General features: G+C 66.0%; 56 protein-coding genes and 2 tRNA genes (1 of these 58 running past the window's edge). 45 read left to right on the top strand and 13 right to left on the bottom strand.

The window, feature by feature from the left end; all coding sequences use genetic code 11:
* The 19 genes from rplX to prfA all read left to right on the top strand — a co-directional run.
* Window positions 1–129, top strand: partial view of a 50S ribosomal protein L24 gene (rplX, locus tag KBY65_RS11100; RefSeq protein WP_255001614.1) — the end only. It extends 228 nt beyond the left edge of the window; the window shows 129 of its 357 coding nt (coding positions 229–357); its start codon lies beyond the left edge, outside the window; its stop codon occupies window positions 127–129.
* A gap of 91 nt (window positions 130–220) precedes the next feature.
* Window positions 221–760 (top strand): 50S ribosomal protein L5, encoded by a 540-nt coding sequence (rplE, locus tag KBY65_RS11095; RefSeq protein WP_094560055.1) that lies wholly within the window; start codon window positions 221–223, stop codon window positions 758–760.
* A gap of 19 nt (window positions 761–779) precedes the next feature.
* On the top strand, window positions 780–1,181 hold the full coding sequence (rpsH, locus tag KBY65_RS11090) for a 30S ribosomal protein S8 (protein ID WP_094560056.1): 402 nt from the start codon (window positions 780–782) through the stop codon (window positions 1,179–1,181).
* A 17-nt stretch (window positions 1,182–1,198) separates the two neighbouring features.
* The gene (gene rplF / locus KBY65_RS11085) at window positions 1,199–1,738 is read left to right on the top strand and encodes a 50S ribosomal protein L6 (protein ID WP_094560057.1); all 540 of its coding nucleotides are present in this window, start codon (window positions 1,199–1,201) and stop codon (window positions 1,736–1,738) included.
* 32 nt (window positions 1,739–1,770) lie between these two features.
* Window positions 1,771–2,136, top strand: coding sequence for a 50S ribosomal protein L18 (gene rplR, locus KBY65_RS11080; RefSeq protein WP_094560058.1), 366 nt, complete (start codon window positions 1,771–1,773; stop codon window positions 2,134–2,136).
* 14 nt (window positions 2,137–2,150) lie between these two features.
* Entirely contained in the window at window positions 2,151–2,807 is a 657-nt protein-coding gene (gene rpsE, locus KBY65_RS11075) for a 30S ribosomal protein S5 (protein WP_094560059.1), read from the top strand.
* Window positions 2,808–2,816: 9 nt separating this feature from the next.
* Entirely contained in the window at window positions 2,817–3,266 is a 450-nt protein-coding gene (gene rplO / locus KBY65_RS11070) for a 50S ribosomal protein L15 (RefSeq protein ID WP_094560060.1), read from the top strand.
* A gap of 102 nt (window positions 3,267–3,368) precedes the next feature.
* Window positions 3,369–4,688: a preprotein translocase subunit SecY gene (gene secY, locus KBY65_RS11065; RefSeq protein WP_254987935.1), complete on the top strand. Its 1,320-nt coding sequence runs from the start codon at window positions 3,369–3,371 to the stop codon at window positions 4,686–4,688.
* Window positions 4,689–4,731: 43 nt separating this feature from the next.
* Complete coding sequence (locus KBY65_RS11060) at window positions 4,732–5,292, top strand: adenylate kinase (protein WP_254987936.1); 561 nt, start codon at window positions 4,732–4,734, stop codon at window positions 5,290–5,292.
* A 65-nt stretch (window positions 5,293–5,357) separates the two neighbouring features.
* Complete coding sequence (gene rpmJ / locus KBY65_RS11055; RefSeq protein ID WP_006173336.1) at window positions 5,358–5,471, top strand: 50S ribosomal protein L36; 114 nt, start codon at window positions 5,358–5,360, stop codon at window positions 5,469–5,471.
* Between the two features lie 94 nt (window positions 5,472–5,565).
* Window positions 5,566–5,931: a 30S ribosomal protein S13 gene (gene rpsM / locus KBY65_RS11050; RefSeq protein WP_094560063.1), complete on the top strand. Its 366-nt coding sequence runs from the start codon at window positions 5,566–5,568 to the stop codon at window positions 5,929–5,931.
* Window positions 5,932–6,070: 139 nt separating this feature from the next.
* Window positions 6,071–6,463 carry a 30S ribosomal protein S11 gene (gene rpsK / locus KBY65_RS11045; protein ID WP_255001613.1) on the top strand — a complete coding sequence of 131 codons (393 nt, stop codon included), beginning with the start codon at window positions 6,071–6,073 and terminating at the stop codon, window positions 6,461–6,463.
* A 56-nt stretch (window positions 6,464–6,519) separates the two neighbouring features.
* The gene (locus KBY65_RS11040) at window positions 6,520–7,458 is read left to right on the top strand and encodes a DNA-directed RNA polymerase subunit alpha (protein WP_094560064.1); all 939 of its coding nucleotides are present in this window, start codon (window positions 6,520–6,522) and stop codon (window positions 7,456–7,458) included.
* Window positions 7,459–7,504: 46 nt separating this feature from the next.
* Complete coding sequence (gene rplQ / locus KBY65_RS11035; protein ID WP_094560065.1) at window positions 7,505–7,855, top strand: 50S ribosomal protein L17; 351 nt, start codon at window positions 7,505–7,507, stop codon at window positions 7,853–7,855.
* Window positions 7,852–8,763, top strand: coding sequence for a tRNA pseudouridine(38-40) synthase TruA (truA, locus tag KBY65_RS11030; protein WP_233128548.1), 912 nt, complete (start codon window positions 7,852–7,854; stop codon window positions 8,761–8,763). Before rplQ ends, truA begins: the two co-directional genes overlap by 4 nt.
* An 85-nt stretch (window positions 8,764–8,848) precedes the next feature.
* Window positions 8,849–9,301 (top strand): 50S ribosomal protein L13, encoded by a 453-nt coding sequence (gene rplM, locus KBY65_RS11025; protein ID WP_255001612.1) that lies wholly within the window; start codon window positions 8,849–8,851, stop codon window positions 9,299–9,301.
* A complete protein-coding gene (gene rpsI / locus KBY65_RS11020; protein WP_094560068.1) occupies window positions 9,298–9,699 on the top strand; it encodes a 30S ribosomal protein S9 in 402 nt (133 codons plus the stop codon). Before rplM ends, rpsI begins: the two co-directional genes overlap by 4 nt.
* A 32-nt stretch (window positions 9,700–9,731) precedes the next feature.
* Window positions 9,732–10,058, top strand: a complete 327-nt coding sequence (gene rpmE, locus KBY65_RS11015; protein ID WP_254987937.1) for a 50S ribosomal protein L31 — start codon at window positions 9,732–9,734, stop codon at window positions 10,056–10,058.
* A 108-nt stretch (window positions 10,059–10,166) separates the two neighbouring features.
* Complete coding sequence (gene prfA, locus KBY65_RS11010; protein ID WP_255001610.1) at window positions 10,167–11,264, top strand: peptide chain release factor 1; 1,098 nt, start codon at window positions 10,167–10,169, stop codon at window positions 11,262–11,264.
* A 6-nt stretch (window positions 11,265–11,270) separates the two neighbouring features.
* Here the strand turns inward: prfA and KBY65_RS11005 are convergent, their stop codons facing one another.
* Window positions 11,271–11,771: an HNH endonuclease gene (locus KBY65_RS11005; protein ID WP_094560071.1), complete on the bottom strand. Its 501-nt coding sequence runs from the start codon at window positions 11,769–11,771 to the stop codon at window positions 11,271–11,273.
* A 50-nt stretch (window positions 11,772–11,821) separates the two neighbouring features.
* On the opposite strand from KBY65_RS11005, the gene alr reads away from it, so the two are divergent.
* From alr to KBY65_RS10990, 3 genes are all read left to right on the top strand, one after another.
* Window positions 11,822–13,039 (top strand): alanine racemase, encoded by a 1,218-nt coding sequence (alr, locus tag KBY65_RS11000; protein WP_094560072.1) that lies wholly within the window; start codon window positions 11,822–11,824, stop codon window positions 13,037–13,039.
* Between the two features lie 18 nt (window positions 13,040–13,057).
* Window positions 13,058–13,146: transfer RNA gene (locus KBY65_RS10995), tRNA-Ser, on the top strand.
* A 368-nt stretch (window positions 13,147–13,514) separates the two neighbouring features.
* Window positions 13,515–13,823, top strand: coding sequence for a hypothetical protein (locus KBY65_RS10990; RefSeq protein WP_094560073.1), 309 nt, complete (start codon window positions 13,515–13,517; stop codon window positions 13,821–13,823).
* Between the two features lie 86 nt (window positions 13,824–13,909).
* On the opposite strand, the gene KBY65_RS10985 is transcribed toward KBY65_RS10990, so the two are convergent.
* Entirely contained in the window at window positions 13,910–14,857 is a 948-nt protein-coding gene (locus KBY65_RS10985; RefSeq protein WP_254987939.1) for a serine hydrolase, read from the bottom strand.
* 65 nt (window positions 14,858–14,922) lie between these two features.
* Between KBY65_RS10985 and KBY65_RS10980 the strand changes: the two genes are divergently transcribed.
* Both KBY65_RS10980 and KBY65_RS10975 read left to right on the top strand, forming a co-directional pair.
* Window positions 14,923–15,663: a C40 family peptidase gene (locus KBY65_RS10980; RefSeq protein ID WP_094560074.1), complete on the top strand. Its 741-nt coding sequence runs from the start codon at window positions 14,923–14,925 to the stop codon at window positions 15,661–15,663.
* Between the two features lie 24 nt (window positions 15,664–15,687).
* Window positions 15,688–16,689, top strand: coding sequence for a glycosyltransferase family 2 protein (locus tag KBY65_RS10975; protein ID WP_094560075.1), 1,002 nt, complete (start codon window positions 15,688–15,690; stop codon window positions 16,687–16,689).
* On the opposite strand, the gene KBY65_RS10970 is transcribed toward KBY65_RS10975, so the two are convergent.
* Window positions 16,638–17,120 carry a HEAT repeat domain-containing protein gene (locus KBY65_RS10970; protein ID WP_143592862.1) on the bottom strand — a complete coding sequence of 161 codons (483 nt, stop codon included), beginning with the start codon at window positions 17,118–17,120 and terminating at the stop codon, window positions 16,638–16,640. The genes KBY65_RS10975 and KBY65_RS10970 overlap by 52 nt on opposite strands.
* Before the next feature lie 90 nt (window positions 17,121–17,210).
* Between KBY65_RS10970 and KBY65_RS10965 the strand changes: the two genes are divergently transcribed.
* From KBY65_RS10965 to KBY65_RS10955, 3 genes are all read left to right on the top strand, one after another.
* Window positions 17,211–17,327: a photosystem I reaction center subunit VIII gene (locus KBY65_RS10965; protein ID WP_094560077.1), complete on the top strand. Its 117-nt coding sequence runs from the start codon at window positions 17,211–17,213 to the stop codon at window positions 17,325–17,327.
* Window positions 17,328–17,375: 48 nt separating this feature from the next.
* Entirely contained in the window at window positions 17,376–17,867 is a 492-nt protein-coding gene (locus KBY65_RS10960; protein ID WP_094560078.1) for a photosystem I reaction center subunit XI, read from the top strand.
* A 142-nt stretch (window positions 17,868–18,009) separates the two neighbouring features.
* The gene (locus KBY65_RS10955) at window positions 18,010–18,357 is read left to right on the top strand and encodes a hypothetical protein (protein WP_254987941.1); all 348 of its coding nucleotides are present in this window, start codon (window positions 18,010–18,012) and stop codon (window positions 18,355–18,357) included.
* 126 nt (window positions 18,358–18,483) lie between these two features.
* On the opposite strand, the gene psaB is transcribed toward KBY65_RS10955, so the two are convergent.
* Complete coding sequence (gene psaB / locus KBY65_RS10950; protein WP_094560080.1) at window positions 18,484–20,691, bottom strand: photosystem I core protein PsaB; 2,208 nt, start codon at window positions 20,689–20,691, stop codon at window positions 18,484–18,486.
* A 19-nt stretch (window positions 20,692–20,710) separates the two neighbouring features.
* On the bottom strand, window positions 20,711–23,014 hold the full coding sequence (gene psaA, locus KBY65_RS10945; protein WP_094560081.1) for a photosystem I core protein PsaA: 2,304 nt from the start codon (window positions 23,012–23,014) through the stop codon (window positions 20,711–20,713).
* Window positions 23,015–23,558: 544 nt separating this feature from the next.
* On the opposite strand from psaA, the gene KBY65_RS13885 reads away from it, so the two are divergent.
* Together KBY65_RS13885 and cobJ are read left to right on the top strand one after the other, a co-directional pair.
* The gene (locus tag KBY65_RS13885) at window positions 23,559–24,887 is read left to right on the top strand and encodes an Ig-like domain-containing protein (RefSeq protein ID WP_261357893.1); all 1,329 of its coding nucleotides are present in this window, start codon (window positions 23,559–23,561) and stop codon (window positions 24,885–24,887) included.
* Window positions 24,888–24,910: 23 nt separating this feature from the next.
* Window positions 24,911–26,713, top strand: a complete 1,803-nt coding sequence (gene cobJ, locus KBY65_RS10935) for a precorrin-3B C(17)-methyltransferase (RefSeq protein WP_255001616.1) — start codon at window positions 24,911–24,913, stop codon at window positions 26,711–26,713.
* 22 nt (window positions 26,714–26,735) lie between these two features.
* Here cobJ and KBY65_RS10930 read toward each other — a convergent pair.
* A tRNA-Pro gene (locus tag KBY65_RS10930) sits at window positions 26,736–26,809 on the bottom strand.
* A 105-nt stretch (window positions 26,810–26,914) separates the two neighbouring features.
* Here KBY65_RS10930 and lipA point away from each other — a divergent pair.
* Window positions 26,915–27,784, top strand: a complete 870-nt coding sequence (gene lipA, locus KBY65_RS10925) for a lipoyl synthase (protein WP_255001609.1) — start codon at window positions 26,915–26,917, stop codon at window positions 27,782–27,784.
* A 16-nt stretch (window positions 27,785–27,800) separates the two neighbouring features.
* Here lipA and gltB read toward each other — a convergent pair whose 3' ends face one another.
* On the bottom strand, window positions 27,801–32,399 hold the full coding sequence (gltB, locus tag KBY65_RS10920; protein WP_255001608.1) for a glutamate synthase large subunit: 4,599 nt from the start codon (window positions 32,397–32,399) through the stop codon (window positions 27,801–27,803).
* 162 nt (window positions 32,400–32,561) lie between these two features.
* Here gltB and KBY65_RS10915 point away from each other — a divergent pair, with 162 nt between their 5' ends.
* The 9 genes from KBY65_RS10915 (at window position 32,562) to KBY65_RS10875 (ending at window position 41,484) form a co-directional block, all read left to right on the top strand.
* Window positions 32,562–34,370, top strand: coding sequence for a phosphodiester glycosidase family protein (locus KBY65_RS10915; protein WP_255001606.1), 1,809 nt, complete (start codon window positions 32,562–32,564; stop codon window positions 34,368–34,370).
* A gap of 61 nt (window positions 34,371–34,431) precedes the next feature.
* On the top strand, window positions 34,432–34,788 hold the full coding sequence (locus tag KBY65_RS10910) for an AIR synthase (RefSeq protein ID WP_255001605.1): 357 nt from the start codon (window positions 34,432–34,434) through the stop codon (window positions 34,786–34,788).
* A 65-nt stretch (window positions 34,789–34,853) separates the two neighbouring features.
* On the top strand, window positions 34,854–35,228 hold the full coding sequence (gene rpsL, locus KBY65_RS10905; RefSeq protein ID WP_094560087.1) for a 30S ribosomal protein S12: 375 nt from the start codon (window positions 34,854–34,856) through the stop codon (window positions 35,226–35,228).
* A 110-nt stretch (window positions 35,229–35,338) separates the two neighbouring features.
* The gene (rpsG, locus tag KBY65_RS10900) at window positions 35,339–35,809 is read left to right on the top strand and encodes a 30S ribosomal protein S7 (RefSeq protein WP_094560088.1); all 471 of its coding nucleotides are present in this window, start codon (window positions 35,339–35,341) and stop codon (window positions 35,807–35,809) included.
* 110 nt (window positions 35,810–35,919) lie between these two features.
* The gene (gene fusA, locus KBY65_RS10895; protein WP_094560089.1) at window positions 35,920–37,995 is read left to right on the top strand and encodes an elongation factor G; all 2,076 of its coding nucleotides are present in this window, start codon (window positions 35,920–35,922) and stop codon (window positions 37,993–37,995) included.
* A gap of 39 nt (window positions 37,996–38,034) precedes the next feature.
* Window positions 38,035–39,264, top strand: coding sequence for an elongation factor Tu (gene tuf / locus KBY65_RS10890; protein WP_094560090.1), 1,230 nt, complete (start codon window positions 38,035–38,037; stop codon window positions 39,262–39,264).
* A 130-nt stretch (window positions 39,265–39,394) separates the two neighbouring features.
* Complete coding sequence (gene rpsJ, locus KBY65_RS10885) at window positions 39,395–39,715, top strand: 30S ribosomal protein S10 (protein ID WP_006910513.1); 321 nt, start codon at window positions 39,395–39,397, stop codon at window positions 39,713–39,715.
* Window positions 39,716–39,817: 102 nt separating this feature from the next.
* Window positions 39,818–40,465, top strand: coding sequence for an LON peptidase substrate-binding domain-containing protein (locus tag KBY65_RS10880; protein WP_254987946.1), 648 nt, complete (start codon window positions 39,818–39,820; stop codon window positions 40,463–40,465).
* A 38-nt stretch (window positions 40,466–40,503) separates the two neighbouring features.
* Window positions 40,504–41,484, top strand: a complete 981-nt coding sequence (locus KBY65_RS10875; protein ID WP_255001604.1) for a methyltransferase domain-containing protein — start codon at window positions 40,504–40,506, stop codon at window positions 41,482–41,484.
* Here KBY65_RS10875 and pheA read toward each other — a convergent pair.
* Entirely contained in the window at window positions 41,468–42,295 is an 828-nt protein-coding gene (gene pheA / locus KBY65_RS10870; RefSeq protein WP_094560093.1) for a prephenate dehydratase, read from the bottom strand. The two genes, KBY65_RS10875 and pheA, sit on opposite strands and share 17 nt — an antisense overlap.
* Window positions 42,296–42,364: 69 nt before the next feature.
* Here pheA and KBY65_RS10865 point away from each other — a divergent pair, with 69 nt between their 5' ends.
* Complete coding sequence (locus tag KBY65_RS10865; protein WP_255001602.1) at window positions 42,365–42,877, top strand: DUF1997 domain-containing protein; 513 nt, start codon at window positions 42,365–42,367, stop codon at window positions 42,875–42,877.
* Here KBY65_RS10865 and KBY65_RS10860 read toward each other — a convergent pair.
* The 3 genes from KBY65_RS10860 to KBY65_RS10850 all read right to left on the bottom strand — a co-directional run bounded on the left by KBY65_RS10860 (window position 42,843) and on the right by KBY65_RS10850 (window position 48,612).
* Window positions 42,843–43,532 carry a ribonuclease HII gene (locus KBY65_RS10860; RefSeq protein ID WP_255001600.1) on the bottom strand — a complete coding sequence of 230 codons (690 nt, stop codon included), beginning with the start codon at window positions 43,530–43,532 and terminating at the stop codon, window positions 42,843–42,845. The two genes, KBY65_RS10865 and KBY65_RS10860, sit on opposite strands and share 35 nt — an antisense overlap.
* Window positions 43,480–45,528, bottom strand: coding sequence for an Rne/Rng family ribonuclease (locus tag KBY65_RS10855; RefSeq protein ID WP_255001599.1), 2,049 nt, complete (start codon window positions 45,526–45,528; stop codon window positions 43,480–43,482). The genes KBY65_RS10860 and KBY65_RS10855 overlap by 53 nt, the downstream gene beginning before the upstream one ends.
* Window positions 45,529–45,951: 423 nt before the next feature.
* Window positions 45,952–48,612, bottom strand: a complete 2,661-nt coding sequence (locus tag KBY65_RS10850) for a TIGR03960 family B12-binding radical SAM protein (protein ID WP_255001598.1) — start codon at window positions 48,610–48,612, stop codon at window positions 45,952–45,954.
* A 104-nt stretch (window positions 48,613–48,716) separates the two neighbouring features.
* Here KBY65_RS10850 and KBY65_RS10845 point away from each other — a divergent pair, with 104 nt between their 5' ends.
* From KBY65_RS10845 to KBY65_RS10825, 5 genes are read left to right on the top strand one after another with little or no spacing between them, the layout of a single operon-like run.
* Entirely contained in the window at window positions 48,717–49,943 is a 1,227-nt protein-coding gene (locus KBY65_RS10845) for an LL-diaminopimelate aminotransferase (RefSeq protein WP_255001597.1), read from the top strand.
* A 28-nt stretch (window positions 49,944–49,971) separates the two neighbouring features.
* A complete protein-coding gene (gene clpS, locus KBY65_RS10840; RefSeq protein WP_094560099.1) occupies window positions 49,972–50,331 on the top strand; it encodes an ATP-dependent Clp protease adapter ClpS in 360 nt (119 codons plus the stop codon).
* Window positions 50,328–51,137, top strand: coding sequence for a CPBP family intramembrane glutamic endopeptidase (locus KBY65_RS10835; protein ID WP_255001595.1), 810 nt, complete (start codon window positions 50,328–50,330; stop codon window positions 51,135–51,137). The genes clpS and KBY65_RS10835 overlap by 4 nt, the downstream gene beginning before the upstream one ends.
* 30 nt (window positions 51,138–51,167) lie before the next feature.
* The gene (locus KBY65_RS10830; protein WP_094560101.1) at window positions 51,168–51,401 is read left to right on the top strand and encodes a FitA-like ribbon-helix-helix domain-containing protein; all 234 of its coding nucleotides are present in this window, start codon (window positions 51,168–51,170) and stop codon (window positions 51,399–51,401) included.
* Window positions 51,388–51,840, top strand: a complete 453-nt coding sequence (locus KBY65_RS10825; RefSeq protein WP_158217046.1) for a type II toxin-antitoxin system VapC family toxin — start codon at window positions 51,388–51,390, stop codon at window positions 51,838–51,840. Before KBY65_RS10830 ends, KBY65_RS10825 begins: the two co-directional genes overlap by 14 nt.
* Before the next feature lie 18 nt (window positions 51,841–51,858).
* Here the strand turns inward: KBY65_RS10825 and KBY65_RS10820 are convergent, their stop codons facing one another.
* A complete protein-coding gene (locus tag KBY65_RS10820; protein ID WP_409996031.1) occupies window positions 51,859–53,439 on the bottom strand; it encodes a photosystem II high light acclimation radical SAM protein in 1,581 nt (526 codons plus the stop codon).
* Window positions 53,436–54,482, bottom strand: coding sequence for a 7,8-didemethyl-8-hydroxy-5-deazariboflavin synthase subunit CofG (gene cofG / locus KBY65_RS10815; RefSeq protein ID WP_255001594.1), 1,047 nt, complete (start codon window positions 54,480–54,482; stop codon window positions 53,436–53,438). Before cofG ends, KBY65_RS10820 begins: the two co-directional genes overlap by 4 nt.
* Window positions 54,483–54,584 lie beyond the last annotated feature (102 nt).

Raw genomic sequence — 54,584 nt, 5'->3', positions numbered from 1 at the left:
TCCCTGCACGCCTCCAACGTGATGCTCTACTCGACCACCAAACAGGTGGCCAGCCGCGTCGAAATCGTCGTGGAAAAGGATGGCTCCAAGAAGCGGCGCCTCAAAAAGACCGGGGAAATACTGGATTGATCGGCCCAGTTCCCATTCACAGTCTTCCATCTCTATCCCTGTTCCTGTCCGCCTTCTGACCCCGACCAGAAGCGCACCCCCTCCCTCCGTCATGTCACTGAAACAGCGCTACCGGGAGACGATTCAGCCCAAACTCCTCAAGGATCTGAATCTCTCCAACGTTCACGAAGTCCCGAAGGTGGTGAAAGTCACCGTCAACCGGGGCCTCGGTGAAGCCGCCCAGAATACGAAGGCCCTTGAGGCCTCCATCACGGAGCTGGCCACAATCACCGGTCAGAAGGTGATTGTGACCCGCGCCAAGAAGGCCATCGCCGGCTTCAAGATCCGCCAAGGCATGCCCATCGGCGTCGCCGTCACCCTCCGGGGTGAGCGGATGTATGCCTTCCTGGAGCGCTTGATCAATCTCGCTCTACCGCGCATCCGCGACTTCCGCGGCGTGAGCCCCAAGAGCTTTGACGGCCGGGGGAACTACACCCTGGGGATCCGCGAGCAGATCATCTTCCCCGAGATCTCCTTCGACAAGATCGATGCGATCCGGGGGATGGACGTCACGATCGTGACCAACGCCCGTAACGACGAAGAGGGCCGGGCCCTCCTCCGCGAGATGGGAATGCCGTTCCGCAGCAACTGAGCCCTCTTCGGACCCGACCATGGCCAATCACGACCCGATTTCCGACATGCTCACCCGCATCCGCAATGCGAGTGAGAAGCGTCACGAGACCACCAAGATTCCTGCTTCCCGTTTGGTGCGCAACGTCGCCAACGTGTTGCAGCAGGAAGGCTTCATCGCAGCCATCACCGAAGAAGGTGAAGGCGTGCAGAAGCATCTGGTGCTCGAGCTCAAGTACAGCGGCAAGCACCGCCAGCCCACGATCCGCTCCGTCCAGCGCGTCAGCAAGCCTGGCCTGCGCATCTACAAGAACAATCGCCAGCTGCCCAAAGTATTGGGCGGCCTGGGAGTGGCCATCATCTCCACATCCAAAGGAGTGATGAGCGACCGCGACGCCCGCAAGCAGGGTGTCGGTGGCGAAGTGCTCTGCTACGTCTACTGATCCCGGGAGGTTGATTCATGTCTCGTATTGGTAAAGCCCCGATTCCCCTCCCCGACAAGGTGAGCGTCAGCCTCAATGGTCTCGACGTCACCGTGAAGGGTCCGAAGGGCGAACTCAGCCGCACCCTGCCCGATGGGGTGCAGATCTCCCAGGACGGCAACACCCTGGTGGTGAGCCCCAGCAGCGAAACCCGCCGCTCGCGCGAGCGCCACGGTCTTTGCCGCACGCTTGTCGCCAACATGGTGGAAGGCGTCAGCCAGGGCTACACCCGCAAGTTGGAAATCGTCGGCGTGGGCTACCGCGCCGCTCTCCAGGGCAAAAAGTTGGTGGTTTCCGCCGGCTACAGCCACCAGGTGGAGATGGTGCCCCCCGATGGCGTCAGCTTCGCCGTCGAAGGCAACACCACCGTGCTCGTCTCCGGTGCCAACAAGGAACTGGTGGGCAACGAAGCTGCCAAGGTGCGCGCCATCCGTCCGCCCGAGCCCTACAAAGGCAAAGGCATCAAGTACGAGGGTGAGCACATCCTGCGCAAGGCCGGTAAGACCGGTAAGAAATGAGGTCTGCCTGAGCGTCGTTACCCTGTATCGCCATGTCATCCATCTCCCGCAAACAGCAGACCCAGAAGCGTCACCGCCGCCTGCGTCGCCAACTCAGTGGCTCGGCTGCCCGTCCCCGGCTCGCCGTGTTCCGCTCCAACAACCACATCTACGCCCAGGTCATCGACGACGACGCTCAGAACACCCTCTGCGCGGCGTCGACCCTCGACAAGGACCTGCGCACCAGCCTCACCACCAGCGGAACCTGCGATGCCTCCGTGGCCGTAGGCGAGCTGGTTGCCAAACGGGCCCTTGCCAAGGGCATCCAGCAGGTGGTCTTCGATCGCGGCGGCAACCTGTACCACGGCCGGGTCAAGGCCCTGGCTGACGCCGCCCGGGAAGCGGGCCTTCAGTTCTGATCCCTGCTCTCACCATGACCGAAACCAACGATCAAGTTCAATCCAACGACATTCCGGCCGCGTCGGATGTGCCTGTAGCGGCCGAAGGCCAGCAGGAGCGCCGCGGTGGCCGCGGTGAGGGCCGGGGTGGCGACAACCGCCGCGGTGGCGGTGGCCGTGGGCGCGACAACCGTCGCGGCCAGGAGCGCGACTCCGAGTGGCAGGAGCGGGTGGTCCAGATCCGCCGAGTCTCCAAGACCGTCAAGGGCGGTAAGAAAATGAGCTTCCGGGCCATCGTTGTCGTCGGCAACGAGAAGGGCCAGGTGGGCGTGGGTGTCGGCAAGGCCGGCGATGTGATCGGCGCCGTCCGCAAGGGCGTGGCCGATGGCAAGAAGCACCTGGTCAAGGTGCCCCTCACCCGCCATAGCTCCATCCCCACCCTCAGCAATGGCCGCGACGGCGCTGCCAGCGTGCTGATCCGCCCGGCCGCTCCCGGTACCGGTGTGATCGCGGGTGGCTCGATCCGCACGGTGCTGGAGCTGGCTGGCATCAAAAACGTGCTGGCCAAGCGCCTGGGGTCCAAGACACCCCTCAACAACGCCCGGGCTGCGATGGAGGCTCTGGCCGGCCTTCGCACCCACAAGGAGACCGCCAAGGAGCGGGGCATCTCCCTCGAGCAGATCTACTCCTGAGGCCTCGCCATGAGCATCAATCTCCAATCCCTGAAACCCAACGCCGGCGCCCGTCGCCGCAAACTGCGCAAAGGCCGCGGCATCGCCGCCGGTCAGGGTGCGAGCTGCGGCTTCGGCATGCGTGGTCAGAAGTCCCGCTCGGGTCGTCCGACCCGTCCTGGCTTCGAGGGTGGCCAAATGCCCCTCTACCGCCGCATCCCCAAGCTCAAGCACTTTGAGCTGGTGAACACCAAGGAGTTCACGATCATCAATGTGGCCAAGCTGGCCGAGTGCAAGGCCGGTAGCACCGTGAGCCTCGATTCCCTGGTGAAAGAAGGCCTGGTGACCAGCCCCAAGCACCCCCTCAAGGTGCTCGGCAATGGCGACCTCAAGGTCAAGCTCACCGTGCAGGCTGCTGCGTTCACAGCCAGCGCCCGCACCAAGATCGAAGCTGCCGGTGGCAGCTGCGAAGTCATCTGATCGCCTTGCGGGCCTCCGCCCTAAGGTCTGAGCCGTCCAGCTGGATCCCGGGACCCCCCAGGATTCAGCGGACGGTTTTTTTCATGCCCACCTCACGCCGCCATGCTTGTTAGCCGGGGTCGCAACCCCAGTGCTGGGGAAATCCTCAGCCAACTGATCCAATCAAAGGGCCTGCGCGACCGGGTGCTCACCACCCTCGGCCTGTTGCTGCTGGTGCGGCTGGGCATCTACATCCCGATGCCAGGCATCGACCGGGTGGCCTTCCAGGAGTTTCTCTCCCGGGGGGGCCAGCTGATCGGCTTCCTCGACATCTTCACCGGGGGCGGCCTCTCCACCCTGGGTGTGTTTGCCCTGGGGATCCTGCCCTTCATCAACGCGTCGATCATCATCCAGCTGCTCACCGCAGCCCTGCCCCAGCTGGAGGACCTCCAAAAGAACGAAGGGGAGGCCGGTCGCCGCAAGATTGCCCAGATCACCCGCTACGTGGCCCTGGGCTGGGGAATCCTGCAGAGCACGGTATTTGCCCTGATCCTGCGCCAGTACGCCACCGAGGGGCTCTCGGAGCCCGTGTTTGTCATCCAAACGGCCCTGGCTCTCGTGACCGGCTCAATGGTGGTGATGTGGATCAGCGAAGTGATCACCGAACGGGGCATCGGCCAGGGCGCGTCCCTGGTGATCTTCGTCAACATCGTGGCCACCCTGCCCAAGGCCCTGGGCTCCACCATCGAACTGGCCCAAAGCGGCGACCGCAGCACCGTGGGCGGCATCGTCGTGCTGGTGCTGGTGTTCCTGCTCACGATCGTTGGGATCATCTTTGTGCAGGAGGGCAACCGCCGCATCCCGATCGTCAGTGCCAAGCGCCAGGTGGGCGGCGCTGGGGTGCTCTCGGCACGCCAGAGCTATCTGCCGCTCAAGCTCAACGCCGGCGGCGTGATGCCGATCATCTTTGCTTCAGCGGTGGTGTTCCTGCCGCTGACCATCGCCAACATCACTCGCAGCCCCTGGCTGATCCAGCTGGCGGGCTACCTCAACCCCAACAGCAGCACGCCCTGGCTCTACGCCCTGGTGTTCTTCGCCCTGATCTGCGGCTTCGGCTTCTTCTACGCCTCGCTCACAGTCAATCCGGTGGACATCGCCACCAATCTCAAGCGCAGCGGCGTGGCCATCCCCGGCGTGCGCCCCGGCTCAGCCACGGCCAACTACCTCAGCGGTGTTCAAAACCGCCTCACCCTGCTGGGTGGTGTCTTCCTCGGCGCCGTGGCGATCATTCCCTCGGCCGTGGAAGGGGCAACCCAGGTGCGCACCTTCCAGGGCCTGGGGGCCACCTCCCTGCTGATCCTGGTGGGCGTGGCGATCGACACCGCCAAACAGGTGCAGACCTACGTGATCTCCCAGCGCTACGAAGGCATGGTGCGGCAGTAACCGCACGCCCTTCGGCACCCCGACCTCTGTTTTCAGTCCCGCCATGAAGCAACGTCTCCTGTTCCTCGGCCCCCCCGGAGCTGGCAAGGGCACCCAGGCCGAGCAGCTGGCCGCCGACCGCAACCTTCTGCATCTCTCCACTGGCGATCTGCTGCGGGCCGAAGTGGCCGCCGGCAGCGCCCTGGGTCAGGAAGCGGAGGCGGTGATGGCCCGCGGGGAGCTGGTGAGCGATGCGCTGGTGCTGGCGATCGTGCGCAGTCGCCTGGAAGCCCAGGCGGCCAGCGGCGGCGGCGGCTGGCTGCTGGATGGCTTCCCGCGCAACCTCGCCCAGGCGGAATCCCTGGGGGTGCTGCTTGACGAGCTGCAGCAACCGATCGAGCTGGTGGTGCTGATGGAGCTGGATGACGCCGTGCTGATCCAACGTCTGCTGGGCCGGGGCCGGGCCGACGACAACGAGACCGTGATCCGCCATCGCCTCGAGGTGTACCGCGAGCAGACCGCACCCCTGATTCGCTATTACCAAAGCAAAGGCCTGCTTCAGGCCGTGGAGGCCAACGGCACCGTGGAGACCATCGCCGAACGGATCACGGCGTTGCTGGGCTGATGCCCAAGAAGTGGTTGACCCGTGTGATAGGTTGTCCGTTTGCAAATTCGGAGAGCACAACGCCCATGAAGGTGCGTGCCTCAGTCAAGAAAATGTGCGACAAGTGCCGGGTGATCCGTCGCCACGGCCGGGTGATGGTGATCTGCACCAATCCCAAGCACAAGCAGCGCCAAGGCTGATCAGCCTTAGCCAGCCCCGCCTGGGGGCCAGCTGTATCCATGTTTATCCCGCTCCGCTTTGGCGGCGCGTCTTGCCCCCTCATCGATTTCCCACGTGGCTCGGATTGCCGGCGTTGATATCCCTCGCGAAAAGCGCGTTGAGATCTCCCTCACCTATGTGTATGGCATTGGTCTCACCCGTGCCCAGAAGATCCTGGCGAAAACCGGGGTCAACCCGGACACCCGGGTGAAGGACCTCAGCGACGCCGACGTTCAGAAACTGCGCGGGGCCGCTGAAAGCTTCACCCTCGAAGGCGACCTGCGTCGGCAGGAGGGCATGGCCCTCAAGCGCCTCCAAGACATCGGTTGCCTGCGGGGCCGTCGTCACCGCATGGGCCTGCCCGTCCGGGGCCAGCGCACCCGCACCAATGCCCGCACCCGCCGCGGTGCCCGCAAAACCGTGGCCGGCAAGAAGAAGTAAGGCGCCTCGCCCCTTCCTCAATGCCCCCCTCGCCCTGCCGCCTCTTGCTCCAGCAGCCCAGACCTCCTGCGTCCGGCGTCACCAGAGCGACCCCCTTCACGTTCTTTGATCACCTCCTGCACCAGCAGGCCTTTCCGCCATGGCAAAACCAGCCAAGAAATCCGGCGCCAAGAAGACGAAGCGCAACGTCCCCAATGGTGTGGCGCACATCCAGAGCACCTTCAACAACACGATCGTGTCCATCACCGACACGGCCGGCGAAGTGATCTCCTGGAGCTCGGCCGGAGCCAGCGGCTTCAAGGGCGCCCGCAAAGGCACCCCCTTTGCTGCCCAAACCGCCGCCGAGGCCGCCGCTCGACGCGCCCTTGAACAGGGGATGCGCCAGATCGAAGTGCTGGTGCGGGGCCCCGGCTCCGGCCGTGAAACCGCCGTTCGCGCCCTGCAGGTTGCGGGCCTGGAGATCACCCTGATCCGCGACGTGACTCCCCTTCCCCACAACGGCTGCCGCCGCTCCAAGCGCCGTCGTGTCTGATTCGTCGTCTCGTGCTTGCCCCCGAGGCTTCTTCCAACCTTTCGACCCTTCAGAACGTGCTGCATTACCAAATTGATCGGATCGAGCATCAGGTCGCCGAAGACCGGTCCCAGACCGGCACCTTCCTGATCGGCCCGCTCGATCGCGGCCAGGCCACCACCCTCGGCAACGCCCTCAGGCGCGTCCTGATCGGCAGCCTTGAAGGCAGTGCCATCACCGCCGTGCGCATCTCCGGCGTCAACCACGAGTACGCCACCGTTCCTGGCGTGCGCGAAGACGTGCTCGACATCCTGCTGAACTGCAAGCAGATCTCGGTGAACAGCCGCAACCGCGAGCTGGAAATCGGCCGACTGGTTGTGAATGGCCCTGCCACCGTGACTGCCGCCGACCTGCAGTTCTCCTCACAGGTGCAGGTGATCGACGGTGATCGCCTGATTGCCACCGTGGCCGAGGGCCACAGCCTCGAGATGGAAGTGCATGTGGAGCGCGGCGTCGGCTACCGCCCCGTCGATCGCCACAGCGAAGACACCAGCGCCATCGACCTGCTTCAGATCGATGCGGTGTTCAAGCCCGTGCGCCGGGTCAACTACACGGTGGATGAAACCGCTGTTGGCGAAGGCGGCTCCGCCCGGGAGCGGCTGCGCCTGGAGATCGAAACCAACGGCAGCGTCACCCCCGACGACGCCATGGCGCAGGCGGCCAACCAGCTGATCGCGCTGTTCCAGCCCCTGGCCAGCCTCACCATGGTGGAAGAGCCCGGCCTGGAGCCGGAACCCTCCGCCGAGGCCCAGATTCCGCTTGAAGAGCTCAACCTCTCCGTGCGGGCTTACAACTGTCTGAAGCGCGCCCAGGTCAACTCCGTGTCTGATCTGATGGGCTTCAGCTACGAAGATCTCCTGGAGATCAAAAACTTCGGCTCCAAGTCAGCCGATGAGGTGATCGAAGCGCTGGAGCGCATCGGCATCACCCTGCCCCAGAGCCGCACCAGCGCCTGATCGGCGGCCCCGTTTTCCGACACGCCACCTCACCAGCCCCAGTCCCATGCGACACCAGTGCCGAGTCCCCATGTTGGGACGCCCCGCCGACCAACGCAAAGCGATGCTGCGTGGACTCACCACCCAGCTAATCCGCGAAGGTCGGGTGACCACGACCAAAGCCCGCGCCAAGGCCCTTCGCGACGAGGCCGAGCGCATGATCAGCCTGGCCAAGGACGGCAGCCTTGCGGCCCGCCGCCGCGCCATTGGCTACATCTACGACAAGCAGCTGGTGCACGCCCTGTTTGACAAGGCCCAGGAGCGCTACGGCGAGCGTCAAGGCGGCTACACCCGCATCATCCGCACCGTGCCCCGCCGCGGCGACAACGCCGAGATGGCCATCATCGAGCTGGTCTGACCCGCTCCGGACCGTCCCTGCGCCGCATCGCCCTCTGCCTGCAATACGACGGCGCGGCGTTCTGCGGCTGGCAGCGGCAGCGCAACGCCCCCAGCGTGCAGGAAACCATCGAGGCGGCGATCGCCGCACTGGATCCGCTGGGGCCTGGTCGCACCATGGCGGCGGGCCGCACCGACACCGGCGTGCACGCAGCCGCCCAGGTGGCGCACTTCGACGCCGCCGGGCCGATCCCACCGGAGCGCTGGGCCAAGGCGCTGAACGGGCGGCTCCCCAGCTCGATTCGCATCCGGGCGGCCGCCGAGGTGCCCGACACCTGGCACGCCTGCTTCAGTGCCAGCTACCGGCGCTACCGCTACACGATCCACAACGCCCGCACCCCCAATCTGTTTCTGGCTCCCTGGAGCTGGCATCGCTACCAGCAGCGGCTCGACGACCAGGCCATGGCCCAAGCCCTTGAGGCCATGCTGGGTGAACACGATTTCTCGGCCTTCCAACGGGCCGGCAGCCGCCGCGCCCACGGCCGCACCACCCTCCAGGAGGTGCGCCTGGAGCGCCAGGGCGACCTCATCACCGTGGAGCTACAAGCCAGCGGTTTCCTCTACGGCATGGTGCGCCTGGTGATGGGCCAGCTCGTGGCCATTGGGGAAGGCCGGCTCAGCGGCGAGGCCTTCGAACACCGCTGGCGCGAGTGCCGGCGGGCCGAGGTGAAAGAGGCGGCGCCCCCCCAGGGCCTGTGCCTGCTGCGGGTGGGCTATCCCACTGAGGTCTTCCCCAGAGCCGCCTGGTATGATTGCCAACCGCGGTTTCAGCTCGAGACATCCGATTCACCGGATCTCCAGCCTGCTTCAGCCGTCCAGTCCGCACATCCAGCGCCGCCGCCGTCCGGGGGAGCGCAGGCCAAGCGGTAAGGTCACTGAATCCGGGCGCTGGGTTGTGTTCTACGACCAGCTGTCCTGCCCCAACTTCCGGCCTGCCGGTGCCTGATCAGGCGAAATGAACAAGACCCCCCTGCCCTCCATTGATTCCCTCGACCGCCAGTGGTATCTGGTGGACGCTGAGAATCAGATCCTCGGTCGCCTGGCGAGCGAAGTGGCCCAGGTGCTGCGCGGCAAGAACAAGCCCTGCTACACCCCCCACCTCGACACCGGCGACTTTGTGATCGTCATCAACGCCGACAAGGTGAAGGTGAGCGGCAACAAGCCGACCCAGAAGATCTACCGCCGCCACTCCGGTCGCCCAGGCGGTATGAAAACCGAGACCTTCGCCCATCTGCAGGCCCGCATTCCTGAGCGGATCGTGGAGAAGGCCATCAAGGGCATGCTTCCTCACAACGCCTTGGGGCGTCAGCTGTTCCGCAAGCTGAAGGTTTACAAGGGCACCGAGCATCCCCACGCTGCCCAGCAACCCCAGGTTCTCGCCCTCGATCCCGCCACTGCCGCCCAATGAGCACCAACAAAGTCGTCTACTGGGGTACGGGTCGTCGCAAGACCGCCGTCGCCCGCGTGCGTGTGGTGCCCGGCAACGGCACTGTCACCATCAATGGTCGCCCTGGCGACAACTACCTCAACTACAACCCCGTCTACCTGGCAGCCGTCAAAGCTCCCCTGCAGACCCTCGGTCTGGCAGCCGAATACGACCTGCTGGTGAACGTGCGCGGCGGTGGCCTGACCGGCCAGGCCGATGCGATCAAGCAGGGTGCTGCCCGCGCTCTCTGCGACCTCTCGCCAGACAACCGCAAGCCGCTCAAGACGGAAGGCCACCTCAGCCGTGACCCCCGCGCCAAGGAGCGTCGTAAGTACGGCCTGAAGAAAGCCCGTAAGGCGCCTCAGTTCTCCAAGCGCTGATTTCCTGTTCACGCCATCAGCCCCTTTTCGTCATGCCCAAGGCCGACATCCATCCCACCTGGTACCCCGATGCCAAGGTGATTTGCAACGGAGAGGTGGTGATGACCACCGGCTCCACTTCGCCTGAGATCCACGTCGACGTGTGGAGCGGCAACCACCCCTTCTATACCGGCACCCAGAAAATCCTCGACACCGAGGGGCGGGTGGATCGCTTCATGCGCAAGTACGGAATGGGCGGTGCCGATGCAGCAGGCTCGAGCTCCGGTGCCAAAAAAGAAGCCAAGAGCGCAGCCGCAGCCGACGCTCCTGCTGCCGAAGCTCCTGCTGCCGAAGCCACTGCAGTGGGCGCCGAAGCCTGAACCCAAGTCAGGCCTGCGTTCGCTTGAATCCCAATCCCCCGGCCGGGTGCTTTCGGGCATCCGGTTTTTTGTTGTCTGGAGCCCTACCGGACCCGTTCCGCACCGCCGATGGATCTCTCCCTGCTGCATGAGCGCCTAGACACGGCCCGCCGCACCTTCGAGACACTCGAGCGGCAGCTGGCTGATCCCGCCGTAGCGGCCAACCCCAGCCAGCTCCAGGCGATCGCCCGCGAGCGCGCGCGACTGGAACCCCTGGTGCAGGATCACCAGCAGCTCCAGAAGCTCGAGCTGGAAGAGCGCGAAGCCCGCACCCTGCTGAAGCAGCACCGCGGCGATGCCGCCATGGAAGAGCTCGCCACTGAAGAGCTCGCCAGCCTGGGCGAGGCCATCGCCGGTCTCCGCGACAAGCTCACCCTCGCCCTGTTGCCCCGCGATCCCCGCGACGAGCGCAGCGTGATGCTGGAAATCCGTGCCGGGGCCGGCGGCGATGAAGCGGCCATCTGGGCGGGCGATCTGGCCCGCATGTACGAGCGCTACGCCCAGAGCGTGGGTTGGCGCGTGGAGCCAGTGAGCGCCTCGGAAGCCGAACTCGGTGGCTACAAGGAACTGATCCTGGCCATCAAAGGCGAGGGGGTGTTCAGCCAGCTCAAATTTGAGGCCGGCGTGCACCGCGTGCAACGGGTGCCCGCCACGGAATCCCAGGGACGGGTGCACACCTCCACCGCCACCGTGGCCGTGATGCCCGAAGCCGATCCCGTGGAGGTGCAGATCGATCCCACCGAGATCGTGATCAGCACCGCCCGCTCCGGGGGGGCCGGCGGCCAGAACGTCAACAAGGTGGAAACGGCCGTGGATCTGCTGCACAAACCCACCGGCATCCGGGTGTTCTGCACCCAGGAGCGCTCCCAGCTGCAGAACCGCGAACGGGCTCTGGAGATCCTGCGGGCCAAGCTCTACGAGCGCCAACTGGCCGAGGCCAATGCCCAGGAGCGCTCCGCCCGGTTGGCCCAGGTGGGCAGCGGCGACCGCAGCGAGAAGATCCGCACCTACAACGTCAAAGACAACCGCACCACCGACCACCGCCTGGGCCGCAACTTCTCGCTCGAACCCGTGCTCAACGGCCAGCTGCAAGACCTGATCGGGGCCTGCATCGCGGCCGATCAGAGCCGCCAGCTCGAGGAGTTGGCCGAACAGATGACCCGCTGAGCCAGCTCAGGCGCCGATCACATACTTGGCCCACTCCCCATGGCGGCCCGCCGAGATCTGACGACTCGCTTCAAACGTGAGGCTGCTCAAGGGACGATGGGGCTGCCGGATCAGGGGCATGCCGGCTTCCCGGGGGGTGCGGTTGCCCTTGCGGACGTTGCAGGGCAGGCAGGCCGTGGTGACGTTCTCCCAGGTGTCGAGACCACCGCGGCTGCGGGGCACCACATGATCCACCGAGAGCTGCTCGGCGCTGATGCCGCAGTATTGGCAGCGATGGCCATCGCGGTGGAAGAGGTTGCGGCGGGTGAGCGGCAGTTGCTTGTACGGCACCCGCACGTACTGACGCAGCCGGATCACCGTGGGCAACCAGGTATCGTCGCGAATCCAGCGAGCAGGATCATGCTCGAGCCCCTCCGCCTTGCCCTTGAGCACCATCACCAGGGCGCGACGCCAGGTGGTGATGTTGAGGGGTTCGTAGGACGCATTCAGAACGAGAACGTGGCCCATGCCAGCACCCGTGATGGGCGGCATGCTAGGCGCAATCTTCCGTTTCATCCGTGACCCAGGCCACCAGGGCCAGCTGGAGCACCGCGGCCCCTGAGGCCGGGCTGGCCCGCCAGCGGGCCTGGGTGGAGGTGGACACCGAAGCGATCAGCGCCAACGCCCGCAGCCTCAAGCGCTGCATCGGCGCCAACACCAGCCTGATGGCGGTGGTGAAGGCCGATGGCTATGGCCATGGCTCCATCCCAGTGGCCCGGGCCGCCCTGGCCGGCGGAGCCAGCCAATGTGGCGTGGCCACCCTGGCCGAAGGTATCGAACTGCGCCGGGCCGGAATCGAGGCACCGATCCTGGTGATGGGCAGCCTCACCCAGGCGGAGGAGCTGCGCAGCTGTCTGCATTGGCAGCTGATGCCCACCATCAGCGGCATGCGCGAGGCCCTGCTCTGTCAAAACCTCGCCAGCGATCAGGGCCAAGCCATGGCCTTGCAGCTCAAGCTCGACACCGGCATGGCGCGCCTGGGGGTCGATTGGCAGGAGGGGCCCAGGCTGGCGGCGGCGATCGCCGAGCTGGAGGCGGTGCAGCTGGCAGGGGTTTACTCCCACCTCGCCAGCGCCGATGCGGCACCGGGCGACGACGATGGCCTCACGGCCCAGCAGCAGCAGCGCTTCAACACAGTGCTCCAGGCCCTGCGCAACCAGGGCCTGGAGAGCGGCAGCCGCCACCTGGCCAATTCCGCTGGCACCCTGCGCAGTGCGGGGCTCCACTACGACCTGGTGCGCGTCGGCCTGTCCCTCTACGGCCATAGCCCTGCGCCCCACCTCGCCGGTGTCACCCAGCTGGAGCCCGCCATGACCCTGCACGCCCGGGTGAGCCTGGTGCGGGAGGTGGGATCCGGAGTGGGGGTGAGCTACGGCCACCGCTTCCGCACCAGCCGGCCCAGCCGGCTGGCGGTGGTGGGCATCGGCTATGCCGATGGCGTGCCCCGGCAGCTGTCCAACCAACTTGAAGTGCTGTTTGCTGGCCAACGCCTGCCCCAGGTAGGGGCCATCACCATGGACCAACTGGTGCTGGATGCCACCGACTGCCCGGCGCTGGAGGTGGGCTCGGTGGTGACCCTGCTGGGACAGGACGGCGACGACCAGATCACCCCCAGCGACTGGAGCGACCGCTGCCAGACCATCCCCTGGGAGATCCTGTGCGGCTTCAAGCACCGTCTGCCACGCCTCACCGCGGCCCAGGCCGCCTGGGAGGGCCCCATCGACGGGGCTCACTGATAAGCTCGTCAAGCTGCTGGAGAGGTGGCTGAGTGGTTGAAAGCGGCTCCCTGCTAAGGAGTTACAGGAGGCAACTTCTGTCGAGGGTTCGAATCCCTCCCTCTCCGTTGAAAACTGGTTTGAGGAGGGTGCGTCCCCTCCCGAAACCGGCCAGCCTCGCGATCCCAAGGGCGACGCCTCGGCAAGCAGGCCAGCCAAGCAGGACTGTTCAGACGCGGCAGAACACCAGCAGATGCTGGCTTACGTCGACACCTGAATCAGGTACGCCTCAGGAAACTCAGGGCCTGGATTGTGGCGAGAGGGAAAGCGACGCTCGCATGAGGCGCCCGAACTCAGCAATCACCAAATAGCCTTCACCTCGGCGAGGAAAGCCACTGCGCAAAACTATTCAATCAACGCACCAAGGCCCGCCGTGGGCGGAAAAAAATGCCTATTCACGGGAAAGCGCTATAAGTGGCTTAGCTCTTAAGCAGTCGTGGCGCTGTTCCAGTGGATAGCAGTATCCAAGCACCAGGACCTTCTGAGAAACTTCGTCGGCGCTGTTGAACAATTGGGCCTGGAGATAGACCCAGAATTCTCCAGCAGCGTTTCGATCTACGCCAGGGAGCAGGCAAGCACCAGGACCCCTGCCAATGCTCGTGTAACTGTCATCATCTCCGCCACCAACGGATCAAAAGACGAGTTCCAGATTGAGGTCAGAAGCTCCGAACCCATGCTCAAGCGGGGGACGAGATGCGAGCAGATTGCCACTGATCTCAAGGCCATCCTTCTCTCGAAGGCATAGGACGCGACGCCCGATCAACCCAACGGAATCAAGAGCGCGATTTCAGCAGGACCAGCAGCAGCCTCGGCCTCTCCCAGGTGAGCCACTCAAATGGCGCTGGCCGCGGCCAAACGAGCGGCAATTTCAGGCAAGAGGCGGGTGTCCCGTGCGCAGGCCTCGCCCTCCGAGAAAATCACCAACAGAAATGGGGCCGCCCGGCCCCCGTCCTGTGGCGCTGGCGGTTCCACATAGGCCGCATCGTGCCGCGCCTGGCTCATCCAGCCCGCTTTGCTCCAGAGCTGAGCCGATGGCGGCAGCCCTTCACCAATGAAGCCATCCACCTGGTTTTCAGGATCCGCGGCCCGTTGCGCCGGATCCAGGCTGCGGGCCAGGAGTGCGCGCATGCGCGCACAGGCGGGAGGGGACACCAGCGCCGAAGCGATCACCGCCTGCAGCAGCCGAGCCACCGCATCGGTGCTGAGGCGATTGCGGTTATCCAGCTGTTCGCCATAAAACTCCCGCTCGCGGCCGTAGGGGCCGTCTCCCCAGGTTTTCTGGCAGGCATTGCAGCCCTGGAGCTCGGGCCAGTCGAGCTCTGCCAGCCAGCGATTCACCAACTGGCGCTGCTCCACCCACGCGGCCATGCGCCGGGGCGGCAGCGCCGGACCACTGGTGGTGCCAGTGAGCAGATCCAGCACCAGGCCGGTCGCGTCATTGCTGGAATCGCGGATCATGTCGGCGAGGGCGCGGCGCAGCTCAGGCGTGTCGATCAGCAGATCGCTCTGACGCCAGGCTTCCGCAGCCACCAGATACACCAGCTTCACCACACTGGCGGGATAGCGCCGACGATCGCCCGCCCAGCTGGCGCCCTGCACCGGCAGACCCCAGAACTGCGCCTGGGCCAGATCGGCAGCGCGCGCGATCAGCGATTGGTCGTAACGCACCCAGGTGATCGAAAGGTGCTGGGCCAACCCTGGCCTCCCCTCCAACTCCAGGGCTCGAACCAGGTCGGCCAGGATCTGGCCCATGGCCGGATCGGGGCTGTAGAACGCCATCACCACCGGCCACGTTGTGGCGAGATACAAGTGTGGCGAGATTAGGCAGCGTCCATCCAATCCCCTTGGCCCTAGGCGCCCCGACGGCGCCTGAATGGCTCCTCGCCGGCACGATCTGGCGCCTCACCGCCGCCGTGGATCTGCACAGCCAGCCCCAGGGCAAGGGCCTCGCCACCCAGGCCTGGGTGGGCCGCCACCTGCAAATCCTCACCAGCCCACAGCCGGGGGGGGATCGGCGCCTGCGGGTGCGCTTGCTCGAGGATGGTTACCCGGGCTGGCTGGAGCCCACGGCACTTCTGGGAGCAGCGGTGGCCAGCGGCCGCCCGCAGCCCGAACGGCTCGCGCGCAGCGCCATTGCCCGGCGGCTGCCGCTGGTGCTGGGGTTTGCGGAGGCCGCACGGCAGCAGCCGAACACCTACCTGTGGGGCGGCAGCCTGGGCCCTGATTACGACTGCTCCGGCCTGGTGCAGCGGGCCTTTGCCAGCGCCGGCATCTGGATCCCGCGGGACGCCTACCTGCAGGAGCGCTTCTGCCAGCCGGTAGCGGTGCAACCCGGCCAAACCCAGCTGCTGGCCCCCGGCGACCTGATTTTCTTCGGCACGCCCCAACGCTGCACCCATGTGGGCCTGCACCTGGGTGGGGGGCGCTACCTGCACAGCTCCGGCATTGCCCATGGCCGCAATGGCATCGGGCTCGACGACCTCGCGCCGCACAACCCCCACCCGGTGGCGCGTCATTACCGGCTGGAACTGCGCAGCGCCGGCCGTGTCATGCACAGCCATGACGGCAGCCCCCTGCCCGCCTAGGTTCGCCGCAAGAACAGGAGAACGATGAACCAGTTGGCGCCGGATCAACCCATTCCGGAACGTCTGGATCTCTCCGTGGTGGTGCCCCTCTACAACGAGGAGGAGAGCCTGCCCCAACTGGTCGAGCAACTGCTGGCCGCGGTGCGGCCCCTGGGGCTGGCCTTTGAGTTGGTGCTGGTGGACGACGGCTCACGCGACGACACCGCCGGCGTGCTGAGCCGGCTGACCGCCACGGCGCCCGAGCTGGTGGCCGTGCTGTTGCGCCGCAACTACGGCCAAACCGCCGCCATCGCCGCCGGATTCGATGCCAGTCGCGGGGCTGTGCTCGTCACCCTCGATGGCGACCTCCAAAACGACCCCGCCGATATCCCCTTGCTGCTCAGCGAGCTCAACCGGGGCTACGACCTGGTGAGTGGCTGGCGCCACCAGCGCCAGGATGCGGCCATGCAACGCCTGCTGCCCAGCCGAATCGCCAACCGCCTGATCGCCCAGGTGACCGGAGTGCGGCTGCACGACTACGGCTGCTCGCTTAAGGCCTACCGGCGCGAAGTGGTGAGCGACCTCAACCTCTACGGCGAGCTGCACCGGTTCCTGCCGGCCCTGGCCTTCATCGAAGGAGCGCGGATCAGCGAAGTGAAGGTGAACCACCACCCCCGGCGCTTTGGCGAGAGCAAATACGGGCTTGATCGCACCTTCCGGGTGCTGATGGACCTGCTGACGGTGTGGTTCATGAAGCGATTTCTGACCCGACCGATGCACGTGTTCGGCTTCGGCGGGCTCGCTGCCATGGGGGTGGGCCTGCTGATCGGCCTCTGGCTCGTGGGCGAAAAGCTCCTGTTGGGCAACGACATCGGCGATCGCCCCCTACTGCTGATGGCTCTGCTCAGTTTTCTGACGGGTGTGCAACTGTTCTGCTTTGGCCTGCTGGCCGAGCTCCAGATGCGCACCTACCACGAAAGCCAGGGCCGGCCGATCTACCGGGTGCGGGCCACATTGCGGGGCAACGGCAACTGCAGCGGTGGCTGAAGGCCGGATCCACAGGTACGGCCACGGAAGCGCTCCATGGCGCGGGCCGCTGCCTGGACCACGGCTGGATCGACGTCGCGTAGGCCACGGGCCAACAGGGGCAGGCTGGCGCGCTGACCCCAAACGCCCGCCGCTTCGATGGCAGCCAGGCGCTCGCGTGCAGGCCCTCCCAACTGAAGGCTGAGAGCCCTCAGGAAGAGCGCTCTCTCGCGGGCCGTCATGGGCAGCGGCCGGGATCGTGCAGCCAGCCCATCAGCCTCTGTCAACGCGGCAGGCTCGGCGCCACCTGCCACCAAAGCAATCTGGGCCCGGTTCAAAGCCGCCACGGCCTGCGAATCGAGGGCAAGCCCCAGGGTCGGGCGACGACGGGCCAACAACCAGAACGAGGCAGCCACGATGGCCGCAACGGCGGTCAGCAAAGACGGGGGCATGGATTGAACTTTTATGTCGCCCCTGCAGGGGCATTGGGGCCCCTTTGGGGGAGCTCCCTACAGTATTGATGGTTGCTATTGGCCCGTGCCATGACTGGAGAATTCGCTGCCGCTTGGATGCCCTCGGTGTTCGTACCCCTTGTGGGAATCCTCGGCCCAGCCTTGGCCATGACCCTGCTGTTCAACGTGATCGAAGCCAGCGACTGAGCTCCAACCGGAGCCGTTGCCCTGCCTCACCGCTTTCCCCCCGCCACCATGACCGTGACCCCCGTGGCCGACCCCTGTGTCGGCAATCTGGCCACCCCCGTTAACAGCAGCTACTTCAGCAAGGCCTTCCTGAACGCCCTGCCGGCCTACCGCCCGTCGCTCTCGCCCAACCGCCGGGGACTGGAAGTGGGCATGGCCCATGGCTTCTTCCTCTACGGACCATTCACGATCTGCGGGCCGCTGCGTCTCACCGAGTACGCCAGCACCGCTGGCCTGCTGGCCACCATCGGCCTGGTGTCGATCCTCACGGTGTGCCTGTCGATCTACGGCACCGCGGGTAACGGACCCAACATCCAGCCCGCTGACGCCACCATCGACAACCCTCCCGCCGACCTGTTCACCAAGGCAGGCTGGGCTGAATTTGCCAGCGGCTTCTGGCTCGGCGGTTGCGGCGGCGCCGCTTTTGCCTGGTTCCTGGCCGGCACGGCCATCGTGGCTCCGCTGGTCAACATCGCCGGCGGCGTCTGGAGCGTCGGCTGAGCCTCAGCCGCAAAGCCCAGCCATCCCAACAGGCCCCAGCCCCGCTTCGGCGGGGCTTTTTTGATGCGTGGGTGCACGGGGAGCGATCAGCGCCAACATTGGCGCAGCCCCGATGCCCGATGGTGCGATGCCAGACGATTCCATGCCAAGCCGCAATCACCAGCGCAGGCTGCTGCCGTTCAGCCTGGCGCTCGTGGGCAGCGGCGTCCTGCTCGCGGCCTGCCAGAAAGGTGGTCCCCAGTTGCCGGCACAACCAACGCTGCCGGCCCCAAATGCAGCTGGACAACCCCAGGCGGATCAACAGGCTGAAGCAGCCAAGCTGGCGCAGCAACGGATCGAGCAAGCAGCCCTGAAGCAAGGCTGGAGCGCAGGTCACCGCGCCACCGTGACCTGCCTACAGGGAGAACGCGCCCAGACCGACGGCAATGAGCTGCGCTGCGAAGACCAAGCCTACGTGGAGCAGAACTACAGATCAACCAACAACCGCTAAACCATGGAGGGGCAACCCGCTGAGCCGTGCATCTCGGTTCATCGCCCCCCCCATGAAAGCCAATAAAAAACCCCGGCTTGTGCCGGGGTTGGTTCGTCCCTCAAGGAGAAGGCAAGGGCTAAAGGATTAGCCGAACTTGCCCGAGGTGGAGGCGATCAGGAAGGCGGCGTACGTGAGGATGTAGCCGATCGTGAAGTGGGCCAGGCCCACCACGCGAGCCTGAACGATCGAGAGAGCGACAGGCTTATCGCGCCAGCCCACCAGGTTGGCGAGCGGAGTGCGCTGATGCGCCCAAACGATGGTCTCGATAAGTTCCTGCCAGTAACCGCGCCAGGAGATCAGGAACATGAAGCCGGTGGCCCACACCAGGTGACCGAACAGGAACATCCAGGACCAAACGGCCAGGTTGTTGCTGCCAAACGGGTTGTAGCCGTTGATCAGCTGGGAGGAGTTGAGCCACAGGTAATCGCGGAACCAGCCCATCAGATAGGTGCTGGATTCGTTGAACTGAGCCACGTTGCCCTGCCAGATGGCGAGGTGCTTCCAGTGCCAGTAGAAGGTCACCCAGCCCACGGTGTTCAGGGCCCAGAAAACCGACAGATAGAAGGAATCCCAAGCCGAGATGTCGCAGGTGCCGCCACGGCCGGGGCCGTCGCAGGGGAAGGAGTAGCCGAAGTCCTTTTTATCGGGCATCAGCTTGGAGCCCCGGGCATCCAGGGCACCCTTCACCAGGATCAGGGTGGTGGTGTGCAGACCCAGCGCAATGGCGTGGTGCACCAGGAAGTCGCCAGGACCAATGGGCAGGAACAGGTCGTTGCCGCCATTGATGGCATCAATCCAGCCAGGCAGATACACAGCACTGGCAGTGCTGGCCGCGCTTGCGGAGTTGGAGAGCAGCACATCCATGCCATACATCGCCTTGCCGGAAGCGGCTTGGACGAACTGGGCAAAGACGGGCTCCACCAGGATCTGCTTCTCGGGGGTCCCGAAGGCGACAACCACGTCGTTGTGGACGTAGAGACCCAGGGTGTGGAAACCGAGGAACAGGGAGACCCAGCTCAGGTGGCTGATCAGGGCTTCCTTGTGCTCAAGCATCCGAGCCAACACGTTGTCCTTGTTGGCTTCCGGGTCGTAGTCGCGAATGAAGAAGATCGCACCGTGGGCGAACGCACCGCACATCAGGAAGATGGCGATGTACTGGTGGTGGGTGTACAGCGCAGCCTGCGTTGTGTAGTCCTTAGCGATGAACGCGTAGGACGGCATCGCATACATGTGCTGGGCCACCAGGCTGGTGACCACACCCAGAGCTGCCAGAGCCAGGCCGAGCTGGAAGTGCAGCGAGTTGTTGATCGTGTCGTAGAGACCCTTGTGGCCGGCGCCGAGGTCACCAGGGGTGCCCTTGGGCGGGTTGTGGGCTTCGAGGATCTCGCGAATCGAGTGGCCGATACCGAAGTTGGTCCGGTACATGTGGCCGGCGATCACGAAGATGCAGCCGATCGCCAGGTGGTGGTGGGCAATGTCCGTGAGCCACAGAGCTTCCGTCTGGGGGTGGAACCCGCCGAGGAAGGTGAGGATCGCGGTGCCGGAGCCTTCAGCCGTGCCGAACTGTTGATAAACAGTGTCGGGGTTCTGGGCATAGACACCCCAGTTGCCGGTGAAGAACGGAGCCAGACCAGCGGGGTGCGGCAGCACGGAGAGGAAGTTGTCCCAGCCCACGTGCTGACCACGGGCCTCAGGGATGGCCACGTGAACCAGGTGACCGGTCCAGGCGATCGAGCTGAAACCAAACAGAACTGCCAGGTGGTGGTTCAGCCGGGATTCAGCGTTCTTGAACCAGGCCAGGGAAGGCCGGAACTTGGGCTGCAGGTGGAGCCAGCCAGCGAACAGGGCCCAGGCCGACAGGATCATCATGAAGATGGAACCCTGGTAAAGCTCGGCGTTGGTTTTCATCCCGATCGTGTACCACCAGTGGTACAGGCCGGAATACGCAATGTTCACCGGAGAGGAGGCGCCCGCCTGGGTGAAGGCGGCAATCGCGCCCTGGCCAAAGTGGGGATCCCAGATCGCGTGAGCGATGGGACGGACATGCAGCGGATCGGCGACCCACTGCTCAAAGTTGCCCTGCCAGGCGATATGGAACAGGTTGCCCGAAACCCAGAGGCCAATGATGGCCAGGTGACCGAAGTGGGTGGAGAACAGCTTTTGGTAAAGCCGCTCCTCGGTCATGCCGTCGTGGCTCTCGAAGTCGTGAGCCGTGGCAATGCCGTACCAAATACGGCGGGTTGTCGGGTCCTGTGCCAGACCCTGGCTGAACGAAGGAAATTTCGTTGCCATTGGGAGAGGTCAGGAAAGGTCAGCCGACCGCGACGATGCGGGCCAGGAAAAATGCCCAGGTTGTTGCGATACCGCCCAACAAATAGTGAGCGACACCGACGGCACGACCCTGGGTGATGGAGAGCGCCCGCGGCTGGATAGCGGGAGCAACCCTCAGCTTGTTGTGAGCCCAGACGATGGACTCGATCAGCTCTTGCCAGTAGCCGCGGCCACTGAACAGGAACATCAGGCTGAAGGCCCAGATGAAGTGGGCTCCCAGGAACATCAGACCGTAAGCACTGGAGCTCGAGCCGTAGCTGTTGATCACCTGTGCGGCCTGGGCCCAGAGGAAGTCCCGCAGCCAACCATTGATGGTGATGGCGCTTTGGGCGAAGTTGCCATTGGTGATGTGCTGGACGCTGCCATCAGCGTTGACGGTGCCCCACACGTCGCTCTGCATCTTCCAGGAGAAGTGGAAGATGACGATCGACAGGGAGTTGTACATCCAGAACAGGCCGAGGAACACATGGTCCCAAGCCGACACCTGGCAGGTGCCGCCACGGCCGGGGCCGTCGCAGGGGAAGCGGAAGCCCAGATTCGCCTTGTCGGGGACTAGGCGGGAGCTGCGCGCATACAACACACCTTTCAGCAGGATCAGCACCGTCACGTGGATCGTGAAGGCGTGGATGTGGTGGACCATGAAGTCGGCCGTTCCCAGGGGGATCGGACCGGCGGCCACCTTGCCACCCACAGCCACAACAGCGCCGTTGAACACTTCGCTCACCCCCGCCAGGGCGTTGGGAGCGGTGCTTCCGGCAGCGGCGGCGTGCAGACCCTGAATCCACTGCGCGAAGACAGGCTTCAGGGCAATGGCGGAGTCGCTGAACATGTCCTGGGGACGACCCAGGGCACGCATGGTGTCGTTGTGGATGTAAAGGCCGAAGCTGTGGAAGCCGAGCCAGATGCACACCCAGTTGAGGTGGCTGATCAGGGCGTCGCGAGCCTTGAGCACCCGGTCGAGCACGTTGTCGACGTGCTTGGCGGGGTCGTAATCGCGAATCATCGCGATGGCGGCGTGGGCGCCGGCTCCAACGATCAGGAAGCCACCAATCCAGGTGTGGTGGGTGAAGATCGACAGCTGGGTGGGGTAGTCGATGCCGATGTATGGATACGGAGGCATCGCATACATGTGATGGGCCACGATGATGGTCAGCGAGCCCAGCAGAGCAAGGTTCACCGCCAGTTGGGCGTGCCAGCTGGTGGTCATGAACTCGAAGAGTCCGTCATGACCATTGGGAGCAGGGAACAGCAGGGGATCACCCTTCTGACCCTCGAGGATCTCCTTGATGCTGTGGCCAATGCCCCAGTTGGTGCGGTACATGTGGCCAGCCACGATGAACAGCACCGCGATCGCCAGATGGTGATGGGCGATGTCGGTCATCCACAGGCTGCCGGTCACAGGATTCAGACCACCCTTGAAGGTGAGGAAATCGCTGTAAGCCGCCCAGTTGCCGGTGAAGAAGGCTGAGATGCCCGCCCCGAAACCGGGGAACAGCTGGGCAATCACGTCCTGGTTCAGGAACTCGTGGGGCAGGGGGATGTCTGCATAGGTGGCGATGGTCTTGCCATTGAGCACCAGCGGCTGGCCGGCGTCGATCGCTTCCATCAGCGCATTGGTGGGCAGGGACACATGAAGAAGGTGTCCTGTCCAAGACAGGGATCCCAAGCCGAGCAGGCCAGCCAGGTGGTGGTTGAGCATCGACTCAACGTTCTGGAACCACTCGAGCTTGGGGGCTGCTTTGTGGTAGTGGAAGACGCCCGCATTGAGCATCAGCCCGGCCATCACCAGCGCGCCGATGGCCAGGGCCAGCAGCTGGGTTGTGTTGGTGATGCCCCAGGCCCTCCACACATGGAAGAGTCCGGAGGTGATCTGAATGCCGTGGAAGCCGGCACCCATATCGCCATTAAGGATTTCCTGGCCAAAGATCGGCCAAACCACCTGCGCCGAAGGCTTGACGTGCAGGGGATCGGTCAACCAACCGGTGTAGTTGGAGAAGCGCGCTCCGTGATAGAAAGCGCCGCTTAGCCAGATGAAGATGACGGCCAGGTGGCCGAAGTGAGCCGAAAAGATCTTGCGAGAGACCTCTTCGAGATCACTCGTGTGGCTGTCGAAGTCGTGAGCATTGGCGTGGAGGTTCCAAACCCAGGTGGTGGTTTTGGGACCTTTGGCAAGGCTGCGATCGAAATGGCCGGGCTTGCCGAACAGTTCGAAGGTGGCCGGAACGGGGTTCCGGTCAACCATGGCCTTCGCCTTTTCCCCACGCTCTGGTGGGCTGATGGTCATCGAGACGTTCCTCGAGGGACGGGGTCGAGGTGGTGGGTCCACCCCTGCAGCAGACCGGGAGGCCTGCCGTTGGGCCCCATGAGCAACCGGCGACCAAGGCCTCCGGAGTCATGGGCTCCAGCCGGGAAGAGGGATCGCGAAACCGCGAAACCGCTTGCCAACACTGGGGCTTGGGGCCCCAAATAGGGGACCGCTGGCGAAATTATAGGGGCCGTTTCCGAAGGGTTTTGGGTTGCAGTTACAAAGGTTCAATCCCGGCGCTTCCCAGGCCAGCGCAGGGCTTTACAGAACAGAAAGAATCATCGAGATTGGCCTTCTTTTGGCCATGTCGTTATTACTTAATGACTAAAATTCAACCTGTAATAGTCTCTGAATTTCCAGGGTGGCCCGGCCCAGCAGAATGCCCGCAGAAACAGCTGAGCAACCCAACGTGGGCGCAGGCAGCGCAACCCATCCAGCCCGTCCCCGACCGGGGGTGCACCAGGGCGGATCGCCCGCCCCCAGGCGGCCGATCCGATGGTGGCAGCCCGTGATGACGGGCCTGATGGCGTTGCTACTGCTACTGCCCGGGGGTTGCAACCGACTTTCCAGCTCCCGTGGAAGCGAGGCGCCAACCCCACCCCTGAGCCCCCAGGGCCCCAGTGGCCGCTTGCAGGAAGTGGCCCCGCCCATCGCCGTGCAGCAGCTCCAGTCAGCACTGAGCGAGCACAACCCCCAGGTGACGATCCTGGCGCCGCAGGATGGCGCCAACCTGCCCAACGGCCCAGTATCCCTGCGCCTGCGGGTAAGCGATTGGCCCCTGGTCGATGCCGGATCCCTGGGGTTCGGGCCCCATGTGGTGGTTCAGGTTGATGACCAGGCGCCCGTTCGCCTGTCCCGGCTTACCGCTACCGCCAACCCGGCCAGCCTCCAGATCGACCTGCCAGCCCTTACCCCTGGCAGCCACCGCATCACCGCCTATGCGGCTCGGCCCTGGGGAGAAGCGGTGAAAAGCCCAGGGGCCTGGGACCAGATCCGGGTGCACCGGGTGGCCGCCAATCCCCTGGCGATTCCCCAAGCAGGAAGCCCCCAGTTGATCCCAGTCAGTCCGGGGGACCTGGCGGGCCGGCAACCGGTGCTGCTCGACTGGCTGCTGCTGGATGCCCCCCTCCAGGGCCTGCGCGACAACGACGGCAGCTGGCGTCTGCGGGTGACCGTGAACGGTGACAGCTTTTTGGTGGATCAAAACGCGCCCCTCTGGCTCAAGGGGTGGCAAACCGGCAGCAACAGCGTGCTTTTGGAGCTGGTGGATGGGCGAGGCGAGCCCCTCAACCCTCCGTTCAACACGATGGTGTCTGAAGTGGTTCTGGATGCTGCGGGCCCCGGGCCGATCTGGCAGCGGGGCCGGCTGAGCGACGACGAGCTGGCCCAACTGCTGGGCAACGCGCCCCCACCCCCAGCGGAACCCCAACCGACGGCCGAACCCGAGGCCGAACTTGAGGCTGCGCCCGAACCAAAACCCGAACCCGAGGCCGAACCCGAACCCCAGCCAGAGCCAGAGCCAGAGCCAGAACAAGAGCAAGAGCCGGCTGCAGAGCCCCAGACCGAGGTGCCGCAGGCAGCGGAGCCAGAGCCCGAGGCTCGTCCAGATGTCGAACCAGCCCCAGAGCCCATCGACGCAGTGACCCCCAGCATCGCCACCGAACCCAGCCCAGACCCCAGTCCTGAGGGCGAGCTCGAACCCAGGCCCCTGGTGCCGGCCAGTTCGCAGCGCATGGCACCATCCACCAGTCTGGAAGGATCAGCGCGCAATCAAGTGAACGCCGACGGCTCCCTCCTCAAGCCCAAACCCCAGGGGCCGCTGTCCGGGTTGCGCCAGAAGCTAGGCGCGTGACGTCCCATTCCAGCCTCAACGCCATGCGCAACGCCGATGGGGCGCCGCGCCGTCCGATCTGGGCACTGGGCTTCAGTGCAGCCAGCACGCCCCTGCTGGAACGGCTGGCCCAGGCGGGCCTGGTCGATGGCCGGGTCGGCCCAGACGACCAGCCGACGCCGCGGGACTGCCTGGCGGATCAATGGCCATCGGCCGGTGCCTTTGTGATCGTCGGGGCCTGCGGGCTCGTGACTCGTCTGATCGCCCCGCTGCTCACGGACAAGGACAGTGATCCGGCCGTGGTGGTGGTAGATCCCGAGGGCAACTTCGCCATTCCCCTTCTCGGCGGCCATGCCGCCGGCGCGGATCGACTCAGCCAGCGGATCGCCGCCAGCTTCGGTGGCCAGGCGGTGCTCACCGGCGCCACCGCCGCCGCGGCACGACTGAGCCTGGACAGCTTCGGCACCGCCTGGGGCTGGCGCCGGGGGGCTGGCGATTGGAACGCACTGATGCACGCGGCCGCCAGGGGGGAAGAGCCGGTCGCGGTGGAGGCCCGCCATGGCAGTCGCCGCTGGCTCGAGCTGCCGGCTGCCACTGGCCTGCAAACGGTCTGCAGTGCCAAAGCGGCCCATCCAGCCATGGTGGTGGACATCCACACGGGGCAGGGCTGCCGCTGGCACCCGCCCAGCCTGTGGCTGGGTCTTGGCTGTGAACGCAACACCAGCCTGAGCCTGCTAGTGCGCCTGGTGGATCAAACCCTGGCAGAGCTGCAGCTGGCACCTGAGGCCGTGGCCGGGCTGGCCAGCATCGACCGCAAGGCCGATGAACCAGCCCTGCTAGCCCTCGCCGCCCAGCGGCGATGGCCCGTTCGCTGGTTTGCAGCAGCGAGCCTGGCCGATGTGCCCGTACCCAATCCCTCGTCGGCCGTGGCTCAGGAGATGGGCACCGCCAGCGTGGCGGAGGCCGCCGCTCTGCTGGTTGCGGGCCCTGGGGCGCAGCTGCTCCAGGCCAAACGCATCGAACGCACCAGCGGCGGTGAGCAGGGGGCCGCCACCCTGGCGATTGCTCTGGCGGAAAGCCAATGGGCCCCCCAACGGGGTCAGCTGCACCTGGTGGGCAGCGGCCCGGGCAGCCTGGATCTGCTCACCGGCGATGCCCGGCGCGCCCTGGCTGACGCCACCGCCTGGGTGGGCTATGGCCTCTACCTCGACCTGCTCGAGCCCCTGCGGCGGCCGGATCAACTGCGCTGTGATGGCCAGCTCACCGAGGAGCGGGCCCGCTGCGCCCTGGCCCTGGAGCTGGCGAGCCAGGGGCTGAACGTGGCCCTCGTGTCGTCGGGCGACAGCGGCATCTACGCCATGGCCGGCCTGGCCCTGGAGTTGTGGCTAACCCAACCAGAGGATGAACGCCCCAGCTTCGCCGTCCATCCGGGAATCTCGGCGCTGCAGCTGGCGGCCGCGCGGGCTGGTGCCCCATTGATGCACGACTTCTGCACCATCAGCCTCAGCGATCGACTCACGCCCTGGGCCGTGATCGAGCGACGGCTGCAGGCTGCCGCCACAGGGGATTTCGTCGTGGCGCTCTACAACCCGCGGTCCCAGGGGCGCGACTGGCAACTGGCCCGGGCCCAAGAGCTGTTGCTCCAAGGCCGGCCAGCCAGCACCCCGGTGGCCCTCGCCCGCCAGCTCGGACGAGCCAACGAGGCCCTGAGCCTGCACATCCTGGGCGAACTTCCGGTGGAGCAGGTGGACATGCTCACCTTGGTGCTCGTGGGGAACAGCAGCAGCTATGCCCGCGATGGCCGCATGGTCACCCCCCGCGGCTACCCGGGGGCCGAGCTCAGCTGAGCCGAAGCCATGGAAGAAAAAATCGGGATGACAGGATTCGAACCTGCGGCCCCTTCGTCCCGAACGAAGTGCGCTACCAAGCTGCGCTACATCCCGATGGAGCGACTTTAGGGGATGGCCTCCGCCCAACCCCCCTGATCCCGGCGGCTTTCTACAGTCTCGTCCAGCCCTTCCTTCGGCCCCACCGGCCTGCGTTGCGCCGTGCTCAAACCCGACTGGCTGCGCGTCAAGGCCCCCCAGCGGGAACGGATCGGCGAGGTGGCCGACCTGCTGCTGGACCTGAAGCTCAACACCGTCTGCCAGGAGGCCAGCTGCCCCAACATCGGCGAGTGCTTCGCCGGCGGCACCGCCACCTTCTTGATCATGGGGCCGGGCTGCACCCGCGCCTGCCCCTACTGCGACATCGACTTCGACAAGAGCATGCGAGAGCTCGATCCCACCGAGCCCGAGCGCCTGGGGGAAGCGGTGGCCCGGCTGGGGCTCAAGCACGTGGTGATCACCTCGGTGAACCGCGATGACCTGGCCGATGGCGGCGCCAGCCAGTTTGTGGCCTGCATTGCACACGTGCGCGCCCGCTCACCGCTCACCACGATCGAGCTGCTGATCCCCGATTTCTGCGGCAACTGGGAGGCGCTGGCGGCGGTGATGGAGGGCGCCCCGGAGGTGCTCAACCACAACATCGAAACCGTGCCGAGGCTCTACAAAAAAGCCCGGCCCCAGGGCATCTACGCGCGTTCTCTGGAGCTGCTGCAACGGGTGCGCGCAGGCTGGCCGCGCACCTACACCAAATCCGGCCTGATGACCGGCCTGGGCGAAACCGACACGGAGGTGCTCGAGGTGATGGCCGATCTACGGCGCCACCGGGTGGACATCGTGACCATTGGCCAGTACCTCTCCCCGGGCCCCAAACACCTGCCAGTAGACCGGTTCGTGACTCCTGAGCAATTCGACGGCTTCCGCCGCCATGGCGAAGAGGCCCTGGGCTTTCTGCAGGTGGTGAGCTCCCCGCTCACCCGCAGCAGCTACCACGCCGGCGAGGTGCAGCGGCTGATGCGGCAGTACCCCCGCTGAGGGGGGAGGTCGCTAGCTAGGCCGCCACCGCTTGCCGCTCCGCCAGGCCCACGGTGGCCTTCTCGCTGGGAGGTACCAGCAGCTTGAAGCGAGCCTTCCAGTTGCTCCAATCGGCCAGGATCGCCGCGGCCTTGGCGCTGCCGGTGGCTTGCAGGTGGGCCTCCAGCAGGGGCTTGAGCAAGGCCTCCTGCTCCGGGGTTGTGAGCTCGGCGATCGCCACGATCTCGGGGTTGACCCGCTCCGTCAGGCCGCCGGTTTCATCCAGAATGAAGGCCACACCGCCGGTCATGCCGGCGGCCACGTTGCGGCCGGTGCTGCCCAGCACCACCACCACACCGCCAGTCATGTACTCGCAGCAGTGGTCGCCGGCGCCTTCCACCACGGTGCGGGCACCGCTGTTGCGCACGGCGAAGCGCTCACCGGCGCGGCCGAGGGCAAACAGCTCACCGCCTGTGGCGCCGTAGAGGCATGTGTTGCCCAGGATCACCTGGCTGCCTGGATCCTGCACGCCGGCGGGGGGCACCACGGTGAGGCGGCCACCGTTGAGGCCCTTGCCCACGTAGTCGTTGGCTTCACCCACCAGGCGCACGTTCATGCCCTGGAGCACGAAGGCCCCGAAGCTCTGACCCGCGGCCCCTTCGTAGGTGAGGTCAAGCTGGCCAGCGAAGCCGGTGTTGCCATGGCGGGCGGCGATTTCGCCGGAGAGGCGGGCGCCCACGCTGCGGTCGGTGTTCACGATCGCCAGGGTGCGGGCCACGCGGCCGTGGCCCTCCATGGCCGCCATCACCTCAGCGTCGGCCAGGAGCTGGTCTTCCAAGATCTGCCCATTGCCATGGGCCTCGGCATCGTGCTGCAACCAGCGGCGATCAGCCGCTGCTGGAATCGGATCGATCAGGCAGGAGAGATCAAGGGCCTGAGTTTTGGCCAGCTGCACGGTGCGGGCCTGCAGCAGCTCGGTGCGGCCGATCAGGTCTTCGAGGCGGGCCACGCCGAGCACGCTCAGCAGCTGGCGCACCTCCTCGGCCACGAACAGGAAGAAATTCACCACGTGCTCGGGCACGCCGGGGAAGCGCTTGCGCAGGTTCTCCTTCTGGGTGGCGACCCCCACGGGGCAGTTATTGGTGTGGCAAACGCGGGCCATGATGCAGCCCTCAGCGATCATCGCCACCGAGCCGAATCCGTATTCCTCAGCGCCCAGCAGGGCGGCGATGATCACGTCCCAGCCGGTCTTGAGGCCGCCATCGGCGCGCAGCAGCACCCGATCGCGCAGTCCGTTTTCCAGCAGAGAACGGTGCACCTCAGTGAGGCCTAGCTCCCAGGGGCTGCCGGCATGCTTGATCGAACTCAGCGGTGAGGCACCGGTGCCGCCGTCGTGGCCGGAGATCTGGATCACATCAGCATTGGCCTTGGCCACCCCTGCGGCGATCGTGCCGATGCCGATCTCGGCCACCAGCTTCACGCTCACCTTGGCGGCGGGATGCACCTGGTGCAGGTCGTGGATCAGCTGGGCCAGGTCCTCGATCGAATAGATGTCGTGGTGGGGTGGTGGCGAGATCAGCGCCACGCCGGGCTTGCTGTTGCGCAGCCAGGCGATGTAGGGATCCACCTTGGGTCCCGGCAGCTGGCCGCCCTCGCCGGGCTTGGCCCCCTGGGCCACCTTGATCTCCAGCTGCCGGCCGCTGCGCAGGTATTCAGGGGTCACACCGAAACGGCCCGAGGCGATCTGCTTGATCGCCGAGCAGGCGGTATCGCCGTTGCGAAGTCCCTTGAGCGTGGGCAGGGTGGCGGAACGCCCCTCCCCGTCCACATCGTTGAGGGTGTGGAAGCGAGCTGGGTCTTCGCCGCCCTCGCCGCTGTTGCTCTTGCCACCGATGCGGTTCATGGCGATGGCCAGCACCTCGTGGGCCTCGCGCGAGAGCGCCCCCAGGCTCATGCCACCGGTGCAGAAACGGCTGCAAATGCTCTCGATGCTCTCGACCTGCTCGATGGGTAAGGGAGCGGGTGCGGGCTTGAGCTCCAGCAGGTCGCGCAGGGCGGTGACCGGCCGGTTTTCCAACAGGGTTTTGTAGGTGGAGAAGTGGTCGTAGCCGGGGCCGGCCTTCACGGCCGCATGCAGGGCCTTGGCCATCTCCGGGCTGTTGAGGTGGTATTCGCCACCGGTGCGGTATTGCACAAAGCCCATGAATTCGAGCTTGGTGCGGTTGAGCTCGGGGAAGGCTTTGGCGTGGAAGCTCAGAGTTTCGCTGGCCAGCTCGCCCAGGCTCAGGCCCGCCACCCGGCTGGTGGTGCCCTTGAAGGCCAGCGCGATCAGGTCGGCACCGAGGCCGATCGCCTCAAAGATCTGGGCGCCGTGGTAGCTGGCCAGCAGCGAGATGCCGATCTTGGACAGGATCTTGCGCAGGCCATCCTCCAGGGCCTTGCGCACGTTGGCCTGGGCCTGGTCGGGCGTGAGGGCCGGCAACTTGCCGGTTTCGATCAGCTTCTGCACGCGGGGATGTGCCAGCCAGTGTCGAGTGGTTTCCCAGGTGAGCCAGGGGCATACAGCGCTGGCGCCATAGCCGATCAGGCAGGCCAAGTGATGGGTGCTCCAACACTGGGCCGTGTCCACCACCAGGGAGGCCTGCAGCCGCAGCCCCAGGTTCAGCAGGTGATGGTGCACCGCCCCCACCGCCAGCAGCGGCGGGATGGTGGTGATGGTGGCCGTGATCCCACCGCTGGGGCCGCCACGATCACTGAGCACCAGGATCTGGGTGCCAGCGCGCACGGCCGCCTCCGCCTCTGCCTTGAGGCGCTCCACCGCAGCCGCCAGACCCCCAGGTCCAGCAGTGATCGGCATCAAGGTGGAGAGCGTGGTGGCGGGCAAACCTTGCTCGGCCACCGCCGCCAGCTCCGCCTCATTGAGGATCGGACTGGCCAGGTGCAGCACCGCGGCCGAGGCGGCCTCCGGCTTCAGGGGCGAGCCCCGCTTGCCCAGGTGCATCTCCAGGCTCATCACCAGCTTTTCCCGCAGGGGATCGATCGGCGGGTTGGTGACCTGAGCGAAGCGCTGCTTGAAATAGTCGTAGAGCAGGTGCGGTTTATCGGAGAGCACCGCCAGGGGGATGTCATCACCCATGCAGTAGGTGGGCTCCTTGGCTGCGCCGGCCATGTCCTCGATCACCAGCTCAAAGTCTTCGGCGGTGAAGCCAAAGGCCGTTTGCTGCTGCAATAGCTCCAGATCGCCCAGCTGGCGCTCCTGCGTCCAGGGCTGGGCCGCCAGGCTGCGGCGATGCTCCGCCAGCCAGGCGCCGTAGGGGTGACGGGCCGCCACCTCCTGCTTCACATCCCAGTTTCGCAGCAGGCGGCCCTGCTCCAGATCCACCGCCAGCATCTGACCGGGGCCCAGGCGGCCCTTTTCGATGATGCGGCTCTCCTCGAGCTCCACCACGCCGGTTTCAGAGCCCATCACCACGAAGCCATCGCTGGTGATGCAGTAGCGGGCCGGGCGCAGGCCATTGCGATCCAGGGTGGCGCCGACGCTGCGGCCATCGGCGAACACCAGCAGGGCCGGGCCGTCCCAGGGCTCCTGGGTGCAAGCGGAATACTCGTAGAAGGCCGTGATCTCAGGTTTGCCTGTCAGCTCCGGCTGATCGCGGAAGGCCTCCGGCACCAGGGTGAGCAAGCTCTCCGTGATGGGCCGGCCGCTGCGCACCAGCAGCTCGAGGGTGGCGTCAAGGTTGGCCGAGTCGCTGAAGGCGGCATTCACCACCGGCTTGAGGTCACCAGCGGCCTCCCCCCACACCGCATCGAGGCTGGCCTCCGAGGCCCGGGCCCAGTTGAGGTTGCCCAGCAGGGTGTTGATCTCGCCGTTGTGGCCCAACAGCCGCATGGGCTGGGCCAGGGGCCAGCGGGGCAGGGTGTTGGTGCTGAAGCGGCGGTGGTACACCGCATAGCTCACGGCAAAGCGCGCATCGCGCAGGTCGCCATAGAAGGCGGCGAGCACCTCCGAGCGCACCATGCCCTTGTACACAACCGTGCGGCTGCTCAAGGAGGCGAAGTAGAGGTCGCTGGGTCCAGGGCCCCAGGCCTCGCGGGCCCGGTCGCCGCAGCGGCGGCGCAGGCGAAATAGCACCGACTCCAGGGCATCGCCGGCTTCGTCGGCGGCCAGCAGCCACTGCTCAATCGCCGGAGCGGTGCCCAGGGCCAGGGGGCCCAGCACTGCTGGATTCAGCGGCACCGCGCGCCAACCCAGGCTGCGAAGCCCCAGCTTGGCGGCCTCTTCGGCGCAGAAGGCTTTGGCCTGCTCGCGCTTGGTGGCATCGGCCGGCAGGAACAGCATGCCCAGGCCGCGGGCACTGCCGTTGGCAGCCGCTGCCTCGGGCCACACTGCCTCCAGATAGCTCCAGGGGATGCCGCAGAGCACCCCGGCACCGTCGCCGGAATCGCCATCGCCGCCGCAGCCGCCGCGGTGCTCCATGCAATCGAGGCCACGCAGGGCCTGCTGCAGCACCCAGTGGCTGGCTTCCCCCTTCAGGCTGGCCAGGAAGCCCACGCCGCAGGCGTCCTTCTCGCCCGCGACCGCCGCCGGTGCGGGGCTGTCGCAATGGGGCCAAACGGGGCGAGGGGAACGAGGCATAACCCGAAACGGTCCGGCAGTTGATCTGACAGATCAGCGCTGCAGCACACCCGGAGGTGCCTGCAACAGCAGAACGTCCGATCCTAGGGATGTACACCCCCCTGCCCTGGGCGCCCCAACGGCGAAGAGGGCTAGCGTTCTGCGCTGACGGCTGGGTGGGCCATGGCTTCCGCAGCTTCGCTGGCTCCCTGGCTCCTGGCTCTCCTGCTACCGGCGGCCAGCCGGGCCATCCCCCTGGCGGTGCCGCCTCCACCCCCGCCGCCGCCTCCACCTCCTGCCACAACACCAGCGACACCTGCGGCTCCAGCCAGGCTCCCAGGCGCCAACCGTGCCCCCCGCCCCGAAACAGGCCAGCAGCGGCAGGCCAGCAGCCTGCGCATCAACGGCCGCACCCAAACGGCCCGTTGGCTTTGGGTTGGGCCATCCGGGGACCGCCCGACACAGCTCTGGATTCCGCTGGAGGTGCTTGAGAACCAGCTGGGGGTCACCAGCCGCAGCCGCAGCGATGGCTCCCTCGATCTGGAGTGGTTCGGCCAAGGGCTCCAGGTGGCTGCCAGCGCCCAGCGCAGCCTCGACGACGAGGTGGCCATCGAGGTCAGCCCGATGTTTCGCGCCCTCGGGGTGGCCATGCGGCAGGACGGCAACCTGCTCAGCCTCGAGCTGGCCAAGCCCCAGCTCCTGCAGGTGCGCAGCTCCACTCCGGGAAACATCCGACGCGTCGTCCTCGATCTCAGTGGTCCGGCCGTGCTGGAGGGCGACGCCGGCGGGCTGAGGGTCGATCTCACCAGCCGGAATGAGCAGCAGGTGCAGCTTCAGGGCCTGGGCCTGCTGGGCCAGCAGGCCGCCGCAGGCCTGAGCCTCAAGCCCGCCAAGGGCAAGTTGGGCCGTGTGTTCAGCCTGGGGGATCCGGCCCGGGTGGTGATCGAGTGGCCCGTTGAGGCCAGCGGCGCCTCAGCCAGCCCCGCCGCTCCGATTGATCCCCGCCTGCAGGCCTTGCTCGGCAAGGAGGTGCAGTGGGATCGGCTGATTCGCCAGGGGGTGCGCATCAATGCGGTCCGCATCGATCCCCGCACCGCCCCCCTGCAGCTCCGGCCCCTGGCCAGGCCCGGAGGGATGGAAGGGCTCAGTTCGCTGGTGCAGCTCGCCAACCAGCAACAGGCCTGGGTGGCCATCAACGGCGGCTACTTCAACCGGGTGCGGCGCCTGCCCCTCGGTGCCCTGAAGGACAACGGCCGCTGGCTGTCCGGCCCCATCCTGAACCGGGGCGTGGCGGCCTGGGGCGAGCGCAGCCTGCCCCAATTCGGTCGTTTGCAGTTGAGCGAATGGATCGTGGGCCCGGGCGGCCAGCGGCTGCCGATCGTGGTGGTGAACAGCGGCTACGTGCAGCGCGGCATCAGCCGCTACACCGCCGACTGGGGGTCGAGCTACAAGGCCCTGAGCGGCTCGGAAACGGGCCTGCTGATCCAGGCGGGCAGCGTGCGGCAGCGGCTTGGCCCCGCCGAGCTGGACGCCGGCGTGCTCCTGCGGGGCGATGACCTGTTGCTGGTGGCTCGCGGCGGCGCAGAACTGCCCTGGGGGCCGGGCGAGCGACTCCAGCTCGAGAGCCGCCCGAGCAACACCCTGGGCCTGGCACCCCACGTAATCGGGGGCGGCCCCTTGCTGCTCCTGGACGGGCGCATTGTGCTCAATGGCGCCGCCGAGAACTTCAGCAGCTCCTTCCTCAGCCAAGGGGCGCCGCGCACCGTGCTGGCCAGCGACGACCGGCAGGTGTGGTTGATCACCATGGAAGGCACCCAGGACAGCGGGCCCTCACTGGGAGAAACGGCCGCCCTGTTGCAGCAATTGGGACTGCGCCATGCCCTCAACCTCGATGGCGGCAGCTCCACCGGCCTTGTGCTGGGAGGCTCGCTGCAGGTGAAGGGCAGAGGCGTGGCCGGCTCGGTGCATAACGGCGTGGGACTGGTGCCATGAAACGGCTGTGGAGCTGGCGAGTCCTGCCAAAGTGGAGGGCCGACCATCTCCCGAGCCCGCCATGCCCAAGGGTCACAGCCTGCGCGTGACCGCCGCCGCCGCGGCTGAGCTGGGGCGGCAAGCTGCCGTGGCCGGCACCCCCGGGATGATGCACCTCGACCTGGTGGAGGGCAGCTGCGAGCGTTGGGCCATCCGGCTGCGACCCGGCCATCTGGCGGGAACGCCGATCGCCCGCGCCGATGGCATCACCCTCTACGCCCCGCCGGAGCAGCTCACCCTGCTCACGGGTTTGAGCCTCGACTATCGCGGCGACATCAGCGGAGGAGGCTTTTTGATGCGCCCCGGCGAGGGCGTGGTGAGCTGCGCCTGTGGCACTGCATTCAGCCGGGGAGGGGCGAGCCGACAGGCGACCCAGTAAGGTAACGGATTGTCGAAATCGGTCGGACGTCCGACCAATGTTCTCCGACCAGATCCCGGCCCTCGATGCCCACCATTCAACAGCTGATCCGTACTGAGCGCCAGAGTCTTTCCCGAAAGACAAAGTCGCCTGCCCTGCGCTCTTGCCCCGAGCGCCGTGGTGTCTGCACCCGCGTGTACACCTCCACTCCGAAGAAGCCGAACTCGGCCCTTCGCAAGGTGGCTCGCGTGCGCCTCACCTCCGGCTTCGAGGTGACGGCCTACATCCCCGGCATCGGCCACAACCTCCAGGAGCACTCTGTGGTGCTGATCCGGGGAGGTCGCGTCAAGGATCTGCCCGGCGTGCGGTACCACATCATTCGGGGCACCCTGGACACGGCTGGCGTGAAGGATCGCCGCCAGTCCCGTTCCAAGTACGGCGCCAAGACGCCGAAAGCCTGAGTTGACGTTGATTCAGCCAGTCAAGCCGCTGAATCGCTGCCAACTGCCTACCAGGCACCCGCCTGGGTCCCTGGTCCATTCCACCCTCGTCCTTCCCGCTCCGGTCGACCATGTCTCGCCGCAATGCCGCCGAGAAGCGCCCCGTGCTTCCCGACCCTCAGTTCAACAGCCGCCTGGCCTCGATGATCGTGGCCCGGCTGATGAAACACGGCAAAAAATCCACCGCCCAGCGCATCCTCTCAGACGCGTTTTCGCTGATCAACGACCGCACGGGCTCTGATCCGCTTGAGCTGTTCGAAACCGCCGTCCGCAACGCCACGCCCCTGGTGGAAGTGCGGGCCCGACGCGTGGGTGGCGCCACCTATCAGGTGCCGATGGAAGTACGCCAAGAGCGCGGCACCGCCATGGCCCTGCGCTGGTTGGTCAACTTCTCCCGGGCCCGCAACGGGCGCAGCATGGCCCAGAAATTGGCCGGTGAGCTGATGGATGCGGCCAATGAAGCCGGCAGTGCCGTTCGCAAGCGGGAAGAAACCCACAAGATGGCCGAAGCCAACAAGGCCTTCGCCCACTACCGCTACTGATTCCCTTCAGTTGCCCTTCAAGCGGCTGAAGTCCTGGGCGGCTTCAGCTCCTGCAGACCCAGTCTGTAGAGTAACGCCCTCGTTTTGTAGACCTCTCGGAGACCTGCCCCGTGGCCCGCGCCTTTCCACTGGAACGCGTTAGAAATATCGGTATTGCTGCGCACATTGATGCTGGCAAGACCACCACAACTGAACGGATTCTGTTCTATTCAGGCGTGGTGCACAAGATGGGCGAGGTGCACGACGGCGCCGCTGTCACCGACTGGATGGAGCAGGAGCGCGAGCGCGGCATCACCATTACTGCTGCGGCCATTTCCACCAGCTGGAAAGACAACCGCATCAACATTATCGACACCCCCGGGCACGTCGACTTCACGATCGAAGTGGAGCGCTCAATGCGGGTGCTGGACGGCGTGGTCGCCGTGTTCTGTGCCGTCGGTGGCGTCCAGCCCCAGTCGGAAACCGTGTGGCGCCAAGCTGATCGCTACAACGTGCCTCGGATCGTGTTCGTCAACAAGATGGACCGCACCGGTGCCAACTTCCTGAAGGTCTACGAGCAGATCAAAGATCGCCTTAAGGCCAATGCTGCCCCGATCCAACTGCCGATCGGCGCCGAAGGCGAGCTGAAAGGGATCATCGACCTGGTGCGTAACAAGGCGATCATCTACACGAATGATCTCGGCACCGACATCATCGAAAGCGAGATTCCGGCTGACATGAAGGACGAGGCCCAGGAATGGCGCCTCAAGCTGATGGAATCGGTCGCCGAATCCGATGAAACACTAATTGATGCTTTCCTCGAAAACGGCGAGCTCACAGAGGAGCAGCTGATCAAGGGCATCCGCAGCGCCACCATTCATCACGGCATGGTGCCGATGGTGTGCGGCTCGGCCTTCAAGAACAAGGGCGTGCAGCTGGTGCTCGACGCCGTCGTCGACTACCTGCCCGCTCCTGTGGACGTGCCGCCGATCACCGGCCTGCTGCCTGATGGCACCGAGTCAAACCGCCCCTGCGACGACAGCGCCCCCTTCAGCGCCCTGGCCTTCAAGGTGATGGCCGACCCGTACGGGAAACTCACCTTTGTGCGCATGTATTCGGGCGTGCTCAACAAGGGCAGCTACGTGCTCAACTCCACCAAAGACAAGAAAGAGCGCATCTCCCGCCTGATTCTGCTTAAGGCCGATGATCGGGAAGAGGTGGATGAGCTGCGCGCCGGCGACCTGGGTGCCGTGCTGGGCCTCAAGGACACCACCACAGGCGACACCCTCTGCGTCGAGTCCGATCCGATCATTCTCGAATCGCTCTACATCCCCGAGCCAGTGATCTCGGTGGCCGTGGAGCCGAAAACCAAGGGCGACATGGAGAAGCTCTCCAAGGCACTCCAGTCCCTGTCGGAGGAAGACCCCACCTTCCGGGTCTCCACCGATCCGGAAACCAGCCAGACCGTGATTGCCGGCATGGGCGAACTCCACCTGGAAATCCTGGTGGACCGGATGCTGCGCGAATTCAAGGTGGAAGCGAACATCGGCGCCCCCCAGGTGTCGTATCGCGAAACCATTCGCTCCAGCTCCAAAGGCGAAGGCAAATTTGCTCGCCAAACCGGTGGCAAGGGCCAATACGGCCACGTGGTGATCGAAATGACACCCGGCGAGCCGGGTTCAGGGTTTGAATTCGTCAACAAGATTGTTGGCGGCATCGTTCCCAAGGAGTACATCGGCCCCGCCGAAGCCGGCATGAAGGAGACCTGCCAATCCGGCGTGATTGCAGGTTTCCCCATGATCGACGTCAGGGCGACCATGGTCGACGGCTCCTATCACGACGTCGACTCTTCGGAGATGGCGTTTAAGATCGCCGGATCCATGGCCTTCAAAGACGCCGTCAAGAAGTGCAATCCTGTACTTCTTGAGCCGATGATGAAGGTGGAGGTCGAGATCCCCGAGGATTTCCTTGGATCGGTCATCGGCGACCTCTCATCCCGTCGCGGCCAGGTCGAAGGGCAGTCCATTGACAATGGGCAGTCCAAGGTCCAGTCGAAAGTGCCCCTGGCCGAGATGTTCGGCTATGCCACCCAGCTCCGATCCATGACCCAGGGTCGGGGTATTTTCTCGATGGAGTTCAGCCATTACGAGGAAGTTCCTCGCAATGTGGCTGAGGCCATCATCTCCAAGAATCAGGGCAATTCCTGATCTCTCCTCTACCCGTTAACCCCCCGATTCTTTCCACTCATGGCACGCGAGAAGTTCGAAAGGAACAAGCCCCACGTCAACATCGGCACCATTGGCCACGTTGACCATGGCAAAACCACCCTGACGGCTGCCATCACCAACGTGCTGGCATCCCAAGGCATGGCCAAGGCCCAGGCCTACGACGAAATCGATGGTGCCCCTGAAGAGAAAGAGCGGGGGATCACCATCAACACCGCGCACGTCGAATACGAAACCGGCAAGCGTCACTATGCCCACGTGGACTGCCCCGGCCACGCGGACTACGTGAAGAACATGATCACCGGTGCTGCCCAGATGGACGGCGCCATCCTGGTGGTGGCCGCCACCGACGGCCCGATGGCCCAGACCAAGGAGCACATTCTGCTGGCCAAGCAGGTGGGCGTGCCCGCACTGGTGGTGTTCCTCAACAAGAAGGACATGGTCGACGACGAGGAGATCCTCGAGCTCGTCGAACTGGAGATGCGTGAACTGCTCAGCAGCTACGACTTCCCCGGCGATGACATCCCCGTGGTGGCTGGTTCAGCCCTGAAGGCTCTGGAGTACATCCAGGCTGGCAACAAGGCTGAGCGTGGCGCCGACGAGTGGGTCGACAAAATCCTCGACCTGATGGATGCGGTCGATGAGTCGATCCCCGAGCCCGAGCGCGAAATCGACAAGCCGTTCCTGATGGCCATCGAAGACGTCTTCTCGATCACCGGTCGTGGCACCGTGGCCACCGGTCGGATCGAGCGCGGCAAGGTGAAGGTCGGCGAGACCGTGCAGATCGTGGGGATCAGGGACACCCGCGAAACCACCGTCACCGGCGTGGAAATGTTCCGCAAGCTCCTCGACGAGGGCATGGCCGGGGACAACGTGGGCCTGCTGCTGCGCGGTGTGCAGAAGGAAGACATCGAGCGCGGCATGGTGCTGGTCAAGCCCGGCTCCATCACCCCCCACACCAAGTTTGAGGGTGAGGTGTATGTGCTGAAGAAGGAAGAAGGCGGCCGCCACACCCCCTTCTTCGCTGGCTATCGCCCGCAGTTCTACATCCGTACGACCGACGTGACCGGCCAGATCACGGCCTTCACCTCCGACGACGGTGCGAACGTGGAAATGGTGATGCCCGGTGATCGCATCAAGATGACCGGCGAGCTGATCTGCCCAGTGGCCATCGAGCAGGGCATGCGCTTCGCCATCCGTGAAGGCGGCCGCACCATCGGTGCCGGCGTGGTCTCCAAGATCATCGCCTGAGCCTGAGGTAAGTTTCATGGGGTGGGTCCACCGGGCTCACCCCTTACCAGCACCTCGACAATCCAGCTCCATCAGCCCTCCGGCTGGCCAGGCTTGAGCCCCTTGACGACCGTTCCGAGTCTGATCTCCCATGTCCACCGCCATTGCTCAGCAGAAGATCCGCATTCGCCTGAAGGCGTTTGATCGCCGCATGCTGGATCTCTCCTGCGAAAAAATCATCGAAACCGCCGATCACACCGCTGCCACTGCCATCGGCCCCATCCCCCTGCCCACCAAGCGCAAGATCTACTGCGTGCTGCGCTCGCCCCACGTCGACAAGGACTCCCGCGAGCACTTCGAAACCCGCACCCACCGGCGCATCATCGACATCTACAGCCCTTCGGCGAAAACGATCGACGCGCTGATGAAGCTGGATCTGCCCAGCGGCGTCGACATCGAAGTCAAGCTCTGATCCACGGATCAGGGTTCGAGCCTCCAGGTTCTTTGCCCCTGTCACGCCAGCGCGTGGCGGGGGCATTTTTTCTAGGATGGCTAAGCACCTCCTGATCAAGCCATGGGTGAACTGGCCGTACGGGAGCTGCCACTGTTTCCCCTACCCGACGTGGTGCTCTTCCCCCAGGAAGTGCTGCCACTGCACATTTTTGAGCCCCGTTACCGCATGCTGCTGCGCACGGTGATGGCCGGTGACCAGCGTTTTGGGGTGGTGCGCTGGGATCCCCAGACCCAAACCATGGCCGAAGTGGGCTGCTGTGCTGAGATCCTGCACTGCCAAACCCAGGATGACGACCGCAGCAACATCGTGACCATGGGTCAGCAGCGCTTTCGCGTGCTCGACATTGTGCGCGAGGCACCCTTTCGGGTGGGTCTGGTGAGCTGGATTGAAGATGACCCCGAAGCCGGCCCTGCCGAGCTGGATGAACTGGCTGGCACGGTCGGTCAGGCCCTGCGGGACGTGGTGGAGCTCACGGGCAAGCTGATCGGCAAACCCGCCAGCCTGCCCAACGACCTGCCCGAACTGCCCCGGGAACTGTCCTTTTGGATCGGCGCCCACCTGGGTGGCCCCGTGGCCGACCACCAGCAGGCTCTCCTGGAAATCACCGACACCGGCGAGCGGTTGCGCCAGGAGTATGAGCTGCTCGATCAGACCCGCCGGCAATTGGCCGCCCGCACCGTGCTCAAGGACACGTTCCAGCCTCAGTAATCACAGCCCAAGTAATCCCAGCCCCAGTAAGCGGTTTCATGACCCTCCTCAGCTGGCCCCTGGCCGCCACCATCGGGGCTGGAGCCCTCCTTGCCGCGGCCATCGCCGTGGCCACCCGCTTTTGGCTGCAGCGCAGGCGCCGCTATGAATCCAGCGCCAGCGTGGCCGACGCCTACGACCGCTGGACCAATGACCAGCTGCTGGAACGCCTCTGGGGTGACCACATCCACCTGGGCCACTACCGCAACTCCGGGCGAGCCCCAAGCGGGCACCAGGACTTCCGCGCCGCGAAGGAGATCTTCGTGCATGAATTGGTGCGCTGGAGCGGCCTGGACCGGCTGCCCGCCGGGTCGACGGTGCTCGATGTGGGCTGCGGCATCGGCGGCAGCGCCCGCATCCTGGCCCGCGATTACGGCCTCAACGTGTTGGGCATCAGCATCAGCCCTGCCCAGATCGCCCGGGCCCAGGCGCTTACGCCAGCCGGCCTCAGCTGCCGCTTCGCGGTGATGGATGCCCTGGCCCTGGAGGTGGCCGACGCCAGCGTCGACGCGGTGTGGAGCGTGGAGGCCTGCCCCCACATGCCCGACAAGCAGCGCTACGCCGATGAGCTGCTGCGGGTGGTCAAACCCGGCGGCCTCCTGGCCGTGGCCGACTGGAACCGGCGCGACCCCGCCGATGGCGCCATGACCCGCCGGGAGCGCTGGGTGATGCGCCAGTTGCTGGAGCAGTGGGCCCATCCCGAATTCGCCAGCATCCGCGGCCTCCGCCAGCACCTTGAACAGAGTCGCTACGCCGGCGGGATGGCTGTGGACACCGATGACTGGACCCGGGCCACCCTGCCCTCCTGGATCGACTCGATCGCCGAAGGGGTGCGGCGGCCTGGGGCCATCCTCGGGCTGGGGCCTGGAGCGGTGCTGCAGGGCCTGCGGGAAACCCCCACGATCCTGCTGATGCACTGGGCCTTTGCCACTGGGCTGATGCAGTTCGGCGTGTTCCGCGGCGTCAAGCCAGGTTGGTGATCGGGTAAGCACCGAACAGGGCCAGGTGCTCACAAAGGGGGCCCAACTCGGCCAGGGCCGCCTCAAGGGGCGTGGAGCCCTCGGACAGTTCCAGGTCGACGAAAAAGATGTATTCACCCATCTCCCGTTTCGACGGCCGCGATTCGATGCGGCTCATGTTCAGCCCGCGCTGGGCAAAACAGCCCAGTGCCTCGAGCAGGGCCCCGGGCTGGTTGGAGTGGAGCGAGAAGGCGAGACTGGCCATGGGCCCCTCGGCGTCGCGCGCGCCCCGGCGCAGCAGCAGGAAGCGGGTGCAATTGCCGGCTACATCATTGATCGGGTAAGCCAGCTCCTGCAGGCCGTGCTCCGCAGCGGCCTGCCGTGAGGCCACCGCCGCCCGGAAGCGGCTGCCGGCCACCATGCGGGCGGCTTCGGCGGTGGAACTGGTGGGCAGCTGCAGGGCCTGGGGCAAGTGCTCCGAGAGCCACTGGCTGCACTGGGCAAGGGCCTGGGGGTGGGAGAGCACCTCACTGACCCCCTCAATCGGACCACTGCCCAGCAGGGCGTGGCGGATCGGCAGCACCAGGGCACGGGCCACCGTGAGATCCGGATGCTCCCAGAGCGCATCCAGACAGGCGGTCACGCCTCCCTCCACCGAGTTTTCCACCGGCACCACGGCGGCGTCACAACTGCCCTGGGCCAGGGCCTGCACCACGGCCCGAATCCCGAGTTGGGGCACCAGCTCAGGGTTGGCGATGCCCTCGAGCTCCGCCAATTGCCGGGTTGCCTGCTCGCCGTAGGTGCCGGCCGGGCCGAGGAAGGCAAAACGCATCGTTTCCAGAAACCGAGGAAAGCCCTCGACGGAGGGCCGATAGGATCATGCCGCGCCGGCCCGCAGGCCATGCCCCTGGCCTTCAGCGCCAGTCAGCAACTGCAACTTGACGTAAGCGTCCAGCCCGAACGGCTGGCCTCCTACCTGCAGGATCAGGACCGCGTCGTGAAGGCCCTACTCGACCCGAGCCAGCTCGAGCCCATCGGGCCCGGCCGCTACCGCTATACGGTCACCCAGCTGCAGGTGTTCCAACTGCAGATCAAGCCTTTGGTGGACCTGCGCACCAGTCTGGAGCCAGGGCGGATCGTGCTGGAGGCCACCGATTGCGAACTGGAGGGGCTTGGGCTGGTGGACGATTTCCAGCTCACCCTGGGCTCCTGGCTGGCGGCGGGAGCCCGTGGATTGGAAGGCGAAGCCACGCTCGCGGTGGCGGTGAGCCAACCGCCCCTGTTGAAACTGATCCCAGCCAAGGTGCTGGAGGCCACGGGCCGTTCGCTGCTGGCGGGCATCCTGCTGGGCATCAAGGGCCGGGTGGGCCAGCAGCTGCTCAGCGACTTTCAGGACTGGTGCCAGGAGCACTGAGCGTCAGCCGACCCAGAAAGCTGAGGCGGTGCAGCGGGGTGGGTCCCCATTGCGCCAGCGCCGCACGGTGCTGGGCCGTGCCATAGCCGGCATGGCGCTCCAGTCCGTAGCCGGGGTAGCGCTGAGCCAGGGCGGTGATCAGGCTGTCGCGGGCCTGCTTGGCCAGCACGCTGGCCGCCGCAATCGCCAAGCAGTGGCTGTCGCCGCGCACCAGGGTGGTTTGCTCGCCGCGCCAGCCCCGCAGGGGCAACACCCCATCGACGATCACCAATGCGGGCGAGCGGGGCAGCTTCTGCAGGGCACGGTGCATGGCCCGCTCAGTCGCCAGCCGGATGCCATGGCGATCGATCTCCGCCGCCGACGCCTGGCCAAGGGCCCAAGCCGCCGCCCACTGCTCGATGGCCGGCACCAGCGCCGCACGGCGACGGGCGGTGAGTTTCTTGCTGTCGGTGAGGCCCAGCTCGCCCAAGGGGGCCAGGGCGGCAGCGGGAAGGACCACGGCAGCGGCAAAAACCGGGCCAAACAGGCAACCACGTCCCACCTCGTCCACCCCAGCACAGGCGGCTGGATCCCGGCCTTGCCAGGGATCCGGCAAGGCCAACTCAGCTGGAGGCCGAGGAGCGGCGGCGGCGGCGGCGGGGTTCCCCGGAGTCATCCAGCTCTGGCTCCACAACCGCAACGGCAGTGGAGGTGGCCCCGGTCTTGGCGATCGTCTTGGCAGCTGAGGCTGCCACCGAACTGCGGGTGCGTCCGCGGCGGGCCGGCACCTCCACCTCCGGAGGGGCAATGCTGGTGGTGCTGGGCACCGACACCGTTAGTACCGTTTCCGGTTCGCTGAGTTCAGGCAGGGGCGTGATCTCGACCGGAGCTGGAGGAGCCGCTGCCGAGCTGCTCAGCTGCTGACCCGTGCCGTTGGATGGGGCTTCACCTGCCTGGAAGTCGGACGTCGCGGAGCCACCGCCCCGACCACCCCGCCCCCGCCGGCGACGGGAACCACTCGCCGCCAACTGCTGACGGGCTTCCTCGAGCACCGCGTCCGCATCGACGCCGGGACGCACCACCCGCACCACGACGTTGTCACCGGCGGGGGGCTGCTCCAGCAGCAGGGCGGGGTTGAGGCCCATCCAGCCAAACACCAACTCCTGGTCGGCATCCATCGGCACGGCCACCAGCTCGTGGTCGAAGCGGCGCGGCGCTGGCTCCGTGCTGGCAGCGGCACTGGCCCGTGGGACCTCAACGACAACGGGGGTCTCGAAGCCATCAGGCGCGCTAGTGGCTTCCGACAATTCGGCGCCACCACGGCCGCCACGACCACCGCGGCGGCGGCGGCCAGAACCGGCCTCGGGGGTGCCAGGACTGAGCACCTCAGCCCGGGCCGATGCCGCTGAGCGCACCAGGCCGGTGAGGGTCGCCAGGGGCTGGAGGGTGTCCTTGCCGGGCAACACGGCCACATGGCCCAAGCCACCGCAGCTGGGGCAAGCACGCCCGAACAGCTCGTAGATGTTCTGGCCCTGGCGCTTGCGGGTGAGCTCCACCAGACCGAGCTCGGTGAGCTGGGCGATCTGCGGCCGGGCGGCGTCGTCGCGCACGGCCTGGGTGAAGTGCTCCAGCAGCTGCAGCTGATCGCGGCGCGACTCCATGTCGATGAAGTCGATGATCACCACGCCGCCAATGTTGCGGAGCTTGAGCTGGCGGGCGATCTCCACGGCCGCCTCACAGTTGGTCCAGAGCACCGTCTCGCGGGAATTGGCGGAGCGGGTGAACGAGCCGGAGTTGACGTCGATGACGGTGAGCGCCTCGGTGGGCTCGATGATCACGTAGCCGCCGGACGGCAGATCCACCCGCGGCTTGAGGGCATCGCGAATGGCGGCGTTGACCTTGAAATGCTCGAGGATCTCCGACGACTCGGTGTGGGCCTCCACCAGCACGTTGGTGTGGTCGGAGCCCAGGAAGGCATTGGCCCGAGCAACCGCTTCGGGGGTGTCGACCACGACCCGCACCAACTCCGGGCTGTAGAGATCGCGCAACACGCGATGCACGAAGTCTTCATCGCGGTTGAGCAGCACCGGGGGGTTGGCACTCTCGGCAGCGGTCTGGATGCCCTCCCACTGCCGCAGCAGCGTTTCGAGGTCGTCGATCAGCAGCTCTTCACTGACCCCCTCAGCTTCGGTGCGGATCAACAGACCTGCCCCGGGCGGCTTGATTAGCACCCCGAGGGCCCGCAGACGGTTGCGTTCGTTTTCGCCGTTGATCCGGCGGGAGATATTGACGCCCTGGCCCTGGGGCTGCAGCACCAGAAAACGCCCAGGCAGAGCGAGGTTGCCGGTCAGCCGGGGACCCTTGGTCCCCGTGGGCTCCTTCATCACCTGCACGAGCACCTTCTGGCGGGGCTCCAGCAGCTCGGTGATGCCGGCGGCACCCTTGCGCAGCCGCAAGGGGCCTAGATCCGTGACATGAATGAAACCATTCTTCTCGCTTTCGCCGATGTTGACGAAGGCAGCATCAATACCCGGCAATACGTTTTCAACGGTGCCGAGGTAAACATCTCCGATCTGATAGCGGCCCTGGGCCACCACCAGTTCATCAACACGTTCGTCGTTGAGAACGGCGGCGATCCGCAGTTGCTCGGCAATGACGATCTGCTGGGGCATGGGGAAAGGGAAGGGGCCCGATGGGCCCGACCAGGGGGGAAAGCAATAAAAGGATCTGGCTGAAGCAGATCTAAGGCTGGGCGAGGCGGAACCGGATGGGGCTCGGCCGATCCCGGATGAAGCAATGCGGATTAAAAATGCAGTTGGGCTGCTATCAGCCCTTCAAATCAAGCGGCCTGAACTGAAATGGCCTGAAGCAACCGAGATGTCGGAGGAACCGGACACCCGGGGGCGTTGCTGCGAAAATGCTGTTCTGAATCAGCCGCGCATCAACTGCCGCGGAACAACTTTCAGGAGTGGAACTTCTTGAAAGCGGTGGGGCGAAGACTGGGACAGGGTTGCCCGGGGGCGGTGAAACCAGCGAACCTGGCTACCGGTAGCAGTTGGCATCCGAGAAACGTCGGATTCAACGAGCTAGTCGCCTTAAAACGAAGTTAGCACGGGCTTCAGGAGCAAGGCCTGGCGGCGCAGGGCTGTCAGGGTCAGGGATTGGCCCAGGCGCTCAGCGATCCAGTGCTGCACCTGCTCGGGCCGCAGACTGCGGCCCGAGGCATCGATCGCCGCCCGCAAGCTGCACCGTTGAACGCCGTCTGTTCCTGACGTCATTTGCAGCTCCAACAAAAAGGGGCGGCAGTCCCGGCTGCGGGGGCGGCCTTTTTTATCCGTGTCTTGCCAGATCAAGCTCTCGGCAGCCAGCAGCGAGGCGCGCGCCTGCTGCCACTGCTCCGGCGTTACGTGCTCTCCCGCTTCGGGCTGAAGCACGAAGCTCCACTGGGCGGCCTCCAGCTCCTGGGACAAGCTCACCCCAAACACGGGGACCCGGGCCGCCGAGAGCAGCTGGAATTCGGAGGGAAGCTGCGGTTGCAGCTGCTCCCGCACCGCCGCCTGATCCACCGCTTGCGTGAACTCCAGGTCGAGCCACTCCCCATCCCCCTCCACCCCCATGGGCAACGGCAGGGCCAACTGCAGGCGCGGCAGGGGATGGAAGCCACCGGTGAAGCTCACTGGCAACCCCGAACGGCGCAGGGCCCGCTCCAGCATCCGCAGGGTGTCGAGGTGGCTGATCAGGGCTAGGGAGCCGGTTTTGGTGAAACCGATCCGCAGCCGGTCCACCCGCTCGCTGGCCGGGGCGCGCTGGAGCAACGCGGCCGGAATCGCCGGCGGCGGAATCACCACGTTGTGGCCAAGCTCCGGACCACACACGCCGCAACTGCTGCATCCCTCGAAAGAACAGTCGGGCACCACCGCCGCGGCCAGGGCCCGCTGCAGATCTTCGGCCAGCCAGCGCTTGTCGAGGCCGGAATCGATGTGGTCCCACGGCAGGCTCTGGCGGCAGAAGGCCTCCAGATCCGCCGTCTCCATCGCCTCAGCCGCACTCCAGGCGCCGAGCTCCAGCTGGCGGTAGCGGCCACCCACGCCGGCAGCCTCGATCGCGCCGGTCCAGGCGGCGTAGCTGCGCTCGGCCGACTCAAACCATGCATCCAGCCCCGCCCCAGCCCGCCAGGCTGCCTCAATCACCGCAGCGAGGCGCCGGTCGCCGCGGCCCACAAAATCTTCAACCGCCGAGAGGCGCACATCGGTGAAGTTAGTTTTGAGGCCGCGCAGCTGACGCAAGGCCCGGCGCAACAACTCCTGACGGCGCCGAAACTCCTCGGTGCTGACGCTGTGCCACTGGAACGGCGTGTGGGGCTTGGGCGTGAAATTGCTGATCGTCAGATTGAGCTCCAGCCTGCCTAGATCCGCGCATTGCCGCTGCAGGGCCTGACAGGTGTCGGCGATGCCGAGCACGTCGGCGTCGGTTTCCCCCGGCAGGCCGATCATGAAATAGAGCTTGACCTTGCGGTAGCCGTTCTCCATGGCCGTGCGGATGCCGGCCAGCAGCTCGGCATCGGTGAGTCCCTTGTTGACGATGTCGCGCAAGCGCTGGCTGCCGGCCTCCGGCGCAAAGGTGAGCCCGCCCTTGCGCGCCCCGCCAATGATGTGGGCGATGTTGGCGTCGAAGCGATCCACCCGCTGGCTCGGCAGGGTGAGGCTCACGTTCTTGTCGGCTAGCCGGTTGCGCAGCTCGACGCCCACCGCCGGCAGGGCCAGGTAGTCGGAGCAGCTCAGCGACAGCAGCGAGAAATCGCTGTAGCCGGTGCGGCGCATGCCCTCATCCACCGCTTCCACCACCGCCTCGGGCTCCACGTCGCGGGCGGGGCGGGTGAGCATGCCGGGCTGGCAGAAGCGGCAACCGCGGGTGCAGCCACGGCGGATCTCCACCGTGAGCCGGTCGTGCACCGTTTCGATGTGGGGCACCAGGCCCATGGCGTAGTGGGGCATGGGCGTGGCGGTGCGCCGCTGCACCCGAGCCGGGGCGCCTGGTTCGAGCGGCTCGAGGCTCACCCCATCGGGCCCGGGGCCGTAGAGGCTGGGCACGTAGACCCCCGGCACCTGGGCCAGATCCCGCAGCAGCGCTCGGCGGCCCAGACCGGCAGCCCGGGCTTCAGCCACCACCAGGCCGATCTCCGGCAGCAGCTCCTCGCCGTCGCCAAGAGCCACAAAGTCGAAGAACGCGGCGAAGGGCTCGGGGTTGCTGGTGGCGGTGGGCCCGCCGGCAAAGATCAGCGGTGGCGCATGCGGATGAGCCAGGGGCAGGTCGCCGCGGGCGTCCGCCCGGATGGGGATGCCGGCGAGCTCCAGCATCTCCAGGATGTTGGTGCCGCCCAGCTCGTAGCTGAGCGAGAAGCCGAGGATGTCGAAGGCCGCCAAAGGCCGGCGGCTCTCCACTGCAAACAGGGGCGCGCCGCGTTCGCGCAGGCGGGCGGCCAGATCCGGCGCCGGCAGGTAGCTGCGATCGCACAGCTGGCCGGGAACGGCATTGAGGATCGAATAAAGAATGATGTGGCCGCTGTTGCTGGCACCCACCTCGTAGACCTCGGGGTAGGTGAGCGCCCAGCGCACCCCGGCTGAGGGCCAGTCGGCGTCCCAATCCCGCTCGCGGACCCCCAGCTCATTGCCGAGGTAGCGAGCCGGCTTGCTGATGCCCAGGTCGACCAGAGCGGCAAAATCGACGGGTGCGTCGACGGGAACGGCGACGGTCACGGGCGCTGGCGGCTGGGGTGCAGCCTTGATCGTATGGAGGCCACCGCCGCATAGGACAATCGCCCCAACGTTCAACGGGCCCGGCGGCGGCCCACACCGCAGCAATGGCCCAGGTCAACGGCAACTACCTCAAGCTCAAGGCGGGCTACCTGTTTCCCGAGATCGCCCGGCGGGTGAAGGCCTTCAGCGAGGCCCACCCCAGCGCGCCGATCATCCGCCTGGGCATCGGCGATGTCACCGAGCCGCTGCCCGAGGCCTGCCGCACTGCCATGAAGGCCGCCATCGATGAGATGGGCACCCGCGAGGGCTTCCACGGCTACGGCCCCGAGCAGGGCTACCTGTGGCTGCGTGAAGCGATCGCTACCAACGATTTCCAGGCCCGCGGCTGCCAGATCAGCGCCGAGGAGATCTTCGTGTCGGATGGCTCCAAGTGCGACAGCGCCAACGTCCTCGACATCCTCGGCTCGGAGAACCGCATCGCCGTGACCGACCCGGTGTATCCGGTGTATGTGGACAGCAACGTGATGGCGGGCCGCACCGGCGACGCCGATGACGCTGGCCAATACGGGGGCCTCACCTACCTGCCGATCCATGCCGAGAACGGCTTCACCGCCGAGATCCCCGCGGAGAAGGTGGATCTGATCTATCTCTGCTTCCCCAACAACCCCACCGGTGCGGTGGCCACCAAGGAGCAGCTGAAGGCCTGGGTGGATTACGCCCGCGCCAACGACGCCCTGATCCTGTTTGACGCGGCCTACGAGGCCTTCATTCAGGACCCCTCCCTGCCCCACTCCATCTACGAGATCGAGGGCGCCCGCGAGTGCGCCCTCGAATTCCGCTCGTTTTCGAAAAACGCCGGCTTCACCGGCACCCGCTGCGCCCTCACCGTGGTGCCCCGCGGCCTGATGGGCACCGCCGCCCATGGCGAGCGCGTGGAGCTGTGGGGCCTGTGGAACCGCCGCCAGTGCACCAAGTTCAACGGCGTCAGCTACATCGTGCAGCGCGGCGCAGAAGCCGTGTATTCACCCGAGGGCCAGGCCCAAGTGAAGGCCCTGATCGCCTTCTACATGGAAAACGCCACCATCATCCGCCGCGAGCTCAGTGAGGCAGGCCTGCAGGTGTATGGCGGCGAGCAGGCCCCCTACGTGTGGCTGAAGACACCGGATGGCGTCGATTCCTGGGGCTTCTTCGATCTGCTGCTCAACAAAGCCAACGTGGTGGGCACTCCCGGCAGCGGCTTCGGCGCCGCCGGCGAGGGCTACTTCCGCCTCTCGGCCTTCAACAGCCGCGCCAATGTGGAAGACGCCATGCGGCGCATTCGGGCCCTTTAATGGAGCCGTCGTCATGACACCAGCGGCCATGACCTCCGTAGCCAGCGACCAGCCCTTAGCTAGCGACCCACCCATCGCCACCCAGACCCCCAGCCGCGAAAGCGGCGGCGCCGCCGTGCTGGAGAAGGCTCCAGAACGGGTGCGCCAGCCCCAGCGGCGCTACAAGGTGCTGCTGCACAACGATCCAGTGAACTCGATGGAATACGTGGTGTCCACCCTGCGGCAGGTGGTGCCCAGCCTGAGCGAGCAGGACGCCATCGCTGTGATGCTCGAGGCCCACAACACCGGCGTGGGCCTGGTGATCGTGTGTGACATCGAACCGGCTGAGTTCTACTGCGAGAGCCTCAAGGCCAAGGGCCTCACCAGCACGATCGAGCCCGAGGAATGAAGCCCCATTGGTGGGGCACGCTGCTCTATGTGCCCGTTTTGTACGGGCTGGGCTGGCTGGCCAGTCGCCCCCTGCTGCTGCTCGCCCCCAGCTGGCGCACCGATCAGGTGGACCTCGCCGGGCTCGCCGTCTCGCTGTTGCTGCTGCTGCTGACGCTGCCGCTGCGGCTGCGGCGCGTGTGGCAAGACCCCCAACCCTGGCAGCGTCTGGGGCTGGCGGTGCCATTGGCATTAGCCCTGCGCAGTGGAGTGCGCGGCCTACTCAAAGCGCTGGTGCTGTTGCTGCTGGTGGCGGCGGCCCTGGTGCTGGCGGGCCAGGCCCAGTGGCTCGGGGAGCTCAACAGCGCCCTGCTGATCAACGGGCTGCTGTTGCTTGTGGGGGTCGGATTTGCCGAAGAGCTGCTGTTTCGCGGCTGGCTCTGGGGTGAGCTGGAGCTGCAGGTGGGGGCCCGCCGGGCACTGCTGCTGCAGGCGCCGATCTTCGCCCTGCTGCACCCCTGGTACCGCGCTCCGGGTCTGGAGGCGGTGGGTCTGCTGGGAGGACTGATCCTGCTGGGGTTGGTACTGGCCCTGCAGCGCCGCGCCGATGGCGGCTCCCTCTGGGGCGCCGTCGGCCTGCATGGCGGCCTGGTGGGGGGCTGGTTTCTGGTGCAGAAGGGGCTGCTGCAGATCTCCCCGGCCGCGCCCGGCTGGTGGGTGGGGCCCGGCGGCGCCGACATCAACCCGATCGGTGGTCTGATCGGCTGGATCGGCCTGGCGGCCCTGCTCTGGGCGCGGCGGCACTGGTGGGCCCAACCCCTGCCATAATTGCTATCAAAGACGCTATCAATCAGAGCCATGGCCCAGGTGTTGATTCGTCAGCTCGACGATCAGCTGGTGGAACGGCTACGGCAGCAAGCCAAGCGACGCGGGCTCTCCCTCGAGCAATCCCTGCGGGACATCCTGCGCCAAGCAGCCGCCGAGCCCGCCCAACTGCTGGACGACCTGGCCCGGCTACGCAGCCAAACCCCAGCCACCGGACGGGAGCTCGACGTAGCAGAGCTGATTCGTGAGGGCCGTGAGCAGCGCTAAGGCCTTGGTTTTGGATGCATCGGTGCTGTTTGGCTGGTTTGCCAACTGCCGCACCACCGCTCCTGCTCTTGCGTTGTTGGAAGCCACCACCGTGGAGCAACGGCTGGCGCCCGATCTGGTGCTGATCGAGCTGCTCAATGCCGGCTGGAAAAGCCACCGCGCCGGAGTGATCACCACCGAGCAGTTTGAGGCGATGGCCACCCACACGCCCCAGCTCCTGGGAGCCATCGTGCCCAGTGGAGAGCTTCTGGAGGCCGCCTGGCGCTGGTGCACAATCCTCGACCACCCTGCCTACGACTGCCTTTATCTGGCCTTGGCCGAACGTCGGCAAGCACCCCTGATCACCGCCGATCAACGGCTCCTGCAACGCCTCAACAATCTGGGAGCTCCAAGCGATCTGGCGATCGATCTCAACGCTTGGGCCCTGCCCATCGCGTAATCAACGCAGCCACCCGCTTCAACGCACAGCCGTAGCCAGCGCCCGCCGCCCCTCCACCGGCGCATGCAGCGCCTCCTCAAGGGGCGCCAACCCGTAGTCGCGCTCCAACAGCGCCATCACCGTGCGGCCGAAGTCGCCAGGGTTGGTGTCGAAAGCCTCGAGGCAGATGCGACCGAAGGTGCTGCCCATCGGCTCCGGGTTCCAGAGCATCTTGCGGGCGTTCCAGGGCATCATGCTCATCGGGTTGTAGCCCGGCTGGATCAGGCCCTGATCGAAGCCGTATTGCTCCAAATGCGTGTGGGGCTGCAGGCCGATGAAGAAGATCGCCGGCTCCACCTTGTCGGCCCCGAAGATGCGCTCCAGCTCGCGGTGATAAGCCACAGTCTGGCGGATCGTTTCGGGCCGCTCGTCGATCACGTTGAACGAATAGTTCACCGACACGTGTTCACGAAAGCCCGCCCGCGCCAGCATCCGACAGCTTTCTAAAACAGTGCGCAGGTTGTAGCCCATGCGCATCTTGCGCACGAGCTCCTGGGATCCCGAGGTGATGCCGATCTCGAAATAGTCCATGCCCGTGGCCACCATCAGTTCGGCCAGCTCGGCATCGAGGTTGTCGGCGCGGATGTAGGCGGCCCAGCGGATGTCATCCCAGCCCTGGGCCTGAATCGCGCGCAGCAGCTGCTTGGCATCCTCGATGTAACGCCGCGCCGGGATGAACTGGGCATCGGTGAACCAGAAGCCCCGCACCCCTTTGGCGTAGAGCTGGGCCATCTCGGCGATCACCTCCTCCACCGGGTTCACCCGCACCGCCTTGCCTTCCACCACCGTGTAGACGCAATAGCAACAGTTGTGGGGGCAGCCGCGCTTGGTCTGCACGCCCACATAGAAGTCGCCACCGTCGAGATACCAATCCAGCTGGGGCCAGATCTCGGCGATGTAGGCGTAGTTGCAGGCAGTTTTCTCCATGCCCGCCGGTTGCTCGTGGATCAGCCCCGGCCGGGGCTCTTCACCCACCACAAAGCAGCGCTCCCCCGCCAGAGAGTCGCCGCGGATCAGCTTCTCCAGCAGCGGCTCCCCTTCCCCTACCGACACCACCGTGCCCTTGGGCAACCGGCGACCCAACTGCTCATAAAACACACTCACGGCGCCCCCGCCGAGCACAGCCGTGGCCTGGGGCTGGTAGCGCCGGGCCCGCTTCAGACCACGGCGCACCAGGCGCAGGTTGCGCCACAGCTCGCCATAAAAAGAGCCCATCAGGCGCAGGCCGCCGAGGGCACCGCGCAGGCGCTTGAGGGGATTGGCGGCATAGAACACCTCAAAGGAGTTCTGCAGCGGATTGCCGCCGCGCCCGTCCACCGGCGCATAGATCTGGATGTCGCGCCAGGAGAACACCAGCAGGCTGGGGCGGAACTGCTCCACCGTGGCCAGCAGCACCCGCTCCACATCCAGCAGCGGCACGGCGGCCAGATCGAGAATCCGCTGCGGAATCGCCGGAAACTGTTTGTGGATGTGATCGGCCAGGTACACCGGGCCGATCGGGAAGATGGGGTTGCAGGGCAGGCGCACCAGCAGCACTCGCTGATCGCGCGTGGCGCTCACGGCCATGGACTCGTGGGTCCGGAGGAGCTGGACGCTAACAAGTGTGCTTCGGTGCGGTGGGCCTGGCGCTGCAGGGCCGGCGGCAGCCAGTGGCGCCAGGCAGGGTGCACGCACAACCTCGGCACCAGGCTGAAACCGGCGCGCTCCAGCACAGCCGCCAACCGTGCCGGGGTGGGCTGGGGATAGGCGCGGTTGATCACATCGCTGCTGTCGATCCCGCCGAGATCGTCGATGCCGGCGGCCAGTGCATCGGGCAGGGCCTCCAGAGGCCAGAGGTTGGGGGGCAGTTGCAGATGCACCTCCGGCGGCAGGATCGCTCGGGCCTCCGCGATGGTGACGAGCAGGTCGGCCTGCTCAGCAGCGGTGAGCAATTCGGCTGCGGCACCGTCGGGCCGAAAGGGCTGCAGGATCACCTCCTGCAGATGTCCCCAGCGTTGCTGCAGGTGGGCTAGCCGCTCTAACCCCGCGCGGCGGTCGGCGTGGCTCTCGCCCACCCCGAGCAGCAGCCCGGTGGTGAAGGGAATCCCTAGGCGGCCAGCCTGTTCCAATTGGCCGAGGCGCACGGCCAGCCGTTTGCTGGGGGCGTACCGGTGCAAGGCGTCGTAGGCGGGGCCGAGGCCCTCCAGCATCAACCCCATCGAGGCGTTGAGGCGACCCAGGGCGGCCATCTCCACCAGCGACAGGGGGCCAGCATTGGTGTGCGGCAATCTCCCCTGCGCCCACGCCAACCGGCTGAGGGCCAGCAACCGCTTAAACCAGGCACGCCGCTCGGTCGCATGGGGCGCCACCTCGCCGCTGAGCAGCAACACCTCCGTCGCCTCGGGCCGAGCCACCAGAAGGGCCTGGGCGGCGGCATCGCTGAGGGCATCAGCGAGGTTGTCCGCAAGGGGGCCTGCGGGGTCGGGCGGGCGCCGAAAACTGCAGTAGCCACAGGCGTTGAAGCAAAACCGGGTGGGCACCAGGGTGACGCTCGGGCTCCACGTAATCGGCCGTGCCACCGACCTCAGAACTCCCGGCTCATCAGCTGCGCTAATCAGAGTCATCAGCAGCCCTGCGGCATCCAGGCCGCGGCTTTCTCACCATCACCGCAATCTTCCGTTACAGTTGCGAGCGACGGGATTCCGTCCGGCTGTTTTCGCTTCTGC

Origin of the sequence: Cyanobium sp. Alchichica 3B3-8F6, from assembly GCF_024346435.1 — a bacterium.
Classification (GTDB): Bacteria; Cyanobacteriota; Cyanobacteriia; order PCC-6307; family Cyanobiaceae; genus Cyanobium_A.
This window is presented reverse-complemented; position numbering and strand designations above follow the sequence as displayed.

Coding starts and splice junctions, on each gene's coding strand:
- KBY65_RS10830 (WP_094560101.1), top strand. CDS start 51,168: ATGGCCCAGGTGTTGATTCGTCAGCTCGACGATCAGCTGGTGGAACGG.
- rpsG (WP_094560088.1), top strand. CDS start 35,339: ATGTCTCGCCGCAATGCCGCCGAGAAGCGCCCCGTGCTTCCCGACCCT.
- psaB (WP_094560080.1), bottom strand. CDS start 20,691: ATGGCAACGAAATTTCCTTCGTTCAGCCAGGGTCTGGCACAGGACCCG.
- gltB (WP_255001608.1), bottom strand. CDS start 32,399: ATGCCTCGTTCCCCTCGCCCCGTTTGGCCCCATTGCGACAGCCCCGCA.
- KBY65_RS10835 (WP_255001595.1), top strand. CDS start 50,328: ATGAAGCCCCATTGGTGGGGCACGCTGCTCTATGTGCCCGTTTTGTAC.
- rplQ (WP_094560065.1), top strand. CDS start 7,505: ATGCGACACCAGTGCCGAGTCCCCATGTTGGGACGCCCCGCCGACCAA.
- KBY65_RS10975 (WP_094560075.1), top strand. CDS start 15,688: ATGAACCAGTTGGCGCCGGATCAACCCATTCCGGAACGTCTGGATCTC.
- KBY65_RS11060 (WP_254987936.1), top strand. CDS start 4,732: ATGAAGCAACGTCTCCTGTTCCTCGGCCCCCCCGGAGCTGGCAAGGGC.
- clpS (WP_094560099.1), top strand. CDS start 49,972: ATGACCTCCGTAGCCAGCGACCAGCCCTTAGCTAGCGACCCACCCATC.
- secY (WP_254987935.1), top strand. CDS start 3,369: ATGCTTGTTAGCCGGGGTCGCAACCCCAGTGCTGGGGAAATCCTCAGC.
- KBY65_RS10955 (WP_254987941.1), top strand. CDS start 18,010: ATGCCAAGCCGCAATCACCAGCGCAGGCTGCTGCCGTTCAGCCTGGCG.
- rpsL (WP_094560087.1), top strand. CDS start 34,854: ATGCCCACCATTCAACAGCTGATCCGTACTGAGCGCCAGAGTCTTTCC.
- KBY65_RS10855 (WP_255001599.1), bottom strand. CDS start 45,528: ATGCCCCAGCAGATCGTCATTGCCGAGCAACTGCGGATCGCCGCCGTT.
- rpsJ (WP_006910513.1), top strand. CDS start 39,395: ATGTCCACCGCCATTGCTCAGCAGAAGATCCGCATTCGCCTGAAGGCG.
- rpsI (WP_094560068.1), top strand. CDS start 9,298: ATGAGCACCAACAAAGTCGTCTACTGGGGTACGGGTCGTCGCAAGACC.
- rplO (WP_094560060.1), top strand. CDS start 2,817: ATGAGCATCAATCTCCAATCCCTGAAACCCAACGCCGGCGCCCGTCGC.
- rplF (WP_094560057.1), top strand. CDS start 1,199: ATGTCTCGTATTGGTAAAGCCCCGATTCCCCTCCCCGACAAGGTGAGC.
- cobJ (WP_255001616.1), top strand. CDS start 24,911: ATGCGCAACGCCGATGGGGCGCCGCGCCGTCCGATCTGGGCACTGGGC.
- KBY65_RS10910 (WP_255001605.1), top strand. CDS start 34,432: ATGCCCAAGGGTCACAGCCTGCGCGTGACCGCCGCCGCCGCGGCTGAG.
- KBY65_RS10865 (WP_255001602.1), top strand. CDS start 42,365: ATGCCCCTGGCCTTCAGCGCCAGTCAGCAACTGCAACTTGACGTAAGC.
- KBY65_RS11005 (WP_094560071.1), bottom strand. CDS start 11,771: ATGGGCCACGTTCTCGTTCTGAATGCGTCCTACGAACCCCTCAACATC.
- KBY65_RS10915 (WP_255001606.1), top strand. CDS start 32,562: ATGGCTTCCGCAGCTTCGCTGGCTCCCTGGCTCCTGGCTCTCCTGCTA.
- tuf (WP_094560090.1), top strand. CDS start 38,035: ATGGCACGCGAGAAGTTCGAAAGGAACAAGCCCCACGTCAACATCGGC.
- rpmE (WP_254987937.1), top strand. CDS start 9,732: ATGCCCAAGGCCGACATCCATCCCACCTGGTACCCCGATGCCAAGGTG.
- KBY65_RS10875 (WP_255001604.1), top strand. CDS start 40,504: ATGACCCTCCTCAGCTGGCCCCTGGCCGCCACCATCGGGGCTGGAGCC.
- KBY65_RS10880 (WP_254987946.1), top strand. CDS start 39,818: ATGGGTGAACTGGCCGTACGGGAGCTGCCACTGTTTCCCCTACCCGAC.
- KBY65_RS10985 (WP_254987939.1), bottom strand. CDS start 14,857: ATGGCGTTCTACAGCCCCGATCCGGCCATGGGCCAGATCCTGGCCGAC.
- rplR (WP_094560058.1), top strand. CDS start 1,771: ATGTCATCCATCTCCCGCAAACAGCAGACCCAGAAGCGTCACCGCCGC.
- KBY65_RS10965 (WP_094560077.1), top strand. CDS start 17,211: ATGACTGGAGAATTCGCTGCCGCTTGGATGCCCTCGGTGTTCGTACCC.
- KBY65_RS10845 (WP_255001597.1), top strand. CDS start 48,717: ATGGCCCAGGTCAACGGCAACTACCTCAAGCTCAAGGCGGGCTACCTG.
- KBY65_RS10860 (WP_255001600.1), bottom strand. CDS start 43,532: ATGACTCCGGGGAACCCCGCCGCCGCCGCCGCCGCTCCTCGGCCTCCA.
- KBY65_RS13885 (WP_261357893.1), top strand. CDS start 23,559: ATGGCGTTGCTACTGCTACTGCCCGGGGGTTGCAACCGACTTTCCAGC.
- rplE (WP_094560055.1), top strand. CDS start 221: ATGTCACTGAAACAGCGCTACCGGGAGACGATTCAGCCCAAACTCCTC.
- rpsH (WP_094560056.1), top strand. CDS start 780: ATGGCCAATCACGACCCGATTTCCGACATGCTCACCCGCATCCGCAAT.
- pheA (WP_094560093.1), bottom strand. CDS start 42,295: ATGCGTTTTGCCTTCCTCGGCCCGGCCGGCACCTACGGCGAGCAGGCA.
- KBY65_RS10960 (WP_094560078.1), top strand. CDS start 17,376: ATGACCGTGACCCCCGTGGCCGACCCCTGTGTCGGCAATCTGGCCACC.
- rplM (WP_255001612.1), top strand. CDS start 8,849: ATGAACAAGACCCCCCTGCCCTCCATTGATTCCCTCGACCGCCAGTGG.
- rpmJ (WP_006173336.1), top strand. CDS start 5,358: ATGAAGGTGCGTGCCTCAGTCAAGAAAATGTGCGACAAGTGCCGGGTG.
- KBY65_RS10970 (WP_143592862.1), bottom strand. CDS start 17,120: ATGCCCCCGTCTTTGCTGACCGCCGTTGCGGCCATCGTGGCTGCCTCG.
- prfA (WP_255001610.1), top strand. CDS start 10,167: ATGGATCTCTCCCTGCTGCATGAGCGCCTAGACACGGCCCGCCGCACC.
- cofG (WP_255001594.1), bottom strand. CDS start 54,482: ATGACTCTGATTAGCGCAGCTGATGAGCCGGGAGTTCTGAGGTCGGTG.
- rpsK (WP_255001613.1), top strand. CDS start 6,071: ATGGCAAAACCAGCCAAGAAATCCGGCGCCAAGAAGACGAAGCGCAAC.
- psaA (WP_094560081.1), bottom strand. CDS start 23,014: ATGACCATCAGCCCACCAGAGCGTGGGGAAAAGGCGAAGGCCATGGTT.
- rpsE (WP_094560059.1), top strand. CDS start 2,151: ATGACCGAAACCAACGATCAAGTTCAATCCAACGACATTCCGGCCGCG.